Source organism: Cronobacter sp. 153480017-3 (assembly GCF_053627815.1).
This window is the reverse complement of record NZ_JBSEYN010000003.1, coordinates 57672-115342: the sequence shown is the minus strand read 5'-3', so window position 1 is coordinate 115342 and position 57671 is coordinate 57672. Positions and strand designations below refer to the sequence as shown.

Annotated in this window: 52 protein-coding genes and 5 tRNA genes (2 of these 57 cut by a window edge); 34 read left to right on the top strand and 23 right to left on the bottom strand. The window is 54.5% G+C overall.

The window, feature by feature from the left end; genetic code table 11:
- The 3 genes in view from ACUW6V_RS08400 to ACUW6V_RS08390 are tightly spaced (at most 9 nt apart) and all read left to right on the top strand, a layout consistent with a single transcriptional unit that may run on beyond the window.
- Positions 1 to 101, top strand: partial view of a non-oxidative hydroxyarylic acid decarboxylases subunit B gene (locus tag ACUW6V_RS08400; protein ID WP_454038239.1) — the end only. 517 nt of this gene lie to the left of the window's left edge; 101 of the gene's 618 nt are visible here — the last part of the coding sequence; the start codon falls outside the window, past its left edge; it ends in the stop codon at positions 99 to 101.
- Entirely contained in the window at positions 91 to 1521 is a 1431-nt protein-coding gene (locus ACUW6V_RS08395; protein ID WP_454038238.1) for a non-oxidative hydroxyarylic acid decarboxylases subunit C, read from the top strand. The genes ACUW6V_RS08400 and ACUW6V_RS08395 overlap by 11 nt, the downstream gene beginning before the upstream one ends.
- Before the next feature lie 9 nt (positions 1522 to 1530).
- Entirely contained in the window at positions 1531 to 1767 is a 237-nt protein-coding gene (locus tag ACUW6V_RS08390) for a non-oxidative hydroxyarylic acid decarboxylases subunit D (protein WP_004388432.1), read from the top strand.
- Between the two features lie 268 nt (positions 1768 to 2035).
- On the opposite strand, the gene mutS is transcribed toward ACUW6V_RS08390, so the two are convergent.
- Both mutS and ACUW6V_RS08380 read right to left on the bottom strand, forming a co-directional pair.
- The gene (gene mutS, locus ACUW6V_RS08385; protein ID WP_454038237.1) at positions 2036 to 4597 is read right to left on the bottom strand and encodes a DNA mismatch repair protein MutS; all 2562 of its coding nucleotides are present in this window, start codon (positions 4595 to 4597) and stop codon (positions 2036 to 2038) included.
- Positions 4598 to 4850: 253 nt separating this feature from the next.
- Positions 4851 to 5555, bottom strand: coding sequence for a GNAT family N-acetyltransferase (locus ACUW6V_RS08380; RefSeq protein WP_004387889.1), 705 nt, complete (start codon positions 5553 to 5555; stop codon positions 4851 to 4853).
- A 207-nt stretch (positions 5556 to 5762) separates the two neighbouring features.
- Between ACUW6V_RS08380 and tcp the strand changes: the two genes are divergently transcribed.
- The gene (tcp, locus tag ACUW6V_RS08375; RefSeq protein ID WP_014728178.1) at positions 5763 to 7430 is read left to right on the top strand and encodes a methyl-accepting chemotaxis citrate transducer; all 1668 of its coding nucleotides are present in this window, start codon (positions 5763 to 5765) and stop codon (positions 7428 to 7430) included.
- A 68-nt stretch (positions 7431 to 7498) separates the two neighbouring features.
- Here tcp and ACUW6V_RS08370 read toward each other — a convergent pair whose 3' ends face one another.
- The gene (locus tag ACUW6V_RS08370) at positions 7499 to 7711 is read right to left on the bottom strand and encodes a KTSC domain-containing protein (protein ID WP_007870378.1); all 213 of its coding nucleotides are present in this window, start codon (positions 7709 to 7711) and stop codon (positions 7499 to 7501) included.
- Between the two features lie 172 nt (positions 7712 to 7883).
- Between ACUW6V_RS08370 and ACUW6V_RS08365 the strand changes: the two genes are divergently transcribed.
- From ACUW6V_RS08365 to ACUW6V_RS08270, 20 genes are all read left to right on the top strand, one after another.
- The gene (locus ACUW6V_RS08365; protein ID WP_105546596.1) at positions 7884 to 8651 is read left to right on the top strand and encodes a basic amino acid ABC transporter substrate-binding protein; all 768 of its coding nucleotides are present in this window, start codon (positions 7884 to 7886) and stop codon (positions 8649 to 8651) included.
- Positions 8652 to 8724: 73 nt separating this feature from the next.
- Entirely contained in the window at positions 8725 to 9489 is a 765-nt protein-coding gene (locus ACUW6V_RS08360) for an amino acid ABC transporter permease (protein WP_104672859.1), read from the top strand.
- Complete coding sequence (locus tag ACUW6V_RS08355) at positions 9476 to 10198, top strand: amino acid ABC transporter ATP-binding protein (protein ID WP_105605261.1); 723 nt, start codon at positions 9476 to 9478, stop codon at positions 10196 to 10198. The genes ACUW6V_RS08360 and ACUW6V_RS08355 overlap by 14 nt, the downstream gene beginning before the upstream one ends.
- A gap of 115 nt (positions 10199 to 10313) precedes the next feature.
- A complete protein-coding gene (mltB, locus tag ACUW6V_RS08350) occupies positions 10314 to 11396 on the top strand; it encodes a lytic murein transglycosylase B (RefSeq protein WP_004387895.1) in 1083 nt (360 codons plus the stop codon).
- A 140-nt stretch (positions 11397 to 11536) separates the two neighbouring features.
- On the top strand, positions 11537 to 12034 hold the full coding sequence (gene pncC / locus ACUW6V_RS08345) for a nicotinamide-nucleotide amidase (RefSeq protein ID WP_004387896.1): 498 nt from the start codon (positions 11537 to 11539) through the stop codon (positions 12032 to 12034).
- 88 nt (positions 12035 to 12122) lie between these two features.
- The gene (gene recA / locus ACUW6V_RS08340) at positions 12123 to 13187 is read left to right on the top strand and encodes a recombinase RecA (protein WP_004387897.1); all 1065 of its coding nucleotides are present in this window, start codon (positions 12123 to 12125) and stop codon (positions 13185 to 13187) included.
- 69 nt (positions 13188 to 13256) lie between these two features.
- Positions 13257 to 13754: a recombination regulator RecX gene (gene recX, locus ACUW6V_RS08335; RefSeq protein WP_004387898.1), complete on the top strand. Its 498-nt coding sequence runs from the start codon at positions 13257 to 13259 to the stop codon at positions 13752 to 13754.
- A 135-nt stretch (positions 13755 to 13889) separates the two neighbouring features.
- Complete coding sequence (alaS, locus tag ACUW6V_RS08330; protein WP_004387899.1) at positions 13890 to 16517, top strand: alanine--tRNA ligase; 2628 nt, start codon at positions 13890 to 13892, stop codon at positions 16515 to 16517.
- A gap of 243 nt (positions 16518 to 16760) precedes the next feature.
- Entirely contained in the window at positions 16761 to 16946 is a 186-nt protein-coding gene (gene csrA, locus ACUW6V_RS08325; protein WP_000906486.1) for a carbon storage regulator CsrA, read from the top strand.
- Positions 16947 to 17256: 310 nt separating this feature from the next.
- Positions 17257 to 17349: transfer RNA gene (locus tag ACUW6V_RS08320), tRNA-Ser, on the top strand.
- 4 nt (positions 17350 to 17353) lie between these two features.
- A tRNA-Arg gene (locus ACUW6V_RS08315) sits at positions 17354 to 17430 on the top strand.
- Positions 17431 to 17492: 62 nt separating this feature from the next.
- Positions 17493 to 17569 (top strand) — tRNA-Arg (locus tag ACUW6V_RS08310).
- A gap of 58 nt (positions 17570 to 17627) precedes the next feature.
- Positions 17628 to 17704, top strand: a tRNA-Arg gene (locus ACUW6V_RS08305).
- Positions 17705 to 17762: 58 nt separating this feature from the next.
- A tRNA-Arg gene (locus ACUW6V_RS08300) sits at positions 17763 to 17839 on the top strand.
- Positions 17840 to 17883: 44 nt separating this feature from the next.
- Entirely contained in the window at positions 17884 to 18186 is a 303-nt protein-coding gene (locus ACUW6V_RS08295; protein ID WP_015386404.1) for a hypothetical protein, read from the top strand.
- A 118-nt stretch (positions 18187 to 18304) separates the two neighbouring features.
- On the top strand, positions 18305 to 18871 hold the full coding sequence (yqaB, locus tag ACUW6V_RS08290) for a fructose-1-phosphate/6-phosphogluconate phosphatase (protein ID WP_004386439.1): 567 nt from the start codon (positions 18305 to 18307) through the stop codon (positions 18869 to 18871).
- Positions 18868 to 19296 carry a YqaA family protein gene (locus tag ACUW6V_RS08285; protein ID WP_007777638.1) on the top strand — a complete coding sequence of 143 codons (429 nt, stop codon included), beginning with the start codon at positions 18868 to 18870 and terminating at the stop codon, positions 19294 to 19296. Before yqaB ends, ACUW6V_RS08285 begins: the two co-directional genes overlap by 4 nt.
- A 92-nt stretch (positions 19297 to 19388) precedes the next feature.
- A complete protein-coding gene (gene gshA / locus ACUW6V_RS08280) occupies positions 19389 to 20945 on the top strand; it encodes a glutamate--cysteine ligase (protein ID WP_004386441.1) in 1557 nt (518 codons plus the stop codon).
- A gap of 152 nt (positions 20946 to 21097) precedes the next feature.
- Entirely contained in the window at positions 21098 to 21613 is a 516-nt protein-coding gene (gene luxS, locus ACUW6V_RS08275) for an S-ribosylhomocysteine lyase (protein WP_004386442.1), read from the top strand.
- 350 nt (positions 21614 to 21963) lie between these two features.
- A complete protein-coding gene (locus ACUW6V_RS08270) occupies positions 21964 to 24573 on the top strand; it encodes a bifunctional diguanylate cyclase/phosphodiesterase (RefSeq protein ID WP_007850439.1) in 2610 nt (869 codons plus the stop codon).
- Between the two features lie 49 nt (positions 24574 to 24622).
- On the opposite strand, the gene emrB is transcribed toward ACUW6V_RS08270, so the two are convergent.
- The 12 genes from emrB to ACUW6V_RS08210 form a co-directional block, all read right to left on the bottom strand.
- On the bottom strand, positions 24623 to 26161 hold the full coding sequence (emrB, locus tag ACUW6V_RS08265) for a multidrug efflux MFS transporter permease subunit EmrB (RefSeq protein WP_004386444.1): 1539 nt from the start codon (positions 26159 to 26161) through the stop codon (positions 24623 to 24625).
- 14 nt (positions 26162 to 26175) lie between these two features.
- Positions 26176 to 27351, bottom strand: a complete 1176-nt coding sequence (gene emrA, locus ACUW6V_RS08260) for a multidrug efflux MFS transporter periplasmic adaptor subunit EmrA (protein WP_004386445.1) — start codon at positions 27349 to 27351, stop codon at positions 26176 to 26178.
- Between the two features lie 139 nt (positions 27352 to 27490).
- Positions 27491 to 28021, bottom strand: coding sequence for a transcriptional repressor MprA (mprA, locus tag ACUW6V_RS08255; RefSeq protein ID WP_004386446.1), 531 nt, complete (start codon positions 28019 to 28021; stop codon positions 27491 to 27493).
- Positions 28022 to 28558: 537 nt separating this feature from the next.
- A complete protein-coding gene (locus ACUW6V_RS08250; protein WP_004386448.1) occupies positions 28559 to 29743 on the bottom strand; it encodes an MFS transporter in 1185 nt (394 codons plus the stop codon).
- Positions 29744 to 30224: 481 nt separating this feature from the next.
- Positions 30225 to 31220 (bottom strand): glycine betaine/L-proline ABC transporter substrate-binding protein ProX, encoded by a 996-nt coding sequence (gene proX / locus ACUW6V_RS08245; RefSeq protein WP_007894633.1) that lies wholly within the window; start codon positions 31218 to 31220, stop codon positions 30225 to 30227.
- Between the two features lie 54 nt (positions 31221 to 31274).
- Positions 31275 to 32351 carry a glycine betaine/L-proline ABC transporter permease ProW gene (gene proW, locus ACUW6V_RS08240; RefSeq protein ID WP_454038236.1) on the bottom strand — a complete coding sequence of 359 codons (1077 nt, stop codon included), beginning with the start codon at positions 32349 to 32351 and terminating at the stop codon, positions 31275 to 31277.
- Entirely contained in the window at positions 32344 to 33546 is a 1203-nt protein-coding gene (proV, locus tag ACUW6V_RS08235) for a glycine betaine/L-proline ABC transporter ATP-binding protein ProV (protein ID WP_032987821.1), read from the bottom strand. The genes proW and proV overlap by 8 nt, the downstream gene beginning before the upstream one ends.
- A 354-nt stretch (positions 33547 to 33900) precedes the next feature.
- Complete coding sequence (nrdF, locus tag ACUW6V_RS08230; protein ID WP_029463830.1) at positions 33901 to 34860, bottom strand: class 1b ribonucleoside-diphosphate reductase subunit beta; 960 nt, start codon at positions 34858 to 34860, stop codon at positions 33901 to 33903.
- 12 nt (positions 34861 to 34872) lie between these two features.
- Positions 34873 to 36993, bottom strand: a complete 2121-nt coding sequence (gene nrdE / locus ACUW6V_RS08225) for a class 1b ribonucleoside-diphosphate reductase subunit alpha (protein WP_454038340.1) — start codon at positions 36991 to 36993, stop codon at positions 34873 to 34875.
- Between the two features lie 11 nt (positions 36994 to 37004).
- Positions 37005 to 37406 carry a class Ib ribonucleoside-diphosphate reductase assembly flavoprotein NrdI gene (gene nrdI, locus ACUW6V_RS08220; RefSeq protein WP_004386454.1) on the bottom strand — a complete coding sequence of 134 codons (402 nt, stop codon included), beginning with the start codon at positions 37404 to 37406 and terminating at the stop codon, positions 37005 to 37007.
- A complete protein-coding gene (gene nrdH / locus ACUW6V_RS08215; RefSeq protein WP_004386455.1) occupies positions 37403 to 37648 on the bottom strand; it encodes a glutaredoxin-like protein NrdH in 246 nt (81 codons plus the stop codon). The genes nrdI and nrdH overlap by 4 nt, the downstream gene beginning before the upstream one ends.
- A gap of 292 nt (positions 37649 to 37940) precedes the next feature.
- Positions 37941 to 38267: a DUF883 family protein gene (locus ACUW6V_RS08210; RefSeq protein ID WP_004386456.1), complete on the bottom strand. Its 327-nt coding sequence runs from the start codon at positions 38265 to 38267 to the stop codon at positions 37941 to 37943.
- Between the two features lie 160 nt (positions 38268 to 38427).
- On the opposite strand from ACUW6V_RS08210, the gene ACUW6V_RS08205 reads away from it, so the two are divergent.
- Positions 38428 to 38772 carry a DUF2002 family protein gene (locus tag ACUW6V_RS08205; RefSeq protein WP_004386457.1) on the top strand — a complete coding sequence of 115 codons (345 nt, stop codon included), beginning with the start codon at positions 38428 to 38430 and terminating at the stop codon, positions 38770 to 38772.
- Between the two features lie 11 nt (positions 38773 to 38783).
- On the opposite strand, the gene ACUW6V_RS08200 is transcribed toward ACUW6V_RS08205, so the two are convergent.
- Complete coding sequence (locus ACUW6V_RS08200) at positions 38784 to 39239, bottom strand: L-alanine exporter AlaE (protein ID WP_097569692.1); 456 nt, start codon at positions 39237 to 39239, stop codon at positions 38784 to 38786.
- A 92-nt stretch (positions 39240 to 39331) separates the two neighbouring features.
- Between ACUW6V_RS08200 and ACUW6V_RS08195 the strand changes: the two genes are divergently transcribed.
- Together ACUW6V_RS08195 and ACUW6V_RS08190 are read left to right on the top strand one after the other, a co-directional pair.
- Positions 39332 to 39604 (top strand): hypothetical protein, encoded by a 273-nt coding sequence (locus tag ACUW6V_RS08195; RefSeq protein ID WP_158684988.1) that lies wholly within the window; start codon positions 39332 to 39334, stop codon positions 39602 to 39604.
- Positions 39605 to 39751: 147 nt separating this feature from the next.
- On the top strand, positions 39752 to 40060 hold the full coding sequence (locus ACUW6V_RS08190; RefSeq protein ID WP_454038235.1) for a hypothetical protein: 309 nt from the start codon (positions 39752 to 39754) through the stop codon (positions 40058 to 40060).
- A 221-nt stretch (positions 40061 to 40281) separates the two neighbouring features.
- Here the strand turns inward: ACUW6V_RS08190 and ACUW6V_RS08185 are convergent, their stop codons facing one another.
- The gene (locus tag ACUW6V_RS08185) at positions 40282 to 40461 is read right to left on the bottom strand and encodes a hypothetical protein (protein WP_004386460.1); all 180 of its coding nucleotides are present in this window, start codon (positions 40459 to 40461) and stop codon (positions 40282 to 40284) included.
- 225 nt (positions 40462 to 40686) lie between these two features.
- On the opposite strand from ACUW6V_RS08185, the gene ACUW6V_RS08180 reads away from it, so the two are divergent.
- Together ACUW6V_RS08180 and ACUW6V_RS08175 are read left to right on the top strand one after the other, a co-directional pair.
- Positions 40687 to 40845 carry a YqaE/Pmp3 family membrane protein gene (locus ACUW6V_RS08180; RefSeq protein ID WP_004386461.1) on the top strand — a complete coding sequence of 53 codons (159 nt, stop codon included), beginning with the start codon at positions 40687 to 40689 and terminating at the stop codon, positions 40843 to 40845.
- Between the two features lie 342 nt (positions 40846 to 41187).
- The gene (locus ACUW6V_RS08175; protein ID WP_032987812.1) at positions 41188 to 43065 is read left to right on the top strand and encodes a methyl-accepting chemotaxis protein; all 1878 of its coding nucleotides are present in this window, start codon (positions 41188 to 41190) and stop codon (positions 43063 to 43065) included.
- 123 nt (positions 43066 to 43188) lie between these two features.
- Here the strand turns inward: ACUW6V_RS08175 and ACUW6V_RS08170 are convergent, their stop codons facing one another.
- Both ACUW6V_RS08170 and ACUW6V_RS08165 read right to left on the bottom strand, forming a co-directional pair.
- Complete coding sequence (locus tag ACUW6V_RS08170; protein WP_454038234.1) at positions 43189 to 43557, bottom strand: STY0301 family protein; 369 nt, start codon at positions 43555 to 43557, stop codon at positions 43189 to 43191.
- Positions 43558 to 43562: 5 nt separating this feature from the next.
- Positions 43563 to 43934: a BPSL0067 family protein gene (locus tag ACUW6V_RS08165; protein WP_454038233.1), complete on the bottom strand. Its 372-nt coding sequence runs from the start codon at positions 43932 to 43934 to the stop codon at positions 43563 to 43565.
- A gap of 198 nt (positions 43935 to 44132) precedes the next feature.
- Here ACUW6V_RS08165 and ACUW6V_RS08160 point away from each other — a divergent pair, with 198 nt between their 5' ends.
- Positions 44133 to 44480, top strand: a complete 348-nt coding sequence (locus tag ACUW6V_RS08160; RefSeq protein WP_014728194.1) for a DUF1493 family protein — start codon at positions 44133 to 44135, stop codon at positions 44478 to 44480.
- A 282-nt stretch (positions 44481 to 44762) separates the two neighbouring features.
- On the top strand, positions 44763 to 45152 hold the full coding sequence (locus ACUW6V_RS08155) for an acyl-CoA thioesterase (protein ID WP_454038232.1): 390 nt from the start codon (positions 44763 to 44765) through the stop codon (positions 45150 to 45152).
- Between the two features lie 353 nt (positions 45153 to 45505).
- On the opposite strand, the gene zorD is transcribed toward ACUW6V_RS08155, so the two are convergent.
- From zorD to zorA1, 4 genes are read right to left on the bottom strand one after another with little or no spacing between them, the layout of a single operon-like run.
- Positions 45506 to 48748 (bottom strand): type I Zorya anti-phage system protein ZorD, encoded by a 3243-nt coding sequence (gene zorD / locus ACUW6V_RS08150; protein ID WP_454038231.1) that lies wholly within the window; start codon positions 48746 to 48748, stop codon positions 45506 to 45508.
- The gene (zorC, locus tag ACUW6V_RS08145; protein WP_007870296.1) at positions 48748 to 50436 is read right to left on the bottom strand and encodes a type I Zorya anti-phage system protein ZorC; all 1689 of its coding nucleotides are present in this window, start codon (positions 50434 to 50436) and stop codon (positions 48748 to 48750) included. The genes zorD and zorC overlap by 1 nt, the downstream gene beginning before the upstream one ends.
- On the bottom strand, positions 50433 to 51173 hold the full coding sequence (gene zorB1, locus ACUW6V_RS08140; protein WP_004386112.1) for a type I Zorya anti-phage system protein ZorB1: 741 nt from the start codon (positions 51171 to 51173) through the stop codon (positions 50433 to 50435). The genes zorC and zorB1 overlap by 4 nt, the downstream gene beginning before the upstream one ends.
- Positions 51174 to 51186: 13 nt before the next feature.
- Entirely contained in the window at positions 51187 to 53376 is a 2190-nt protein-coding gene (gene zorA1 / locus ACUW6V_RS08135; RefSeq protein WP_038877412.1) for a type I Zorya anti-phage system protein ZorA1, read from the bottom strand.
- 337 nt (positions 53377 to 53713) lie between these two features.
- Between zorA1 and ACUW6V_RS08130 the strand changes: the two genes are divergently transcribed.
- The 3 genes in view from ACUW6V_RS08130 to ACUW6V_RS08120 are tightly spaced (each overlapping or abutting the next) and all read left to right on the top strand, a layout consistent with a single transcriptional unit that may run on beyond the window.
- Positions 53714 to 55423: a class I SAM-dependent DNA methyltransferase gene (locus tag ACUW6V_RS08130; RefSeq protein ID WP_454038230.1), complete on the top strand. Its 1710-nt coding sequence runs from the start codon at positions 53714 to 53716 to the stop codon at positions 55421 to 55423.
- The gene (locus ACUW6V_RS08125; RefSeq protein WP_454038229.1) at positions 55413 to 56795 is read left to right on the top strand and encodes a restriction endonuclease subunit S; all 1383 of its coding nucleotides are present in this window, start codon (positions 55413 to 55415) and stop codon (positions 56793 to 56795) included. The genes ACUW6V_RS08130 and ACUW6V_RS08125 overlap by 11 nt, the downstream gene beginning before the upstream one ends.
- Positions 56788 to 57671, top strand: the 5' portion of a protein-coding gene (locus ACUW6V_RS08120) for a DUF4268 domain-containing protein (RefSeq protein ID WP_454038228.1). It continues 304 nt past the right edge of the window; only the first 884 of its 1188 coding nucleotides appear in the window; its start codon is at positions 56788 to 56790; its stop codon lies beyond the right edge, outside the window. Before ACUW6V_RS08125 ends, ACUW6V_RS08120 begins: the two co-directional genes overlap by 8 nt.

The window sequence follows — 57671 nt, the reverse complement described above, 5'->3', positions numbered from 1 at the left end:
TCGGGCTCGATGCCCGCAACGCCCGCCGCTGGCAGGGGCTAAATTCTGCGAAAACAGCCGACACCCATTCATCACGAGGAGGAAACACGCATGGCGTTTGACGATCTGCGCAGCTTTTTGCAGGCGCTTGAAGAGCAGGGGCAACTGCTGAGGATCAGCGAAGAGGTGCAGGCGGAGCCGGATATCGCGGCGGCCGCCAACGCGACCGGACGCATCGGCGAAGGCGCGCCCGCGCTCTGGTTTGACAATATCCGCGGCTTTACTGACGCGCGGGTGGCGATGAACACCATTGGTTCATGGCCGAACCACGCGATCTCGCTCGGTCTGCCGCCTGCCACACCGGTAAAGCAGCAGATAGAAGAATTTATTCGCCGCTGGGATACCTTCCCGGTCGCACCGGAACGCCGCGATAATCCGCCATGGGCGGAAAACAGCGTCGACGGTGATGACATCAACCTGTTCGACATTCTGCCGCTGTTTCGCTTAAACGACGGCGACGGCGGGTTTTACCTCGATAAAGCGTGTGTGGTCTCGCGCGATCCGCTCGATCCCGAACACTTCGGCAAGCAGAATGTCGGCATCTACCGGATGGAAGTGAAAGGCAAGCGCAAGCTCGGGCTGCAACCGGTGCCAATGCATGACATCGCGCTGCATCTGCATAAGGCCGAGGAGCGCGGCGAGGATTTGGCGGTTGCGATTACGCTTGGCAACGATCCGATCATCACGCTGATGGGCGCCACGCCGCTGAAATACGATCAGTCGGAATATGAAATGGCGGGCGCGCTGCGCGAAAGCCCGTACCCGATCGCCACCGCGCCGCTGACCGGTTTCGACGTGCCGTGGGGGTCGGAAGTGATCCTCGAAGGGGTGATTGAAGGACGCAAGCGCGAGATAGAAGGGCCATTCGGCGAGTTTACCGGGCACTACTCCGGCGGGCGCAACATGACCGTGGTGCGTATCGATAAAGTCTCTTATCGCACCAAACCGATTTTCGAATCGCTCTATCTCGGGATGCCGTGGACCGAAATCGACTACCTGATTGGCCCCGCGACCTGCGTGCCGCTTTACCAGCAGCTTAAAGCGGAGTTCCCGGAAGTGCAGGCGGTGAACGCGATGTATACCCACGGGCTGCTCGCGATTATCTCCACCAAAAAACGCTACGGCGGTTTCGCCCGCGCGGTGGGCCTGCGTGCGATGACCACGCCGCACGGGCTTGGCTACGTGAAGATGGTGATTATGGTGGATGAGGATGTCGATCCGTTCGATCTGCCGCAGGTGATGTGGGCGCTGTCGTCTAAGGTCAACCCGGCGGGTGATCTGGTGCAGTTGCCGAATATGTCGGTGCTGGAGCTTGATCCTGGCTCAAGCCCGGCGGGGATTACCGACAAGCTGATTATCGACGCCACGACGCCGGTTGCGCCGGATAACCGCGGGCATTACAGCCAGCCGGTGAAAGACCTGCCGGAAACCGCGCAGTGGGTAGAGAAGCTGACCGCCATGCTGGCTAACCGTAAAAAATAAGGAGACGAGATGATTTGTCCACGTTGTGCCGATGAAACCATCGAAATCATGGCGACGTCGCCGGTGAAAGGCGTCTGGACGGTGTATCAGTGCCAGCATTGTCTGTATACCTGGCGCGACACCGAGCCGCTGCGCCGTACCAGCCGCGAGCATTACCCCGAGGCGTTCCGGATGACGCAGGCCGATATCGATAACGCGCCGGAAGTGCCAACGGTGCCGCCGCTGCTGGCGGAAGGTAAGCGTTAACCCTCTGGTGCGATGGTTTAAATGGCGGGTGCGAAACTTTAAACGGCGGGTGCGCTACGCTTACCCGCCCTACACGACAAAATGATGGCATTCACGTAGGGTGGGTAAGCGAAGCGCACCCACCATTCACGCCCCGCCATCACCAACGACACCCACCCCGTAGGGTGGGTAAGCGGAGCGCACCCGCCATCACCAACGGCATCCAACTCGTAGGGCGGGTAAGCGTTGCGCACCCGCCACCTCAAACTACCCACCCACCACCTCAAACTTACACCAGGCTTTTCAGCCGGTAGATCCACTCCAGCGCCTGGCGCGGCGACAGCGAATCCGGGTCGAGATTCTCCAGCGCCTCTACCGCCGGGCTGGTCTCTTCGGCGGCGGCAAGCAGCGACATCTGCGTGCCGTCCACCTGCGTTGCCGCTGCGTTACCGGAAAGGCTCTCCAACTCGCGCAGCTTCTGGCGCGCGCGCTTAATCACCTCTTTCGGCACGCCCGCCAGCGCCGCGACCGCCAGGCCGTAACTCTTGCTGGCGGCACCGTCCTGAACGCTGTGCATAAACGCTATCGTATCGCCATGCTCAATCGCATCCAGATGCACGTTGGCGACTCCTTCCATCTTCTCCGGCAACTGGGTCAGTTCGAAATAGTGCGTGGCGAACAGCGTCAGCGCTTTAATACGGTTGGCGAGGCTCTCCGCGCACGCCCACGCGAGCGACAGCCCGTCATAGGTAGATGTGCCGCGGCCAATCTCATCCATCAGCACCAGGCTTTGTTCGGTGGCGTTATGCAGGATATTGGCGGTTTCGGTCATCTCAACCATAAAGGTCGAACGCCCGGAAGCCAGATCGTCGGCGGCGCCCACGCGGGTAAAAATGCGATCGATCGGGCCGATTTCCGCCTGCTCTGCCGGCACGAAGCTGCCGATATACGCCATCAGCACAATCAGCGCCGTCTGGCGCATATAGGTACTCTTACCGCCCATGTTCGGGCCGGTGATGATCAGCATCCGGCGCTGCGGGCTGAGCGACAGCGGGTTGGCGATAAACGGCTCGTTCAGTACGCGCTCCACCACCGGATGACGGCCTTCCACCAGGCGAATGCCGGGCTTGTCGGTCAGCGTCGGGCAGTGGTAGTTCAGCGTGTCGGCGCGCTCGGCAAGGTTTGTCAGCACGTCGAGCTCAGCAAGCGCGGCGGCGCTCTTTTGCAGTTCCGCCAGGTGCGGCAGCAGCAGATCGAACAGCTCGTCATAAAGCTGTTTTTCCAGCGCCAGCGCTTTGCCTTTGGAGGTCAGAACTTTGTCTTCATACTCTTTGAGCTCAGGAATGATATAGCGCTCGGCGTTTTTCAGCGTCTGGCGGCGTACATAGTGAATCGGCACCATATGGCTCTGCCCGCGGCTCACCTGAATAAAGTAGCCGTGCACCGCGTTGAACCCCACCTTGAGCGTGTCGATGCCGAGCTTCTCGCGCTCGCGGATCTCCAGGCGGTCAAGATAATCCGTCGCGCCGTCGGCCAGCGCCCGCCATTCATCAAGCTCTTCATGGTAGCCAGGCGCAATCACGCCGCCGTCGCGCACCAGCATCGGCGGCGCTTCAATAATCGCGCGCTCCAGCAGATCGCGCAGCTCAGCGAAATCGCCCATCTGTTCGCGCAGCGTCTGTACATACTCAGCGTCAATATCGGCAAGCAGCGTATTGAGCGTCGGCAACTGCTGGAAGGCGTGACGCATGCGCGCCAGATCGCGCGGGCGGGCGGTACGCAGTGCCAGGCGCGCCAGAATACGCTCCAGATCGCCCACCTGGCGCAGCACTGGCTGGATCTCTGTGCTGTATTCCATTAGCGCCGCGATGGCCTGCTGACGGTGGCGCAACACGCTCGTATCGCGCACCGGCATATGCAGCCAGCGTTTTAACATGCGGCTGCCCATCGGCGTGACGGTGCAGTCGAGTACGGAGGCCAGCGTGTTTTCCACCCCGCCCGCCAGATTCTGGGTGATCTCCAGATTACGGCGCGTGGCGGCGTCCATAATGATGCCGTCCTGCTGGCGCTCCATGGTAATCGAGCGGATATGCGGCAGGCTGGTGCGCTGCGTGTCTTTCACGTATTGCAACAGACACCCGGCGGCGCACAGCCCGCGCGGCGCGTTATCAACCCCAAAGCCCACCAGATCGCGCGTGCCGAATTGCAGATTAAGCTGCTGGCGCGCGGTGTCGAGTTCAAACTCCCAGAGCGGGCGACGGCGCAGGCCGCGTCGGCCTTCAATCAGCGACATCTCGGCGAAATCTTCCGCATACAGCAATTCCGCCGGGTTGGTGCGCTGTAATTCCGCCGCCATGGTCTCGCGGTCCTGCGGCTCGCTTACGCGAAAACGCCCGGAGCTGATATCCAGCGTCGCGTAGCCAAAGCCTTTACTATCCTGCCAGATGGCGGCCAGGAGATTATCCTGGCGCTCCTGCAACAGCGCTTCATCGCTGATGGTGCCGGGCGTGACGATGCGCACCACTTTGCGCTCCACCGGGCCTTTTGACGTGGCCGGGTCGCCAATCTGCTCGCAAATCGCCACCGACTCGCCAAGGTTAACCAGCTTCGCCAGATAGTTTTCCACGGCGTGGTGCGGCACGCCCGCCATCGGGATCGGCTCGCCCGCCGAAGCGCCGCGTTTGGTCAGCGAAATATCCAGCAACTGCGACGCGCGTTTCGCATCGTCATAAAAGAGTTCGTAAAAATCGCCCATGCGATAAAATAGCAGGATGTCAGGGTGCTGCGCCTTGAGCTTCAGATACTGCTGCATCATGGGCGTGTGGGCGTCGAAGGTTTCGCTTGTGCTCATGGAGTGGAGATGTCCATTTCGTTGGATTTCAAAAGGATGTGATATTTGTAGTTATCGTGGGTTATCACGCAGAAGGGTATGATAACCAAGTCTCGGGAGCAGGGAAACTGGTGGCGTGCGGCAATGCGCGACACCCTGAAGCCGGGTCGCAAAAATGCGCGCCGAGGAACCGCGCGTGGGCAGGGCTCCTCTTTTTTTTTACTGATAAAAAACCGCGCCGCAATCGTTCGCGATTTTACATCTGGTCACGCCTTTATTTGTCCTTAAACTCGTCCAGATGTTTAATCTGCCGACCGCGCTCATTAAAGTTTTCGGGGCGCAACCAGGCGCGCAGCGCTTTGGCGTGGTGCGGCCATTCGGCTTCGACAATCGAATACCAGTTCACATTACTGTTTCGCCCTTTTCGCACCTGGCATTCCCGGAATGTCCCTTCATAAATAAAGCCAAGACGCTGAGCAGCCTGAATGGCAGGCGTATTTAACTCATCGGTTTTCCATTCGCAGCGCCGGTATTTTAATTCTTCGAAAACATACGCCAGTAATAAGCAGATAGCCTCCGTACCGTAATGGGTTCTTTTCATGGAAGGCGACCAGTTCACATTGCCAATTTCAATCACGCCGTGGGTTTTATCGACATTCATCAGGCACAGCGTGCCGGTGGGCTGGCCGCTAATATTTTCCAGCACGGTGAAATACCAGGCGTCCGGCGCGGCTTCCAGACGGCGCAGATAATATTCGGTCGCGGTCAGGGTTGGCGGGCGTTCGTCGGCGAGGTAAGTCCAGTCGCGCGTATCGTCAATGCTGTGCCAGGCGTGGTGCAGCGCCAGCGCGTGGCGCACGCTGACTGGCTCAAGGTGACAAAAATGTCCGGCGAACATTTTCTTTTGCGGTAGCTCACGCGGTTTCCACTCCGCCACGGGCTGGCCGACATACTGACCGAAGCTGTTTAGCTCTTTCATAGTGCCTCCTTAAAACCCGGAAGGGGACGTTCTGGAACGCTCGCGGGGTGAAAGGGATACTTTGACTATCGGTTAAAAAGGTAAGGTTTTTATCTTTTTATTTTAAATTATGGCGTCGTTCGCATATTTCAGCCGGGTGGATAAAGTTTGTGCGCGCTATTCCGATAACAGCTTCACACGAGCGCCTTGTTCAGGGGATAGTTAACGATGATTAAAAATATAAAAGTGGTTAGCGGGATTATTATTATCCTGTTGACCTTTACGGTGTTGCAGATGGTCACCGGCAGCCTTTTTTATTCGGCAGTCAATAATGACAGAAATAATTTCCAGAATGCGAATTTACTTAATTTTCAGCAGGAGCAGCTTGGCGACAGTTTTCAGACGCTGGTGAAAACCCGCGTGACGGTGAACCGTGTGGCGATCCGTTTTCTGAAAAATCAGCGCGATCCGGCGTCGCTTGCGGCAATCAACAAACTGCTGGCGACCGCCTCGACCTCGCTTGGCAAAGCGGAAAAACATTTCGCACTCTACAAAGGCTCGCCGCGTCTGAACGGGCAGGATGAAGCGACGGCAAGCAAAATAACTGAAAAATACCAGGCGCTGCATGACACGCTTCAGGCGTCCATTGGTTATCTTAGCGCGAATAACTATGAGGCTTACGGCAATCTCGACGCCCAGAAAGCGCAGGACGAGATGGAAGAGATCTACACCACCTGGCGCGCGCAGAACACTACGCTGCTGCAGGCCGCCGCCCAGGAGAACCAGCAGAGCTTTACCGGCATGCTCTGGACGCTTGGCGTTATCGCGGTGATTGTCGTACTGGCCATCGCCACTATCTGGCAGGGCTTACGTCATCTGCTGCTGGGGCCATTGCGTGACGCGATGGAGCATATCCGCGCTATCGCTGGCGGCGATTTAACGCGCCAGATCGCGGTAGAAGGGCGTAACGAGATGGGGCAGCTTGCCGCGTCGCTTCTGGCGATGCAACAGGCGCTGGCGGGCACCGTCACGGCGGTACGCGACAGCACGGAATCCATTTACACCGGCGCGGGGGAAATCTCCGCAGGCAGCAACGATCTCTCCGCGCGCACCGAGCAGCAGGCCGCGTCGCTGGAAGAGACCGCCGCCAGCATGGAGCAGTTGACCGCGACAGTGAAACAGAACAGCGATAACGCGCGTCAGGCGTCGCAACTGGCGAAAAACGCCTCGGAGACCGCGGATAAAGGCGGGCGCGTGGTGGAGAACGTGGTGCAGACCATGAAGTCCATCGCCGAAAGTTCGCAGCAGATTGCGCACATCACAAGCGTTATCGACAGCATCGCCTTCCAGACCAACATTCTCGCGCTTAACGCCGCGGTAGAAGCAGCGCGCGCCGGCGAGCAGGGCCGCGGCTTCGCGGTGGTGGCGGGTGAAGTGCGCACGCTTGCCAGCCGTAGCGCCAACGCGGCGAAAGAGATCAAAGCGCTTATCGAAAATTCAGTCAACCGCGTCGATACCGGCTCCGGCCAGGTACAGGAAGCGGGCGACACTATGAAAGAGATCGTGCAGGCGGTCACCCGCGTGACCGATATCATGGGCGAAATCGCCTCAGCCTCTGATGAGCAGAGCCGCGGTATTGAGCAGGTGAGCCTTGCGGTATCGCAGATGGACAGCGTTACGCAGCAGAACGCCGCGCTGGTGCAGGAATCCGCGGCAGCCGCCGCTGCGCTGGAAGATCAGGCAGAGCAACTGCGCCAGGCCGTGGCGGCGTTTAAGGTCTCCCGTGGCGTCGTCAGTGCATCAGCACGTACCGGCGCTGCGCCGCTTGCCCGCGTCGAGCCGGTAAAACCCGCGCTGGCAGCGCCTGCGGGCGGTGATAACTGGGAAACGTTCTGATCTCTGTCTGTTAGCGAAATAAAAAAGCGTGGCGAGCCACGCTTTTTTTATGCCTTCTGTTTATCGCTTCAGCTGACGGACACTTTGAAAAAGCTGCTTTTGACATTGCTGTTGAACCAGCTCTCTTTCTCGTTGCTCATCAGAAACGTTTGCCAGGTTTTCGCCGGTACGCCGAGAAACTGCTCCACGCGCCCATTGGCGTACTCAATTTCCATAATCGAACAGGTTGGATCGTAGCCTGCACTTTTAAACGTTCTCGACTGGACAGGATGTCGTTTCATTTCAGCCCCTTGATTTGAAAACCACTGAGCGTTATCGGCATTTCACCCGCTGCGCTTGACTACCAGAACTGGCGGGGCGGGTGGAGCGGCGAAGAATATATTCTTGTTGCGCGGCCTGACTAATCTATGTATTTTTATTCACATTCAGTGCATAAAAATGAGGGTTGCGAACATGATGAAATCTTTACTCAAAGCCGGTTTATTAATGGCAGCCCTCGCGGGCAGCGCGCTGGCAGCGCAGGAAACCTATGTTGTCGGCGCGGGCGGCACCTATCGTCCGTTTGAATTCGAAAACAGCCAGAAACAGCTGGAAGGCTTCGATATCGACATCATTAAAGCCATCGCCAAAGCCGAAAACTTCAACGTGAAGCTGGTGAACACGCCGTGGGAAGGGATTTTCGCAACGCTCGGTTCTGGCGATCGCGACATTATCATCTCCGGCATTACTATCACCGCTAAGCGTAAGCAGATGGTCGATTTCTCAGCGCCTTATTTCCCGGCGGAACAATCCATCGTCGTTGCGGCAGATTCGAAAGTGGATTCACTGGCCGCGCTGAAAAATGAAAAAGTCGGCGTGGTGAACTCCAGCACCGGGGATATCGTAGTCTCTGATGTGCTTGGCAAAAACAACACGGCGATTAAGCGCTTCGATAACACGCCGCTGATGCTTCAGGAGCTGTTTGAAGATGGCGTCAGCGCCGCTGTGGGCGACGTGGGCGTGGTGAAGTACTACATCAAACAGCACCCGGAAAAGCAGTTCAAACTGGTGCCGGACGCCAAATTTGAACGCCAGTATTTCGGGATCGCGGTGGCGAAAGGCAACGACGAACTGCGCAATAAAATCAACGCGGGCCTCGCGAAAATCGTCGCTGACGGCACTTACGCGAAAATCTACAAAGCCTGGTTTGACGATAACGTGCCGACGCTGCCTGCGCAGTAATCGCGCGCTTTCGCTTCCTGTTATTTAGCGGCTGACCGTCTTTGCGTCAGCCGCCTCTTTTTCGGAAATGGACATGTCAGGATTTCATTGGGAGATAATCCGGGAGTATGGCCCGCTGTTTATGCAGGGCGCCTGGATGACCATCAAATGCACCATAATTTGCGTGATACTCGGCACGCTGTGGGGCTTGACGCTCGGGCTGGGGCGCATGGCGCACGCGGAGCACGGGCCGTGGAAATATGTGCTGCGCTACCTGGTGCAGTTCCCGGTGCGCTTTTATGTCAGCGCGTTTCGCGGCACGCCGCTGTTTGTACAGATAATGGTGGTGCACTTCGCGCTGGTGCCGCTCTTTATTAACCCGCGCGACGGCTGGCTGGTGGAAAGCGGCCTGATGAGCAGCGAATTCGCCCGTATGCTGCGCTCCGATTACGGCGCGTTTCTCTCCTGTATCGTGGCGATCACCCTTAACGCGGGCGCGTATGTGTCCGAAATTTTCCGTGCGGGTATTCAGTCTATCGACCGCGGGCAGATGGAAGCGTCGCGCGCGCTCGGCATGCCGTGGTGGAAAACCATGCGCAAAGTCATTCTGCCGCAGGCGTTTCGCCGCATCCTGCCGCCGCTTGGCAACAATGCGATCGCCATTGTGAAAGATTCATCGCTCGCCTCTGCCATCGGTCTTGCGGATCTGGCTTACGCGGCGCGTACCGTCTCCGGCGCTTACGCCACATACTGGGAGCCCTACCTGACCATTTCACTGGTCTACTGGGTGATTACCTTCCTGCTATCGCAACTGGTGGCGCGGCTGGAAAAGAGGTTTGGCAAAAGTGATTCACGTTAAAAATCTGCATAAGCATTTCGGCGCAAGCCACGTTCTGCGCGGCATAAACTGCGACATCAAACCGGAGGAAGTAGTCTGCGTAATTGGCCCTTCCGGCTCCGGGAAAAGCACCTTTTTACGTTGCCTGAACGCGCTGGAGACGGCAGAAGAGGGCGAAATTGTCGTGAACGGTTTTGCGGTGCATGACCGCAATGCCGATATAAATCAGCTGCGCGCGGGCGTCGGGATGGTGTTCCAGCGCTTTAATTTGTTCCCGCATATGACGGTGCTGGAAAATCTTATTATGGCCCCGATGAGCGTGAAGGGCATGAAACGCGCGCAGGCGGTGACGCTCGCCGAAGGGCTGCTCGCCAAAGTCGGGCTTAGCGATAAGCGCGACGCCTGGCCCGCGAGCCTCTCCGGTGGCCAGCAGCAGCGTGTGGCGATTGCCCGTGCGCTTGCGATGAACCCGTCGGTTATGCTGTTTGATGAACCGACCTCCGCGCTGGATCCGGAGCTGGTGGGCGAAGTGCTGGCGGTAATGAAAAATCTTGCCGAAGAGGGCATGACGATGGTTATCGTCACCCACGAAATGGGATTTGCGCGTGAAGTCGCCGACCGGGTAATTTTTATCGACAGCGGCGTGATTCAGGAAGAAGGCCCGCCCGCGCAGCTTTTTACCGCCCCGCAAAACCCACGCACCGCGGCTTTTCTTAGCAAAGTCCTCTGATGGCGGGCGCAGGCGGAAAAATTTACCGCCTGCGCCTCATGCCCGCGCTTCCTCGGCTGGCCCAGGATGATCTACCATTACTGCCATTCGTTCTGAACAGCCATATGGATATCTCATGTTAAAGCGTCGCTATGTCGCCCTGTTGCCGCTGATGATGGCGCTTGCCGCCTGCAGCAGCAAGCCGAAGTCTCAATCTGCAACCACTCAGACCGCAGGCGCAAGCCAGGGCGGCTTCCTGCTCCAGCCGCAGCACGATATGTTGCTGCCAACCGGCGATTTCACCGGCAACCCGGCGGCGGAAAATTTCATCAACATGATGGTCAGCAAGCACGGGTTTAACCGCCAGCAGCTCCAGGAAGTGTTTTCACAGACCAAAAGGCTCGATTACGTGCTGCGTCTGATGGATCGCCAGGCGCCGACCACTCAGCCTGCGCCGGGGCCGAACGGCGCCTGGCTGCGCTATCGCAATAAATTCATTACGCCGGACAACGTGCAAAACGGTGTGGCGTTCTGGAACCAGTATCAGGATGCGCTTAACCGCGCCTGGCAGGTTTACGGCGTGCCGCCGGAAATCGTCGTCGGGATCATCGGCGTGGAGACCCGCTGGGGCCGCGTGATGGGCAAAACCCGTATTATCGACGCGCTGGCGACGCTTGCCTTTAACTACCCGCGCCGCGCTGACTATTTTGCCGGCGAGCTCGAAACCTTCCTGCTAATGTCGCGTGATGAAGGCGACGATCCGCTGGCGCTGAAAGGCTCGTTTGCGGGCGCGATGGGCTACGGTCAGTTTATGCCGTCCTCTTATAAAGAGTATGCGGTCGACTTTAACGGCGACGGGCATATCAACCTGTGGGACCCGGAAGACGCTATCGGCAGCGTCGCGCACTACTTCCAGCAGCACGGCTGGGTGAAGGGCGATCTGGTGGCGGTGCCCGCCAACGGCCAGGCACCGCAGCTTGAGAATGGCTTTAAAACCAAATACAGCGTCGGCCAGCTGGCGGCCGCGGGTTTAACGCCGCAGCAGCCGCTTGGCGATCACACCGAAGCAAGCCTCCTGCGTCTTGATATCGGCAGCGGCTATCAGTACTGGTACGGCCTGCCTAACTTCTACGCCATTACGCGCTATAACCATAGTACGCACTATGCGATGGCGGTCTGGCAGCTCGGCCAGGCGGTGGCGCTCGCCCGGGTACAGTAAGACGTTTCCCAGTCTGTGCAGGCGGGGAAATAAATACGACCTCAAACCTTGAATTCGCCTCGTAAAACCCGATGTAACTGCCTGCAACGCTGAAAAATCGCTGTGGGATGCCTGGGGTTACGTTTACAATCGGAGCCGTCATGACAGATAACGAATTAATGCAGTTAAGTCAGCAGCTTGGCGCTGCGCTGAAGGCGCAGGGCGCGACCGTGACGACGGCGGAATCCTGCACCGGCGGCTGGGTGGCGAAAGTCATTACCGATATCGCTGGTAGTTCCGCCTGGTTTGAACGCGGCTTCGTGACCTACAGTAATGAGGCTAAAGAACAACTTATCGGCGTTGATGGCGCTACGCTCGCGGCGCACGGCGCGGTCAGCGAGCCGGTTGTCAGGCAAATGGCGCAGGGCGCGCTGAATGCCGCAGCGGCCTCTTATGCTGTTTCTGTGAGCGGTATTGCCGGGCCCGATGGCGGCAGCCCTGACAAGCCCGTCGGCACCGTCTGGTTTGGCTTTGCCGACAACCAGGGAAGGGTGGAGGCACACGTGCAACGCTTTGATGGTAATCGGGATTCCGTACGCCGCCAGGCAACCGCGTTTGCGCTGCAAACCTTGTGGCAACATTTTATACAAAAGACTTGATACTGTATGCTCATACAGTATAATTGCACCAACGAAACAAATTCGCAGCGTGGCGCAATTGGGCTCACCCTGCATGACAGGAGTAAAAATGGCTATCGACGAAAACAAGCAGAAGGCGTTGGCGGCAGCACTCGGCCAGATTGAGAAGCAATTCGGCAAAGGCTCCATCATGCGTTTGGGTGAAGATCGCACCATGGATGTGGAAACGATCTCCACCGGCTCTCTCTCCCTGGACATCGCGCTGGGAGCGGGCGGTCTGCCGATGGGGCGTATCGTGGAAATTTACGGCCCGGAATCTTCAGGTAAAACCACGCTGACGCTGCAGGTGATTGCCGCAGCACAGCGCGCGGGTAAAACCTGTGCGTTTATCGACGCAGAGCACGCGCTCGATCCCGTCTATGCCCGTAAGCTCGGCGTAGATATCGATAACCTGCTCTGCTCTCAGCCGGACACCGGCGAGCAGGCGCTGGAAATCTGTGACGCGCTGGCGCGCTCCGGCGCGGTAGACGTGCTGGTGGTCGACTCCGTTGCGGCCCTGACGCCGAAAGCGGAAATCGAAGGCGAAATCGGTGACTCTCACATGGGCCTCGCGGCACGTATGATGAGCCAGGCGATGCGTAAGCTTGCTGGTAACCTGAAAAACTCCAACACCCTGCTTATCTTCATCAACCAGATCCGTATGAAGATTGGCGTGATGTTTGGTAACCCGGAAACCACGACCGGTGGTAACGCGCTGAAATTCTACGCGTCTGTGCGTCTCGACATCCGCCGTATCGGCGCGGTGAAAGAGGGCGAAGAAGTGGTAGGTAGCGAAACCCGCGTGAAAGTGGTGAAAAACAAAGTCGCTGCGCCGTTTAAACAGGCTGAGTTCCAGATCCTCTACGGTGAAGGGATCAACTTCTACGGCGAGCTGGTTGACCTTGGCGTGAAGCACAAGCTGATTGAAAAAGCGGGCGCCTGGTACAGCTACAACGGCGAGAAGATCGGCCAGGGTAAAGCGAACGCGACCAACTTCCTCAAAGAGAATAAGCCGATGGCTGACGAAATTGAGAAGAAACTGCGCGACATGCTGCTCAACAATCAGGACTCTACGCCTGACTTCACCGTCGATGATAACGACGGCGGCGTTGAAGAAACCAACGAAGAGTTTTAATCTCAAGGGCTGCTGATGCAGCCCTTACTTTTTTCTGTCTCCTCAACTTCGCCACTGTTATTCACGCCTATGACTGACGCTACTCCCCGCCGCTCCGCTTACTCCCGCCTTCTTGACCGCGCCATGCGAATACTCGCGATGCGCGACCACAGCGAGCAAGAGCTCAGGCGTAAGCTTGGTGCCGTGTTGCCGGGCAAAAATGAAGATGAGCAGGCGCAGGCGACGCCGGAAGATATCGAGAAAGTGATTGCGTGGTGCCACGAGCAGCATTATCTCGACGATGCGCGTTTCGCCGAGCGCTATATCGCCAGCCGTGGCCGCAAAGGCTACGGGCCGCAACGCATTCGTCAGGAGCTGCAGCAGAAGGGTATTTCCCGAACCGCGTGCGACAGCGCCTTCGCTGACTGCGAGGTGGACTGGGAGGAACAGGCCCGCGATCAGGCCGAGCGCAAATTCGGCGCGCCGCTGCCGCGCGCCTTTCCCGAAAAAGCCAAAGTCCAGCGCTTTTTACTGTATCGCGGCTATTACATGGAAGATATCCAGGCGATCTACCGAAATTTTGAGTGATGACCCCATGCGGGGTTTTACTTCCCTGTAAAGAAAACTTATCTTATTCCCACTTTTTTCCGTTTAGCCTGGTCTGGCGGCAGCGTGCTGCGCCATTCGGGTGACACATTTCGTTAGCTTGATTTCAGGATAATTATGAGCAAGAGCACCGCTGAGATCCGTCAGGCGTTTCTCGACTTTTTCCATAGCAAGGGACACCAGGTAGTCGCCAGTAGCTCTCTGGTCCCGAATAATGACCCGACTTTGCTGTTTACCAACGCCGGGATGAACCAGTTCAAGGACGTGTTCCTTGGTCTCGACAAGCGTAATTATTCCCGCGCGACGACGGCGCAGCGCTGCGTGCGCGCTGGTGGTAAGCACAACGACCTGGAAAACGTCGGTTACACCGCCCGCCACCACACCTTCTTCGAAATGCTGGGCAACTTCAGCTTCGGTGACTACTTCAAACATGACGCTATCCAGTACGCCTGGGAGCTACTGACCGGCGCGCAGTGGTTTAACCTGCCGAAAGATCGCCTGTGGGTAACCGTCTACGAAACCGATGACGAAGCTTACGAAATCTGGGAAAAAGAAGTCGGGATCCCGCGCGAACGCATCATCCGCATCGGTGATAACAAAGGCGCGCCTTACGCGTCTGACAACTTCTGGCAGATGGGCGATACCGGTCCGTGCGGCCCGTGCACCGAGATTTTCTACGATCATGGCGACCACATCTGGGGCGGGCCTCCGGGCAGCCCGGAAGAAGATGGCGATCGTTATATTGAGATCTGGAACATCGTGTTTATGCAGTTTAACCGTCAGGCTGACGGCACCATGGAACCGCTGCCGAAGCCGTCCGTGGATACCGGGATGGGCCTTGAGCGTATCGCCGCGGTGCTGCAACACGTTAACTCCAACTATGAAATCGATCTGTTCCAGAAGCTTATCAAGGCAGTGGCGAACGTCACCGGTGCCACCGATCTGAGCAACAAATCGCTGCGTGTTATCGCCGACCATATCCGTTCCTGTGCATTCCTGATTGCAGATGGCGTTATTCCGTCTAACGAAAACCGCGGCTATGTGCTGCGCCGCATCATTCGCCGCGCGATTCGTCACGGCAATATGCTGGGCGCGAAAGACACCTTCTTCTACAAGCTGGTGGGGCCGCTGGTGGACGTCATGGGCGCGGCGGGCGAAGAGCTGAAACGCCAGCAGGCGCAGGTGGAACAGGTTCTCAAAACCGAAGAAGAGCAGTTTGCCCGCACGCTGGAGCGTGGTCTGGCGCTGCTGGATGAAGAACTTTCTAAGCTTACCGGCGACACGCTCGATGGCGAAACGGCTTTCCGTCTGTATGACACCTATGGCTTCCCGGTCGACCTGACCGCGGATGTCTGCCGCGAGCGCAACATTAAAGTTGACGAAGCGGGCTTTGAGGCCGCCATGGAAGAGCAGCGTCGTCGCGCGCGCGAATCCAGCGGTTTCGGCGCGGATTACAACGCGATGATCCGCGTTGACGGCGCGTCAGAATTCAAAGGCTACGATCATACCGAACTGACTGCGAAAGTCACCGCGCTGTTTGTCGACGGCAAATCCGTTGAGCAAGTCACTGCGGGCCAGCAGGCTGTCGTCGTGCTGGATGAAACGCCTTTCTATGCGGAGTCCGGCGGTCAGGTGGGCGATAAAGGCGAGCTGAAAGGCAACGGCTTTACATTCACCGTTAACGATACCCAGAAATATGGTCAGGCGATTGGTCATATTGGCGAGCTGGCCAGCGGCGTTCTGAAAGTGGGCGAGGGCGTTAAAGCGGAAGTGGACCATGCGCGACGCGACCGTATCCGTCTCAACCACTCGGCGACGCACCTGATGCACGCCGCGCTGCGCCAGGTGCTTGGCACTCATGTCGCGCAGAAAGGTTCTCTGGTCAACGACAAAGGCCTGCGTTTCGATTTCTCCCATTTCGAAGCGATGAAGCCGGAAGAGATCCGCAAGGTGGAAGATCTGGTCAACGCCCAGATCCGCCGTAACCTGCCGATTGAAACCAATGTTATGGATCTGGAAGCGGCGAAAGCCAAAGGGGCGATGGCGCTGTTCGGCGAGAAATATGAAGACCGCGTACGCGTACTGAGCATGGGCGATTTCTCCACCGAGCTGTGCGGCGGTATCCACGCGTCGCGCACTGGCGATATCGGCCTGTTCCGTATCGTTTCTGAATCAGGCACTGCCGCAGGCGTGCGCCGTATTGAAGCGGTAACCGGCGAAGGCGCGCTATCTCTGGTTCATGCCCAGAACGACCGCCTGAACGAGCTGTCTCATCTGCTTAAAAGCGACAGCCAGACGCTGAACGATAAAGTTCGCGCGATGGTTGAGCGCACCCGTCAGCTGGAAAAAGAGCTGCAGCAGCTCAAAGAACAGCAGGCGGCGCAGGAAAGCGCTAACCTCAGCAGCAAAGCCGTGGACATTAATGGCGTGAAACTGCTGGTGAGCGAGCTTGCAGGCGTCGAGCCGAAAATGCTGCGCACGATGGTTGACGATCTGAAAAATCAGCTTGGTTCTTCGGTTATCGTGCTGGCGACCGTCGCGGAGGGGAAAGTCTCTCTGATCGCGGGCGTGTCAAAAGATGTGACGGATCGCGTCAAAGCTGGCGAGCTGGTGGGCATGATCGCTCAGCAGGTCGGCGGTAAAGGCGGTGGCCGCCCGGATATGGCGCAGGCAGGCGGCACCGATGCCGCGGCGCTGCCCGCAGCGCTTGGCAGCGTTGAAAGCTGGGTAACCGCGAAGCTGTAAAACCAAAACGGCAGTAAAGACGCCATAACGCATTGTTGTTATGGCGTCTTTATCTGTGCCCGAACTATAACGATAAAGTCGGGTTGATTTTTTCTGGATCGGCTAAACTTAGGTTTAACAGAATGTAATGCCGTGACTGCTTACACCTCAGGTGTTTGTCATCGCTTACTTTTTGGCGTTATATGATGGATAATGCCGGGATACAGAGAGACCCGACTCTTTTAATCTTTCAAGGAGCAAAGAATGCTGATTCTGACTCGTCGAGTTGGTGAAACCCTCATGATTGGGGATGAGGTGACCGTGACAGTTCTTGGGGTAAAAGGCAACCAGGTACGTATTGGCGTTAACGCCCCCAAAGAGGTATCTGTACACCGTGAAGAGATCTACCAGCGTATCCAGGCTGAAAAATCGCAACAGTCCAGTTACTGAGTTGTCGCGTCTCGCTCATACCGGCGAGGCGCATCCCCCTTTTGGTTTCTTCCTCGCTTCTTCCTGTTTCTCCGTCTTCTGACGCGCTTTTCCGTTTCCCTTTTCCTCATTTGATACGCCCCTGTTGCAGCGCATTTGCGTTGATAAAACAGCCTTTTTGTTGGCAAAGCAGGCGGATTGGGCGGTAATTGTGCAAACGATACAGAGTCGGGAAAAATTGTTTGACTTATAAGTCCCAGAAAGTAATATGTGCGCCACGCAGCGACGATGAGACGAAACAAGCTCTTCGAAGCACTCGTAAGAGGCGTGTGGTGAGGTGGCCGAGAGGCTGAAGGCGCTCCCCTGCTAAGGGAGTATGCGGTCAAAAGCTGCATCGGGGGTTCGAATCCCCCCCTCACCGCCATTTTGCATCCGTAGCTCAGCTGGATAGAGTACTCGGCTACGAACCGAGCGGTCGGAGGTTCGAATCCTCCCGGATGCACCATCTCTTACTTAGTATGGCTTTCGTAGCGATACTAATATCAGCAGTAAAGCAGTATTCCCGATGCATCCGTAGCTCAGCTGGATAGAGTACTCGGCTACGAACCGAGCGGTCGGAGGTTCGAATCCTCCCGGATGCACCATTATTCTCCACGTTATCAGCGATGATGACGTGAACCGCAGTAAAGCAGTATCCACAATGCATCCGTAGCTCAGCTGGATAGAGTACTCGGCTACGAACCGAGCGGTCGGAGGTTCGAATCCTCCCGGATGCACCATATTTCTCCACGTTATCAGCGATGATGACGAGAACCGCAGTAAAGCAATATCCCCGATGCATCCGTAGCTCAGCTGGATAGAGTACTCGGCTACGAACCGAGCGGTCGGAGGTTCGAATCCTCCCGGATGCACCATATTTCTCCACGGTATCAGTAATGATGACGTGACCTGGTAAGCGATGATTATCGCGAATTCCAGGGAGGATAACGCTGCCTTAGCAGCGGCCCTTAAGGGTGAGGCGAAGCCGAATAATCCTCCCGGATGCACCATCTTCCTGCACAGTATCAGTAATGATGACGTGACCTGGTATGCGATGATTATCGCGAATTCCAGGGAGGATAACGCTGCTTTAGCAGCGGCCAGTCAGGGTGAGGCGAAGCCGAATAATCCTCCCGGATGCACCATTTCCTCACCTGAATATACCCTTGCTCTGCCAAAGATATTTCGCAACGCCTCCTTTCCCTTTTTATACTTTCCCTGAAATCACTTTTACCAGCTTGATTCCTTAAGCCATCGCCACCGCCCGCAAGCCTTAACAGCGACAACATTAACGGTTTAGGCTAAAGTAACATTCCTGGCGGTCAGGTGATGAGGACATGATGTACGAGCGTTACGACGGGCTGATTTTTGACATGGATGGCACCATCCTCGATACCGAGCCGACGCACCGGAAAGCCTGGCGCGACGTTCTTGGCCGCTACGGCATGCAGTTTGACGAGCAGGCGATGGTCGCGCTGAACGGTTCGCCCACCTGGCGTATCGCCCAGGCGGTCATTGAACTGAATCAGGCCGATCTCTGCCCGCATGCGCTGGCGCGTGAAAAAACGGCGGCAGTGCAGGCGATGCTGCTGGATACGGTGCGTCCGCTGCCGCTCATTGATGTCGTCAAAGCGTGGCACGGCCGTCGTCCTATGGCTGTCGGCACCGGCAGCGAAAGCGCGATGGCGGAAGCGCTGCTGGCGCATCTTGGCCTTCGTCACTATTTCACCGCGGTGGTTGCCGCCGATCATGTACAGCATCACAAACCCGCTCCCGATACGTTCCTGCGCTGTGCCACGCTCATGGGCGTCGCGCCTGAGAAATGCGTCGTGTTTGAAGACGCGGATTTCGGTCTCGAAGCGGCGCGTCTCGCGGGAATGGATGCCGTGGACGTGCGTTTGCTGTGAGCGACGCGCTGTCGCTCCTCTCGCTCTTCACCAGCAGTTTTCTGAGCGCCACGCTGCTGCCGGGCAGTTCCGAAGCGGTACTGGTGGCGCTGTTGGTTAGCGTAAAAACCGCCCCCTGGCTTTTGGTATTAACCGCAACAATAGGTAATAGCCTTGGGGGGTTAACTAACGTTATTCTTGGGCGGCTGTTTCCGCTGCGCGAGTCGTCGCGCTGGCAGGAGCGCGCGCAGGGCTGGCTGCAACGATTCGGCGCGCCGGCGCTGCTGTTAAGCTGGCTGCCTTTAGTCGGTGATTTATTATGCCTGCTGGCAGGGTGGCTGCGTCTTCCCTGGGGGCCGGTGATTTTTTTTCTGTGCCTTGGCAAGGCGCTGCGCTACATCATCATTGCGGCAGCGACTTTACAGGGTATGACGTGGTGGCACTAATTGGATTGTTTGAGCGACCTTTCATCGTCAACCTTTACCATTACAATTATGCTTAATAAAAATATTTTCGACACGACAGGCGGGAGGTCAATTTGATCCCGGACGTATCACAGGCGCTGGCCTGGCTAACCGAGCATCCTGAGGCATTGAAAGGCATTCGCCGTGGGCTTGAGCGCGAAACACTGCGCGTCACGCCTGAAGGCGAGCTGGCGACCACGGGGCATCCGGAAAGCCTGGGCGCCGCGTTAACCCATAAGTGGATCACGACGGACTTTGCCGAAGCCCTTCTGGAATTTATCACGCCGGTAGATGGCGATATCGATCACATGCTGACGGTTATGCGCGATATCCATCGCCACACCGCCAGAGCGCTCGGCGACGAGCGCATGTGGCCGCTCAGCATGCCCTGCTATATCAAAGAGGGGCAGGACATTGAGCTCGCGCAATATGGCACTTCAAATATCGGGCGTTTTAAAACGCTCTATCGCTCAGGGCTGAAAAATCGCTATGGCGCGCTGATGCAGACGATTTCCGGCGTGCACTATAACTTCTCGCTGCCGCTGGCGTTCTGGCAGGCGAAGTGTCAGGTGGACGATGCCGAAAGCGGTAAAGAGGCGATTTCAGCGGGCTATTTCCGTCTGATCCGCAACTACTACCGTTTTGGCTGGGTGATCCCGTACCTGTTTGGCGCATCACCGGCGATCTGTTCGTCTTTCCTGCAGGGCAAGCCGACCAAACTGCCGTTTGAGAAAACCGACTGCGGCATGTATTACCTGCCTTACGCGACCTCACTGCGCTTAAGCGATCTGGGCTATACCAATAAATCGCAAAGCAATCTCGGGATTACGTTTAACGATCTGCACGGTTATGTGGCAGGATTGAAGCGCGCGATTAAAACCCCGTCGGAAGAGTATGCGAAGCTGGGGCTGAAGAAAGACGGCGAATATCTGCAAATCAACACCAACATTTTGCAGATTGAAAATGAACTCTATGCGCCGATCCGTCCGAAGCGCGTCACGCGCGATGGCGAATCGCCGTCCGATGCGTTGCTGCGTGGCGGTATTGAATATATCGAAGTGCGTTCGCTCGATATCAACCCGTTCTCGCCGATTGGCGTTGATGAAAATCAGGTGCGTTTCCTCGATCTCTTTATGGTCTGGTGCGCGCTGGCGGATGCGCCGGAGATGAGCAGCGATGAGCTGTTGTGTACCCGCACCAACTGGAACCGCGTGATTCTGGAAGGCCGCAAGCCGGGGCTGACGCTTGGCATCGGCTGCGAAACGGCGCAGTTCCCGCTGGAGAAAGTGGGCAAAGATCTGTTCCGCGATTTACGTCGCGTGGCGCAAACGCTCGACGGCATTCACGGCGGCCAGGAGTACCAGCAGGTCTGTGACCGACTGGTGGCCTGCTTTGACGATCCCGAGCTCACTTACTCGGCGCAGATTTTGCGTTCGATGATTGAAAACGGGATTGGCGGCACCGGACGGATGCTGGCGGATCGCTACCGCACCATGCTGCGTGAAGAGCCGTTGCAGGCGTTGCATGAAGAAGATTTTCGTCAGGAGCAGGCGGCGTCGCTGGCGCGCCAGCGTGAGATTGAGGCCGCGGATACCGAACCGTTTGATGAATGGCTGGCGAAGCAGGCGTAACACAAAAGAAAAAGGCCACATCGCTGTGGCCAAATTGTCATCTCTGAACTCAGTGATGATGATAACAAATGCGCGTCTTTCATAGATTCAGACCGGGCCCGCGAACATAAGTTCAGTTAAATTTAAAAAAATCACTACTCGGAGGTGATCAGATGCCATTGCTTGATAGCTTCACTGTCGACCATACCCGTATGGAAGCGCCTGCGGTACGTGTGGCGAAGACCATGAACACGCCGCACGGCGATACCATCACCGTGTTCGACCTGCGTTTTTGCGTGCCGAACAAAGAAGTGATGCCGGAAAAAGGCATTCACACGCTGGAGCACCTGTTTGCCGGTTTCATGCGCGATCATCTGAACGGCAACGGTGTGGAGATCATCGATATCTCCCCGATGGGCTGCCGCACCGGTTTCTATATGAGCCTCATCGGCCAGCCTGACGAGCAGCGCGTGGCTGACGCCTGGAAAGCGGCGATGCAGGACGTGTTGAAAGTCAAAGAGCAGAATCAGATCCCTGAGCTGAACGTCTACCAGTGCGGCACTTATGAGATGCACTCGCTGGAAGAGGCCCAGGAAATCGCCCGCCACATTATCGAACGCGGCGTAGGCGTTAACAGCAATGATGCGCTGGCGCTGCCGAAAGAAAAATTACAGGAACTGCACCTGTAAGCCGTCAAAATAAATAATGAAAAGGGAGCCTTAATGGCTCCTTTTTTATTATATGATTGCCGTAACGGTTATATTTACGCGCCACCTGGCGCCATCCGGGCGACTTAAAACAAATTTTTTGTAAGCCTTAAAATATCGCCGTGAAATAACCTATTGGTTTAAATCATTAACCCCTTAACGAATAGCCTGAGCAGCGTTGCAGATGCGTGGCGGGCCGCGTCCGGTCTTGCATATCGTCAGCGTCATGCGTTCAGGGGTAACACCGTGAATAATAATGATATCGCGCGCTGCGCAGATCTTTTCACGGACGTCATACTATTATCAAGGCTATTGCAGACTGGGAACGAGGAATGAGGGGTTTATTCAGACGCGGCGTTTCTGACTTATCCGGTAACGAGACGGGAAATACCACCCGGTTTATCCGGCGAACATTACTTTTTATGGGCGCTCTGTTAGGGCTGTTTTTCCTGATAGCGATGCTTTCTCTTCTGCACATTGCGAATACTATCAACGAGCGCGCGGATGCACAAAGCCGCCATCTGTTATTAAAAGCCCTGCAAAATCGCCAGGATACGATAAAAACCACGCTTAATGACTACTCTGACTGGGGCGAGGCTTACCTGAATTTGCATCAGGCGGTCAACGTGACCTGGGCGTGGGACCGCGGAAATCTGGGCGCGTCGCTCTATGAGATGTTCGGCTATGACGGCGTTTTTGTCGTTGATGGCAGCAATGCGACCCGCTACAGCGTTGTGAACGGCAAACTCAGTCACCAGAAAGTGGAGCACTGGACAGGCGCGCCGGTGTTGAACAGTCTGCGCACCGCGCTTGACGCCTCCGATGGGGCTTGTGTCATCACGCCGATGGAATACCACGGCCAGCCTGCGCTGGTGGGGGCCGCCTGGATACGCAGCGGCGGGGACAAAAATGTTGCCGCTGAACCCGGCACGCCGTCGCTGCTGGTTTTTATCGATGTGCTGAGTGGCGCGGAGCTCGCGCAGATGGGCCACGAATATGGCATTGAGGATCTGCATGTGCGTAAACCCGGCGACGCATCGCCTGGCTACCGTGAGGTGACGCTGAGCCTGCCGCTTGGCAACGGCCACGTCACGATGGTCTGGCGCAGCGAAGATCCCGGCCACAACCTGATTGTCGTTATCCTGCCGCTGCTGATTTTCCTGATGTGTTTTACGGGGCTGGTCGCAGGTATTTCCATGCGTAACGCGCTCAATAAAGCGCGGCTCAATGATGAAAACGCCTTTTTGCTGGAGCAGAACCGGCTCGCGCTGGCTGCCAGCGAACGGCGTTTTCGTGATGTCGCGGAAGCGACCACCGACTGGATCTGGGAAACGGACGACGAGCTGCGCTTCACCTGGCTTTCCGAGCGTTTTCCGGTCATTACCGGCTATCGCATCGCCGACTGGTTAGGGCGGCGCGTCACCGAGTTTATTCAGGAGGACAGGGCGACGCTGGAAGCGTGGCTCCATCAGCCGGGGCACGGCGGACACCGCAACATGACCCACTGCCGCTATCTGTCCGCGCAGGGACATCAGCGCTACTGCAATCTGGTGGCGAAGCCCATCGCCACACCGGAGGGCGGGCTAAGCTTTCGCGGCACCGCGACCGACGTCACGCTTGAAGTCGAAGCGCAGGCGCGCGTGCAGTATCTCTCGCTGCATGATGAACTGACCGGCCTGCCTAACCGGGTGCGCATGAAAGAGTTTTTGGAAGGCAAACTTCAGTCGCGCCCGACGCGCGAGCATCCGCTGGCGATGATTAGCCTCGATCTCGATAAGTTTAAACCGGTTAACGATCTCTTTGGCCACGGCGTCGGCGACGAACTGCTGCATCAGGTTTCCGAGCGCCTGCGCGCCTGCCTGCGCGATTTCGATCTGGTGGCGCGCCAGGGCGGCGATGAATTTATCCTGATTATCCCGGATATCGAACGCAAGGAAGCGCTGGAGCAGCTCTGCGCGCGCATTCTCGCCGAGCTCAACCGGCCCTTCAGCGTGCAGGATCATGAGATCCTCATCGGTGCCAGTATGGGGATCGCGCTCGCGCCGCAGGACGCGGTAAACGCGACCGATCTGCTGCGCTTCTCGGACATCGCGCTCTATAAAGCGAAAAGCCGCGGGCGCAACGGCTGGGTATTTTATAACGCCGATATGGCCGAACAGATTGTCCAGCGCCGCGAAATGGAGAACAGCCTGCGTGAAGCTATCCGCGAGCAGCAGTTCCGGCTGGTCTATCAGCCGCGCTATGACGTCAACGCTGAAAAGGTGGTGGCGGTTGAAGCGCTGTTACGCTGGCATCACCCGACGCTCGGGCTGCTGATGCCGGATCAGTTCATTCCGCTCGCCGAAGAGACCGGGCTGATTATCGCCATCAGCGACTGGGTGCTGAACGCCGCCTGCCGCGATGCGCAGCGCGATATGCCAGGGCTTTCTGTCTCCGTGAATATTTCGGCGATGGAGTTCCGAACGCCAGGGCTGGTGGAGCGGGTGCAGGAGGTGCTGAACACGACCGGGCTTGCGCCAGAAAGGCTGGAGCTGGAAGTCACGGAAAACGCCACGCTCTCAAACCCTGAGCAGAGCCTTGCGCTGATGAATGGCCTCAAAGCGCTCGGCGTGCGGCTGCTTATCGATGATTTCGGCACGGGCTATTCGTCGTTGAGCTACCTGCGCACGTTCCCGTTCGATGGCATTAAGCTTGATAAATCCTTTGTGGCGGGCATGCCGCACTCGGATAACGCCAACAGCATCGTGGAGAATATCATCGGGCTTGGCAAAGCGTTCTCACTCAGCATCACCGCGGAAGGCGTGGAGACGCCGGAGCAGCTGGCGCAGCTTAAAATGTATCAATGCGATGAAACCCAGGGATATCTGATGTGTCGGCCACTGCCGCTGGAGCGTCTCATCGCGCAATTGCGTAAGCAGGGCATGCCCCCCGCGAAGGAATAATCCGCATCAATAAAAAAGGCCCGCCAGTGCGGGCCTTTTTACAGAACCATCAGTGAGCGCCACCGCCGCCGCCGCCCGCGCCGAAAGGCGGTCTCGCGAACCAGATAAGCCCGAGCAGGACGAGGAACACGCCCGCAGACGCCCAGAAAATCTCATTGGCGGAGATAATCAGCCCCTGGTTGGTAATCTGCTGCGCAATATACCCGGACGCCTGCTGCTGCGTCATTCCCATGCCCTGGAGCTGGTTATACATCTCCTGCGCGTTGGGGTTAAACGGCGTGACCGACTCGGTCAGCTGCGCGTGGTGCATCGATTCCCGGTTGGTCCACAGCGTCGTGGTTATCGAGGTGCCGATGGAACCCGCGAGCGTCCTTAAGAAGTTCGACAGGCTCGACGCCGCCGCCAGCCGCTCCGGCGGCAGGCCGGAGAGGGTAATAGTAGTGAGCGGCATAAAGAAGCACGCCACCGCGAAGCCCTGAATAAACTGCGGCCATGCCGACGCCCCGAAATCCATTCCCGGCTCGAAGGTATACGCGCGCCAGTAGAAGCACACCGCGTACATAATAAAGCTGAATGTCACCAGGCGGCGCATATCCAGCCGGTGCGCAAAGCGCCCGATAATCGGCGAGAGAATCACCGGGATTATCCCGACCGGTGCCGACGCCAGCCCCGCCCAGGTCGCGGTATAGCCGTAGACCTCCTGCAACAACTGCGGCAGCAACACAATCGAGCCGAAGTAGAGCATATAGGCAAGACTGATACTCAGGCAGCCGATGGTAAAGTTGCGCGATTTAAACAGCGAGAGATCGACAATCGGATGTTCGTCGGTCAGCTCCCAGACAATCAGGAAACTCAGCGCCACTACCGCCACAACGGTCAACACGATGATTTCGGTTGAGTTAAACCAGTCCAGCTCTTTACCCTGGTCGAGCATCACCTGCAGACAACCGATACCAATCACCAGCAGCCCCAGCCCCACGGCGTCGATGCGCCGCTGCTCGGTGCGGGTTTCACGCCCGCGCAGCGATTGCAGCGTCATCAATACCACGACGATGCCGATCGGCACGTTGATAAAGAAGATCCAGCCCCAGTGGTAGTTATCGCTGATCCAGCCACCGAGAATGGGCCCGCAGATGGGGGCGACAATCACCGTCATCGACCACAGCGCCAGCGCGACAGAACGTTTGGCGGGCGGATAGTTGCTCAGCAGCAGACTCTGAGAGAGCGGGATCAGCGGCCCGGCCACGATCCCCTGAATCACGCGGAAGAAAATCAGCATGTTCAGACTGTTTGAGACGCCACAGGCCCAGGAGGCAATCGCGAACGCGATAGTCGACCAGACGAACAGCTTCACCTCGCCGACGCGCTTCGCAAGCCAGCCGGTCAAGGGAATCGAGATGGCGTTTGCCACCCCGAAGGAGGTTATGACCCAGGTGCCCTGGCTTAACGAGGCACCGAGGTTACCGGCGATCGTCGGGATCGCCACGTTCGCGATGGTGGAGTCCAGCACCTGCATGAAGGTGGCAAGCGAAAGGGCGATGGTCATGACGACCAGTTGCGCCCCTTCAAGCGGTTTACGTTGCTGCATACAACCTCCGCCGGTTAACCCGCGTTCGCCTGCACGATATCGTTAATCAGCTTGTTCACCGGCTCCAGCGCGATTTCGCGCGCGTTGCTCTGGTACGCAGGCTCAGAGCGCGTCTGGGTCGCGAGGACGCCGCCGTCGCGATTGGTGGTATCGACTTTCACCAGCGTGGACAGGCCGATGCGCAGCGGATGCTGCTCCAGCTGTTTCGCGTCCAGCTCGATACGTACCGGCAGACGCTGAACCACTTTGATCCAGTTACCGGTGGCGTTCTGCGCAGGCAGCAGGGAGAAGGCGCTGCCGGTGCCCATATCGAGGCCGACCACTTTACCGGTGTACTCCACGTCATCGCCGTAGATATCGCTCACCACGGTAGCCGGCTGGCCGATGCGCATATGCGCCAGCTGGGTTTCTTTAAAGTTCGCGTCCACCCACAGACCGCTCGACGGAACGATGGCCATCAGCGGCGTCGTCGGGCTAATCTGCGCGCCGACCTGAACAGAGCGGCGCGACACATAACCGGTCATCGGGCTGACGATTTTGGTACGCTCAAGCGCAAGCCAGGCGTTGCGCACTTCGGTGGCGGCCTGTTGCACCGCAGGCTGGTCTTCAAGCTTCGTGCCGAGGATCATCGCCTGGTTGGCGTTGTACTGCTGGATGGCGACATCCAGCTGCGCCTGGGCGCTGGCGACCGCATCGCGGGCATGCTGCAGTTCTTCACGGCCAATTAAATTCGCGCTGCCGAGCGGCACGCGGCGGTTTAAGTCGCTCTGCGCCTGCGCCAGTGCGGTTTTCTTAACCTCAATATTCGCGGCGTACTGCTTGCTGTTAATCATCAGCTGTCGGGTCTGACGTACGCTTGAGGCCAGTTCCGTTTTCGCTTTCTCAAACGCCTGCTGGGCGTCGGTCGGGTCGAGCGTCACCAGCACGTCGCCTTTTTTCACAAAGTCGGTGTTCTCCACCCAGACTTTGGTGACGCTGCCGGAGACCTGCGCCATGATTTGTACCTGATTCCCGGCCACGTAGGCGTCATCGGTCTCTTCAAAATGACGCGCCACTAAAAACCAGTAAACGCCATACGCCACGGCAATAACAACAAAGAGCAAGGTTAATAACAGCAGGGCGCCTTTGCGTTTGCCCTTTTTGTTACTGACCGGTTGCTGCGGGGTGGTGTTCTCCGCATTTGCGCTCATGTTTATCTCCACGTTCTTATTGTTGTTGTCGGCGATAGCCGACCTCTGTTGTCAAAAAGGCCAGCATGAAAATGCTGGCCTGTCAGTGTAGCGGTTTCCTTGCAACGGCACGTTTGCGAAACGAGCGCTTATCGGCGCGTTAGCGAACGGCCTCAAGCAGCGTATTGTCCTCTTCCATCTGGTCGAGGCGGTCGAGCAATTTGCGGGTTATCTGCTCAAGCTGCTCTTTTTCCTGGCTGTTTAAAGAGGACCAGAGCAGATGCAGGCAGTGATGCTGCGGCGGCAGAACCTGACGTAAGAATTCCTGACCTTTCTCGGTCAACTGAAGATGCAGGCAGCGGCGATCGTTATCGCTTTCACGACGCTCGATCCAGCCGCGTTTTTCCAGCTCATCGGCAATACGGGTGGCGTTCGTGCGCGACGATCCCAGTGCGCAGCTCAGCTCGCTCGGCTGAATGCTGTGATTCTCCTGAGATTCCAGGGTCAGCAACGCCATAAACAATGTCTCGTTAATCCCCTGAGCCTTCAGCATTTTATTGCGGTTTTCCAGCAGCTTGCCCTGCATGTGCATGCACAGGCGAGTCAGGAGAATTTCCTGATACGGAAAATCCTCATAGCGACTGGCGCGAAATTTAAGCATCTGTTCAATGGGCGTAAACGAACTATCCATTTGGGTATAACCTCATTAATTGCAGCCGATATAATAACGACGGTAACAAATCATGTAAATCTATTATTCAGATGAATCATTAATGGCTACGTTACCGTCATGAGCTTCCGGGCTATTCCATACCCGGAGCGCCCGCCGCCTGCGACCTGGCGGGCAGAATATGAAATCGACGACCCCTGCGCGGTATGCGTATCGGCGAAAAACGGTGCGGGTCGGCGGTCGTTCATATAAGCGACAGAAAAGTAAAAAGTGGATTCGGATGATGTCAAACCAGACGGTAGCGAGCACAAACGCGGGATAACAGCCACGGACAAGCCGCTGAAAAATGATGGCAAAGTTTCGCTTATGCTCCCTGCCAGCGAAAATGCGCGAGGAGGCAGGGAGGGGCTTAAAGGTGTGGGTATATCCATATACGTTTTTGATATATTACCGAAGTTAAAATCACTCGAATAAATAACTCCGCATAACCTTAACAGAGTGTTACCGCCCTTAACACCCTTCGCAGGCATTCAGGACGGCAAAGGTGCGACGCAGACCTCACTCTGTCCCGCTATGACGGTGATAGCCGCACCACCACACTACCAGATTTAGTAGGGCGATAATTGCACCTGCGGCGCAGACACCGTTCCATCCTGCGTGTTGCCACGCCGAGGCGGAGATAAGTGAACCCGCCGCGCCGCCAATAAAGTAGCTGGTCATATAACCGGCGGTAAGACGGTTACGGGCGTCCGGGTGGATGCGATAAATCACGCTCTGGTTGGTGATATGTACGCCCTGTACCGTAAGATCGAGCACCAGAATGCCGATGATGAGCGCGATAACCGAAAACTGTCCGAACGCCACGGCAATCCACGACAGCAGCAGCAGGACCAGCCCCCAGGTGGTGGTGAGATGCGCCTTGCCTTTATCGACAAAACCGCCTGCCGGACGCGCGCCAAGTGCGCCAGCCGCACCCGCGAGACCGAACAGCCCAATCACGCCGTCTGAGAAATGAAACGGCGCGCCCGCCAGTAAAAACGCCATCGATGTCCAGAGAATGCTGAAGTTGGCGAAGGTGAGGCAGCCCAGCAGCGCGCGGGTGCGCAGCAGTTTATCGCGGGTAAACAGGCGGAAGATGGAGCCGAGCAGTTGCGGATAGTTAAGCGTACTGGTCTGCCTGACGACAGGCAGGCCGCGCCAGAGCGCCAGCGCCATAACAGCCATCAGCACCGTCGCCACCCAGTACACCGTGCGCCAGCCGCCGAGGTTTGCCAGCGCGCCGGAAACGGTACGCGCCAGCAGAATGCCGAGCAGCAGGCCGCTCATGATGGTCCCCACGACCTTACCGCGTTTTTCCGGCGCGGCGAGCGTGGCGGCAAGCGGCACCAGGATTTGCGCCACGACGGAGAACAGGCCGGTCAGCGCGGTGCCCAGAATCATCATCGCGAGCGTATGACTGCTCGCGGTGATAAGCATCCCGGCGGCGGCCAGCAGCGTCATCACCACGATCATGCGGCGGCGTTCAAACATATCGCCGAGCGGCACCAGGAACAGCAGCCCGAAAGCGTAGCCGAGCTGGGCGGCGGTGACGATAAAGCCCGCCTGGTTAGCGGTAATGGCGAACGCATGGGCGATGGTGTCGAGCAGCGGTTGAGCATAGTAGTTGCTCGCGACCACAAGCCCGGTAGCGACGGACATCAGTACCGTCAGCGATGTGCTAAGTCCTTGAGTCTGTTTGGTCATAATGGTTCTGTATTGTTATCCAGAGAGGCGGGAAAACGCTTGCCGAAAGCCATTATGATAACGGAACCGCATCGTAGCGCCAGAATGTTGGGGATTTGTTAAGTGTCGGATTGTGCGTTTTGGGTCGGTGGGTGCGCTGCGCTTACCCACCCTACATTAAAGCAGCGATTCCATTTATAGGGCGGGTAAGCGCAGCGCACCCGCCATTAAAACAAAACACCCACCCGGAAGAAGGGATGTTACCCCCAGGGCGGGTAAGCGCAGCGCACCCGCCGTTAAAACAAGACACCCACTTGGAAGACGCGATGTTACACGTAGGGCGGGTAAGCGCAGCGCACCCGCCGTTAAAACAAGACACCCACCCGGAAGACGCGATATTACCTGTAGGGCGGGTAAGCGAAGCGCACCCGCCGTTAAAAATACACCCGCCATTAAAAAAACACCCGCCGGGTGGCGGGTGTTATCTCTCATCGCAAAGCGCTTACTTCTGCGCGGCCAGCGCTTCCTTGATCCAGCCGTCGAACTGCTGCTGGTGGGCTTTAATCCAGCCATCCACATGGCTTTCGATATCCGCCTCGCTCGCTCTGCCGCTGTGCATCATCGCGTTCTGGGCGTTGATATCGGTAATCGGCAACTTCATTACCGCGAACAGCTTCGCCGCCGCCGGGTTCTTCTCCGCCCAGGCTTTGTTCGCCACAATGTGCATCGTATTCACCGGGAAGCCGAAGTTATTACCGTTTGAAAGTTTAGTGTCGATATCCTTCTGCTCGCCCGGCAGGGACGAAAATGGCACCTGCAGCCACACCACATCTTTACCCGGCTTCAGCACATCGCTCACCCAGTACGGCGTCCAGGTGTAATAGAGCACCGGTTTACCTTCTTTATAACGCGCAATGGTATCGGCCATCATCGCCGCGTAGTTGCCGTGGTTCACGGTCACGGTGTTTTGCAGGCCATACGCCGTGTTCTGATGGTTAATCACCGCCTCGCAGCCCCAGCCAGGCGTACAGCCCATCATGTCCGCTTTGCCGTCGCCGTTGCTGTCGAACAGCTTCGCGAGTTTCGGATCTTTCAGCTGCGCGATATTGGTAATGTGATACTTCTCGGCCGTTTTACGGTCAATCAGATACCCCTGCGCCGCGCCCGTCACATAGGTGCCTTCACGGTAAAACTTCTTGTCGCCGCCTGCGGCCGCGTACATATCGTCATGCAGCGGCTGCCAGTTCACGGCGGTAAAAGTAGCGTCGCCGGAGGCAATCGAGGTGTAGCCGACGTTGTAATCCACTTCGCTGGTTTTATTCACGGTATAGCCGAGCTTCTCCAGCGCGCGGCTCACTAACCGTGTCTGAAAGCTCTCTTCGGAAATTGTGCTCTGCACCGGCTGGACGGTAATGCCTTTGCCGGGCAGGTCGGCGGCAAAGGTGCTGGTGGTAACGAGTGTGGCAAAGGCTGTGGCGAAAAGAACAGAATGTCGCATCGTTATTCCTTTTATTCAGATGAGGGAAAGCGGGCGGCCTGCGCCGCCAGCGCTTTATTTGATGAATGGACGGGTGATAAAACCAAGCGGGCCGCTGGCATACCAGCGACGGTTGCCGCGGCTGCGGGCGTCACGGCCCACGGCCTGCGTCAGCCGGTCGAGAATAATGGCGAGGATAACAATCCCTACGCCGCCGACCGTGGCAAGCCCCATGTCGAGGCGGCCAATACCGCGCAGTACCATCTGGCCCAGCCCGCCGACGGCGATCATCGAGGCGATCACGACCATAGAGAGAGCCAGCATCAGCGTCTGGTTAATTCCCGCCATAATGGTGGGCATGGCCAGCGGCAACTGTACTTTAAACAGCATCTGGCGTGGGCTGGAGCCGAACGAGCGCGCCGCTTCGATAAGATCTTCCGGCACCTGGTTAATCCCGAGGATCGTCAGGCGCACCACCGGCGGCAGGGCGAAGATAATCGTCACCACCACGCCCGGCACGTTGCCGATGCCAAACAGCATCACAATCGGCACCAGATAAACAAACGCGGGCGTCGTCTGCATCGCATCCAGCAGCGGGCGAATAATTTTCGCCGCGCGCGGGCTTCTCGCCAGCCAGATCCCAAGCGGCAGACCAATCACGACGCAGAACAACAGCGCGGTCAGCACCAGCGCCAGCGTCACCATCGCCTGCGACCAGGCGCCGATTGCCCCGATGAGGATCAGCGACACCAGCGTCGCAACACCCATACCCACGCCGGAAATCTGCCAGGCGATCAGCGCGAAAAGGATAATCGCGACAGGCGCGGGCATCCCCAGCAGCAGCTGCTGGAAGGCGTTCAGGATGTAATCCACCGGCACGCGAATGCCCTGGAACAGCGGGCGGAAGTGCGTCACCACCCAGTCGATGCCTTCCGTTACCCAGCGGTCGAGCGGAATCAGCGTGTTATGGAACGGGTCCATAATGTTGAAATGCTCGGGCGCAGGCGCAGGCGCGGGCGCGCTGTTCAGCCAGTCGGTAGAGCCGCTCTCCGGCGCAGGCGTCGGGCTGCCCCAGGCGTCTGCGCTGCTGGCGCTGTTCGCGGCGGCATCCGCGCTGCCGGTATCCCACGGATTTTGCGTCTGGTCAGTCATGGGTGGCCCCCTCGCGATCTAAAGCTTTCAGCAATACCCCTTTTGAGATAACGCCCACATACTGTTGCTCGTCGCCGACGACCGGGACGGCGCACGGCGCGAGCCCAACCGGTGAGAGCAGTTCGCTTAACGGCGTGTCGGCGCTCACCGCCGCGGGCGTCTCCAGCAACGCGCTGTCCAGCCCCTGGCCTGCCGCCAGCGCCGCTTTCAGGGAATCGACAGACACGGTGCCGACAAAGCGGTTGCCGCGCTCGACGACGTAGCCAAATTCACGATCTTCATCCTGCAACAGCTTGATGGCCGAGCGCGGGCCAAAGCCTGGCGTTTTACGCAACAGGCCCGCCGGGCTGCGGCGTGCGATATCTTTCGCGCTAAAGACCTGGCTAATATCGACACCGCGGAAAAACGTGCGCACATAATCGTTCGCCGGATTATTCAAAATTTCATCCGGCGTGCCGACCTGCACCACTTCGCCGTTTTGCATAATCGCGATGCGATCGCCAATTCGCATGGCTTCATCCAGGTCATGGGAAATAAACACGATGGTGCGCTGGTGGCGCGACTGAAGCTTAATTAATTCATCCTGCATTTCGCTGCGAATTAACGGATCGAGCGCCGAGAAGGCTTCATCCATTAACAGGATGTCAGGGTTAATGGCCAGCGCGCGCGCAAGCCCGACGCGCTGGCGCATTCCGCCTGAAAGTTCATCGGGATACGCGTGGGCGTAATTCTCAAGCCCGACCTGGCGCAGAGCGTCAAGCGCTTTTTCCTGACGCTCTTTTTGCGGCACGCCAGCTAATTCCATGCCGAAGGCGGTATTATTTAAAACCGTCATATGCGGCATCAGCGCAAATGACTGGAATACCATCGCTATCTTTTTCTTGCGCACCTCGCGCAGCGCGGCGTCAGATATTCTGGCGATATCCTCGCCGTCAATCAGCACCTGGCCGCGGGTGGGTTCAATCAGGCGATTGAGAAGGCGAACCATAGTGGACTTACCCGAGCCGGATAACCCCATGATCACAAATATCTCGCCTTCTTCAATGGCCAGAGTGGCGTCTTTTACGCCGACAGACAGCCCGGTCTTTTCCAGTATTTCGGCTTTTGAAAGCCCTTGTTCAATATATTTAAAGGCCCGCTGTGGGTGCTCTCCAAATATTTTATATAGATTCTTAATTTCTAATTTAATTGCCATGCAATAGCGTGAGTCCTGTTATATTTTGCCGTTAAGATGATTCCTGCAGGAAATAGTTACCGGGGCATACCCTAGCATACTCAGATTCTGAGACAACCCTCAATTTCCGCAATGTGAGGTGAATTGCGTCGTTGAGTGGCGATTATTTCCCGCTATTGCTGGGCTGAGCGGCAATGAATGAAGTGTGATATTTTTGCGGCCAGGTGTCGAAATGGCGGGTGAATCGGCGTGATTCACCCGTGAGAGTCCGGAAATAGCAGTCAGGAATGTCGCAGAGATATTTTCGTGGATTTTACAATTTTGCAGCAAATAATTCTGCGAAATTTATAGCAATTATTTGCACCTGAGGGCGAATTAAAAATCCCAGTCTTCGTCTTCGGTTTCCACCGCTTTGCCCATGACATAAGACGAGCCGGAGCCGGAGAAAAAGTCGTGGTTTTCATCGGCGCCGGGGGAGAGGGCGGCCAGAATCGACGGGTTCACCTGCGCCATTTCCGGCGGGAACAGCGCCTCGTAACCGAGATTCATCAGCGCTTTGTTGGCGTTGTAACACAAAAACGCGCTGACATCGTCCACCCAGCCGACGTCGCGATACAGCGCCTCGGTGTACGCAAGCTCGTTATCGTAGAGTTCCATCATCAGATCCAGCGCGAAGGTTTTGAGCGATTCGCGGCGCGCGTCGTCCACCTGCGCCAGTGCCTGCTGATATTTGTAGCCGATGTAATACCCATGCACCGCCTCGTCGCGAATGATAAGACGAATCAGATCGGCGGTATTGGTGAGCTTGCCGCGGCTCGACCAGTACATCGGCAGATAAAAGCCGGAGTAGAACAGGAAAGATTCCAGAAATACGCTCGCGATTTTCTTCTTCAGCGGATCGTCATCGCGATAGTGCGCAAGGATAATTTGCGCTTTGCGTTGCAGCGGCGCGTTTTCTTCACTCCAGGCGTAGGCGGCGTCCACGTCCGGCGTCTGGCAGAGCGTGGAGAAAATCGAGCTGTACGAGCGCGCATGTACCGCCTCCATAAAGCTGACGTTTGAGAGCACCGCTTCTTCGTGCGGTGTCAGCGCGTCGGCCATCAGCGCGGGCGCGCCCACCGCGTTCTGAATGGTGTCGAGCAGCGTCAGCCCGGTAAAAACGCGGATGGTCAGCTGCTGCTCGCCGGGCGTTAAGGTCTGCCAGGCCGGAATATCGTTTGAGAGCGGCACTTTTTCCGGCAGCCAGAAGTTGCTGGTGAGCCGGTTCCACACCTCCAGATCTTTCTCGTCCTGAAGTTTATTCCAGTTAATGGCGCTAATACGGCTTAAACGGATCATGGTGTTTCCTCACAGGGCGCAGGAGACGCAGCCCTCAATTTCGGTGCCTTCCAGCGCCAGCTGGCGCAGTCGAATGTAATAGAGCGTCTTGATGCCTTTCTTCCAGGCGTAAATCTGCGCTTTGTTGATATCGCGCGTGGTGGCGGTATCCGGGAAAAAGAGCGTCAGCGACAGCCCCTGATCCACATGGCGCGTCGCCTCGGCATAGGTATCGATGATCTTCTCGGGGCCGATTTCATACGCATCCTGGTAGAGCGACAGATTCTCGTTGGTCATAAACGGCGCGGGGTAATAGACGCGGCCGATTTTGCCTTCCTTGCGGATTTCGATTTTTGAGACGATCGGGTGAATGCTTGACGTCGCATGGTTGATATACGAGATAGAGCCGGTCGGCGGCACCGCCTGGAGATTGCGGTTATACAGCCCGTGGCGCATCACGTCGTCGCGAAGCGCGCGCCACATCTCTGGCGTCGGCAGCGTAATGCCCGCACGCGCGAATAATTCTGCGACCCGCGCGGTGCGCGGCGTCCATGTCTGCGTAAGGTATTTGTCAAAGTACTCGCCGCTCGCGTAGCGCGACGCTTCGAACCCTTCAAACCGCTCGCCGCGCTCGCGCGCCAGTTTCATCGACGTGTTCAGCGCATGCCAGGTGACGGTATAGAAATAGAGATTGGTGAAATCGAGCCCTTCCGGCGAGCCATAAGCGATGCCTTCGCGCGCCAGATAGCCGTGCAGGTTCATCTGCCCAAGCCCGATGGCGTGGGATGCGGCGTTACCCGCTTCAATCGACGGCACGCTGCGGATATGGCTCATGTCTGACACCGCCGTCAGCGCGCGTACCGCCACCTCCACCGTCCGGCCGAAATCGGGCGAATCCATGGTATGCGCGATATTCAGCGAGCCGAGATTGCAGGAGATATCGTGGCCTGTGGTCGCGTAATTAAGGTTTTCATCAAACGTGGAGGCGCTGTTGACCTGCAAAATCTCCGAGCACAGGTTGCTCATGTTAATGCGCCCGGCAATCGGGTTGGCGCGGTTCACCGTATCCTCAAACATGATGTACGGATAGCCGGATTCAAACTGAATTTCCGCCAGGCGCTGGAACAGCTCGCGGGCGCTGATATAGCGCTTGCGGATACGCTCGTCTTCCACCAGTTGTGAATACATCTCGCTGACGCTGACATCGCCGAACGGCTTGCCGTAAATACGCTCCACGTCATAGGGCGAAAACAGCGCCATCTGCGCGTTGGCTTTCGCCAGCTCAAAGGTGATATCGGGGATCACGACACCAAGCGAGAGCGTTTTGATGCGGATTTTCTCATCGGCGTTTTCACGTTTGGTATCGAGAAAACGCAGGATATCCGGGTGATGCGCGCTCAGATAGACCGCACCCGCGCCCTGGCGCGCGCCGAGCTGGTTGGCGTAAGAGAAGGCGTCTTCCAGCATTTTCATCACCGGGATAACGCCGGAGGACTGGTTTTCGATGCGCTTAATCGGCGCGCCCGCTTCCCGCAAATTCGAGAGTGAAAACGCCACGCCGCCGCCGCGTTTGGAGAGCTGGAGCGCGGCGTTTACCGCGCGGCCGATAGACTCCATATTATCTTCAATGCGCAGCAGGAAGCAGGAGACCAGTTCGCCGCGCTGCTTTTTCCCGCAGTTCAGGAATGTGGGCGTGGCGGGCTGGAAGCGGCCGCTTAAGATTTCATCGAGGATCTGGCGCGCCAGCGTTTCATCGCCGCAGGCGAGCGTCAGCGCCACCATGCAGGCGCGATCCGGGAAGTGCTCCAGATAGCGCTTGCCGTCGAAGGTTTTCAGCGTGTAGCTGGTGTAAAACTTCCACGCGCCGAGAAATGTTTTAAAGGTAAAACCGTAGCGCTGTGCCTCATCAAACAGCCCGGCGACGAAACCCGCGTCGTAGCGTTTGAGGACATTCTCATCGTAATAGCCTTCGCTTACGAGATACGCCAGACGCGCGTGGGTGTCGGGAAACGTCACCGAGCGCGGTGCCACATGCGCGGTCATAAACGCCGCCACCGCCTCGCGGTCTTTCTCAAACTGGATGCGTCCGTCGGCGTCGTAAAGGTTGAGCATTGCGTTCAGCGCGTGATAGTCCGGCGGCGTTTGCAGCACGGCATCGCCGGTTAATGTTGTCGTTGCCAAAATTCGCTCACTCCCTTACGCACGTTATCGATATCTTGCCCGGTGCCCATCAGCTCGAAGCGATAGAGAAACGGCACCTGACATTTATGGGCGATAATGTCGCCAGCGCGACAAAACCCTTCGCCGAAATTACGGTTGCCTGCGGCAATCACCCCGCGCAGCAGCGCGCGGTTGTGTTCATCATTAAGAAACCGAATCACCTGGCGCGGTACGGCACCGGCGGTGCCGCCACCGCCGTAGGTTGGCACCACCAGGATGTAAGGCTCGTCTGCCCGTAGCCGCTCGCGGTCTTCCAGCGGAATTCGCGCCGCCGGCAGCCCCAGACGCGCGATAAACCGGTGGGTGTTTTCCGAGCGGCTGGAGAAGTAAATGAGCCTGCTCATGCGTTCGCCGCAAGGGAGTCCGCGCGCAGGCGGTTAATCATGTCCGGGCGAAAACCACTCCAGCTCAGGGAATCGGTCATCACGACCGGTAACTGGCGAAAACCCTGCGCGCGCAGCGTGTCGATGGCTTCCGGCTGCTCGTCGAGATTGATGGTGTCAAACGCGATCCCGCGGCTTTCCAGCGCGCGTTTAGTGGCGTGACACTGGACGCAATCATTTCTTGTGTAAATAGTTATGCGCATGATTCGTATTCTCATCAATAGATTAAGATCCCCACAGCGAGGCAGTGAAGATTGGGGTTGTCTGATAAGAAAGATACTAGATGTAGTTATAATAAGTTTCAACTACGCAATATATAGGGTTTATGGAGAAAGGCGTGTCAACGCCGCGCAGACACAGGCAGGACGCCATTCAGGCAGGACGCCATTCAGGCACAAGAAAGATTTTTTGAGAGGAAGAAGGGCAGAGAAGAGACTTACAAGACGCCGTTCCCCGGCAGCGCCGGGGAAGAGGCATTGAACCGTGCTTCAGAGGTTAGCGGCGGGTAATCAGCAGCGCGCCGAGGAAGATCCCGACCGCTGCGCCAATACCCAGACTGCTCAGCGGGCGCTCGCGCACAAATGTGCTCGCGCAGCTGACCGCGTCACGTGCCGCCTGAGAAACCTGGCTTCTCCCGTGCATACGGGCGCGGGTTTCGCGCAGCAGCGATTCTGCTTTACGGCGCGCCACATCCGCTTCGCCTTTGGCATCGCTGCCCCAGGATTTGAGTACGCCTTCCAGCGTATCGGCAAGGCGGCTAATGTCCTGGTTAATCTCATCCACACCAGCGTTCACGTCACTACGGGTATTTCGGTTAAACATAACGCTCTCCCTTTTGTGTTTACTTAATAACAGTATAGAACAAAATGTGAGCCGTCTCGGCGCGTGGGGCCGTCAGGAGGCGTTTCTGGACTTTTCCGAAAGCCCTGCTATTCCTCCTAATGTAAGGTTTCCCCGCAGCTGAAGCAGATGAGGAAAATTTATGTATTTACGACCCGATGAGGTGGCGCGCGTCCTGGAGAAAGCCGGATTTACCATGGATGTGGTGACGCCAAAAACTTATGGTTATCGTCGCGGCGAGAATTATGTCTATGTGAATCGTGAAGCGCGGATGGGGCGCACGGCGCTGGTTATTCACCCGACGCTCAGAGAGCGCAGCCAGTCGCTGGCGGACCCGGCTTCAGAAATGAAAACCTGCGATCACTACCAGCAGTTTCCGCTGTGGCTTGGCGGGGACGCGCAGGAGCATTACGGCATCCCGCTGGGATTCAGCTCCCGCATGGCGCTGGAGCGTTATTTGAACGGCTTATTTGGCGAACCGCAGTAAACCGTCCCTTCTCAGGCCTGCGCGCTGACCGGCGCAGCGGAGCTTACCCGGAACAGACGGCGGCAATAATCGAGGAAATACCCGTAGGCCGCCCCCATCATCATCGACACCACAATATTGGAGCTTACCGCGGTGATAATCTGCGGGATATCCGCGCCCACAAATAGCAGGATGGCGGCATACACCGGCGACTGAAAGGTAATGTAGGCGATAACATCTGCCAGATTTCTCACCAGGCGGCCCTTACCCATGCGCGCGGCAAGGCGCATCACGGCGTCACGGTAAAGGCCATACGGCCAGGCAATCACCATATTGACCGGGATCGCCACCAGGCGTGACGAGAGCGATTGTTCGAAGCTCATTCCTGAGACGAATATTTCAATCATCATCCCCACGACGGAGCAATACACTACCATGGCAAACGTGTCCGCTACGGCGTGACGCAGGCGAGAATGCGGCGAAAACATCGAATTAAGCTCCTGGCTTATCAACAGGGAAAACGGGAAGGTAAAGGCTATGCTGGCGATATGCCTTGCATTTTGCGTTGATGATAGAGTATATGGCTGGCTTATTGCTTTCAATTAGCGATAAATTTTTATTTATCGCCGCTTTGTCCATAAAATCCTCTGTAAATTCAAAAACGTGCGGCGCTTCGCTATTTTTTCGCGCCCGTTATCATTTTATATTTAGTTTCAATGAGTTATTTTTTCTCTGGCAAACGTATTGCTCCGCCTGCGGCAGAGAATTTTTTGCCAGAGGTTTTTGGGTTTGTCGTGGAGTTTTCCATAGCGTCTGCGTGAAAATGGCAGCTTTTTATGCTGTTCTGGCGTGAAGTGCAGGCAGGTGCCATGGGAGGGATTTATCGGTGCGATGAATATGATTAGCCCGCCGTAAAACAGGTTTAACCTTTATTCAGCCCAACTCTGTGCGTGCTGTCGGATAATGCCCGTCATGCTTTCTACGGGGATTAACTATCATCATGGACGCAATCAGCGACGTGTTATATCAGGTTGAACGGGGCATTATGGCGCTCGTTCGAGAAGGCGATTTGCGCAAAAAATTGCGGCGATTCTGGTTTGAATCGCTTATCGACATATCGCCCGCCGCGCTGCCAGAAGCACTGCAGCGCGAGCTGCATATGCTTCGCGCGCCTTTCAGCGCTGCGCAGGCGCGCCCGGTCGCGCAGTGGAGTGAGAACGAGGTTCAGCAGTGGCTTAAAGCTGTCCTGAGGTTTTATCACAGGCTGAGTGAACAGGCGTTCAGAGAGAATGCGGGGCAGAAGATGTAAGGCGGATGCACTTCGCTTATCCGCCAGACGTAAAACCGAAGGGTGGGTAAGCGAAGCGCACCACCGTGAAACGCCGCTACCGTACTCACAACCGGCGCGGCCGCAGATCAACACACCCCGAAATCGCCGTCTTCTTTATAGAGTAAAACCGTAGGGTGGGTAAGCGAAGCGCACCCACCGTGAAACGCCGCTACCGCACTCACAACCGGCGCGGCCGCAGATCAACACACCCCGAAATCGCCGTCTTCTTTATACAGCGCCACATCGGCGGCTTTCAGCGTGACTTTCTCACCCTGCTCATCATCCGGGCGCACCGCGACAATCTGATCGCCATGCACTTCGATAACTTTCAGTTTCGGGCCGCCCAGACGCGGTTGAACGATATCGCCTGCTGCAAACATCATGACCTCCTTTATTCATAGGGTTTCTGTAACAGTAGCCCACCACCGCGTTCACCGACAACCGCAATCCCGCGCTTTGTTGGCAAAATGTTAATAACTTATCTTCTGTATAGCCGCGTTAGGCCAGGTAAAGTCCTGTATGGCGGGTGGCGCTTTATGTTTCAGCGACTAAACTTAATAAAAATAAGTCACTTACAACACCTGCAAAAAACTACAGGAGTAACTATGGGATTCTGGAGAATCATTTTTACCATCATTCTGCCGCCGCTTGGCGTACTGCTGGGGAAAGGTGTCGGTGGGGCGTTCCTTATTAACATCCTCCTGACGCTGCTGGGCTATTTCCCGGGGCTCATCCACGCCTTCTGGGTGCAAACCAAAAACTAATCCCTCTTTTAAGAAACCCGCTATGGCGGGTTTTTTTATGCATGATTTCTGCCATTTTTGCCCGCCATTTTCCCGTTTCAACCCTACTGCGAAACCGCTCACGATTTAACCGCTGTGTTGTATTTTAATTGCATACAAAACGTGCGGATTTACTCACGCTTAACAATATTTTAGCGAATGAACTGTTTTAATCGAAACTTTTGCCGATAACAGAGGGGCAGAGAGGCGTTTTTCTCTGAGTAACTTGAAAAATAGAGATAAAAAGAGGCCACCATGGGGATCCTGTCAACATTAATCACGGGTCCAGGACGGACATTTTCGGCGCAAAGCCCCCGTAGCGGTGTGTATCGCTGTAATAAATTACCTACATCGTTACGTGACGCGGGCGTGCCGGATAAGCCGGGCATCTTGATGGTATTTGTACCGCCCAACGCGGATTTTCATGCTGTCAGTCAGGTCTGGCAGCGCTTCGCCACGCCGGAACGCACCGTACTGGTGCTTTCCTCCACCGGCACGCTGTGCCAGCAGGATAAAGCGACGGTCTATTGCTCTCTGGAGAGCGACGAGGGGAGCTGGTTGCTGCTGCCCAAAGGGCTGATCGGCCGCCACGAAGTGCATTCTGTCGATCTTCATACCCGCATTCCGGGCGCGGTACAGCGCGTGCAGGCAATTTCACGCGATCTCAGCGCACTCGACGTGAAGATGTCTTTAAGCGCAGACCGCACCTTTGCAATGATCTATTGCGATGGGCTTGCCGCCTCGGAAGGGTTCCTGATGCAGGCCTGGTATAAATCCGGGCGTTTCCCGTGCCTCGCGGTTGGCGGGGCGGCGGGCGGCAAGCTCGATTTCAGCGGCACCTGGATGAGCGTCAATGGCCGGATGATGGATGGGCGCGCGATTGTCATCCTGTGTGAAATGGCACCGGGTAAATCTTTCGCGCCGTTTAAAAGCCAGAACTTCCAGCCGACCGACAAAAGCTGGCTGGTGGCGCAGGCCGATCCGGTCGCGCGTACCGTCACGTCGCTGTTCGACGCAAAGGATCATCAACAGCCCATTACGTCGTATCTGGCAAGCCAGCTCAACTGCAAACCGGATCAGCTGGCGCAGGCGCTGGAGGGGTATACCTTCGCGGTAAAAGTGGGCGATGACTTCTTTATTCGTTCCGTGGCGCAGATAGAATCCTCACAGATCCGTTTTTTCTGCGATCTGGAGTTTGGCGACAGGCTGTATCTGATGAAAGCGACCGATTTTGTCGCGCACACGGAGCACGACTGGCAGGCGTTCACGCGCCGTTACGGTAAACCGTCCGGGATGCTGCTTAACGACTGCGTACTGCGCCGGATGAACAACCTGGCAACGCTGCCGCGCGCCGATTTCTTTCGCAAGATCCCGGCGGCGGGCTTTTCAAGCTTTGGCGAAATTCTTGGGGTGCCTATCAACCAGACGCTCTCCGCGCTGGTGTTTTTCGATAAGCCCAATCAGGCGATGAGCCAGTTCCCGGTGGAATACGCGGCTTACGCGGCACACTACGCGCAACGCACGCTGCGCCGCTGGGAGGCGATGCACCGTATGCAGTCGCAGGTGATTGAGCAGGTCATCAGCTATCAGCAGGAGCTGTCGCCGCTGCTCTCCACGCTGCCGCTGCTGGAGCACGCAACGTCGCAGCAGACCGAAACGCTGGATATCGCGCAGGGGAATATCCGCTCCATGAGCAATGCCGCGCGCGACACCCGTGACGCGCAGGACAGGCTGGAGCAGGGCTTAAGCGATCTGGAGACCATTTCGGCGGGGATCACCAAAATCACCAGCGGGATCCGCTCTATCGCCGATCAGACCAACTTGCTGGCGCTCAACGCCGCGGTGGAAGCCGCGAGAGCTGGGGAATCCGGGCGCGGTTTCGCGGTGGTGGCGGGCGAAGTGCGCCGTCTGGCGCATCTGTCACGCGAGCAGGCGGAGGCAACGGCGCACAGCATCAACGAGTCTGTTGAGACGATAGCGCGTATTCGCCAGGTCACCACAGAAACGGTCAGCGCGACCCAGACTATGGCGGACCGCAGTATCGAAGCCGCGGATCGTATCGCCTCGATGAGCGAGCAGACCAGCGAAGAACGCGAAAACGTCGCCCAGAGCCTGGGCCGCCTGAAAGTTGTCGCGAAAGGGATGGACGCGATGCAGGAGGCGGTCGCGCAGTTGCGCACGTTGCAGGAGCTGGCGAAGTAAATTTAAGTCCGTTCTGAAAAGCGCGGTGTTTATATAAAAGCGGGACGGGATAATACCCTCTCGCTTTTTTTATCGGTTCGCTGACGGGCGTTACTCTTCTTCGCCAGGCGGGGCGGGAAGGCGTTATTCACAAAATACGTAAAACCGGGTGCTATTCTCCCCTGATATGGCTTTACATTGATTCGCGCTATCCGGCACCTTTAATTCAACGGTTTTAGAGGTGTTTTCATAACGGCATACCAGCCAGAGCGGTAAACCCATTTTCTTTCCGTAAGACTGATACTCTTTCAGCGTCCAGACTATACGGTTGTCATTATCAGGCATCAGCTCGCCCTGTTTTTCCGGCGGCCCCTGAAAAAGGCTGGCATCATTTAAACGGTGCGTGATTAACGCATTCGGTAACGTGTTCGGGCATGTTATTTTTTCGGCACAGGCAGCGCCAGAAAAGATAAATAAAGCCGTACTCAGCAGTAATATTTTATTCCACGACATAATAATTATCCCCGTTGTTTTCCGCGCGCGGCGCATGCCGAAAATAAATTGTACGCTGGCTGACGGGGTGGGGGTATAGACATTCCCGCGCCATCATGTTTTATCCACTGATCCAGAACCTGAATGCCATTCGCATCCTGCCCGAGATAGATGGCGGCATGCGAACGACCATCTGTATGATTACCGTAATGGTTGTTTCCATCAAAAGTCGCTATCACTGTTCCAGGAACGATATTTTTGTTTCCTTTAACCAACGCTCCGCGTCGCCACGCAACCGTATGCGGCATATTTGCTGCTCTCTGAGCAAAGGCGACACACTGGCCATTTCCTACGGATTTTCTAATATAAGCGCGGGGTGTTACTGCTATATAAGCCATCTTTCAGTCTCCATTCAATTTTGGAGATGATATTTTTGTTTGATGAGAAGAAATTAGTGGTAGTTTGCAATAGTAATTAATTGGGAATATTGCTCGGGTATTTGGGTCAGTCATGAGGGATGCTTAAAATCAACTCTTATGACGAAAAATATCAAACGATGATAATTTCTTACATTATTAAAAATAAATGGGATCATTATGAAATTGAACGAGAAAACCACAACAGCCATTCTGGAATGGTATGACGAAAAGTGGAATCTCCCTGGGCTATTGCGCAAGAAAATACCGCTGACGCCTGAAACCAGCCTCACCACAGGCCGCTATCCGTGGGCCCGAGAGACGGGAGATGAGATTATGAAGGACTATTTTAACCGGTTTTCTGTGGATGATACGGGCTTTGATTTTTTAAGATACTGGCCTCCTGAAACAGGTATGTGGCCTAATTGCTTACGCCCTCGTGCATTGCGGGTGGAAATAAAAGATCCTGAGCCATTAACCATATCTATGTTAATCGAGTCTGCAAAAGCCGGACGATGGCTTTATTGAGGCATTATTTTACGGCGTATCAGCGCGGCAAGATTATCTCGTGAAAGTCCTGATAGCTGGCAAGGGGCACCCGGATGCCCTTAAGCTACGCGTCAGGGCAACGTTGAACGCAATACGCTTCGTAATTTTCCTTACAGGAAAACGGCCCTCCTGCATGGACCGGACGAATATCTCTCCTTCAGCGCTTGAAGCCTTACGCGCGGTTACGCGTTAGAATCAACGCAATATGCACAAACACACGTTAAACCAGGCAGGGGCAGTGGCCCGTAATCAGGAGCAGAGATGTTCAGCAAAATTTATGAGGTTGATGAAAACCATATCGATTTTCAGGGCGTCGTGGACGGGCTCTATTACCCGTTTTACATGGAATGGGCGCGCCACGCGTTTATGAAAGAAGCGCTGGGGATTGATATCGAAGAGGAGTTTAAGCAGGGGCGACTGTACATGGTGCTGGAGTATTCTCTGCGTTTTCGCCAGAGCCTGAAAAAAGGCGACACCGTGGAAGTGACCTGCCAGCTTGAAAAAAACGTCAAACGTAACAGGGTCAACTTCGCTCAGCAGATCCGCGTGAATGGCGCGACCTATGCGGAAGCAACCTTCGTCGCCACATGTCTGGTCAACGGCAGACCTTCTATGCCCGACGCGGTGGTTAAGGCGTTAGAGGAACTCTGATTTTCTTTTTTGACCGGCGCAGTCGTTTTTGAGGCGGCTTGCGCCGGTTTCAAGCGGATCACCCTTTAAAAGCCCCGCCGCTGAATGCGTGGGGCGGTAAAACAGGAAAGGTTACGCTCAGCGCGTGACCTGAACAGCTAAAGTGGCATTCGCCAGGAAGCGATATTCAGATGGCGCTATCCAGCCCAGCGCAGAGCCGGTCGATTTCAGTCTGAATATATTTCCTGCGCTGCTTAAACAGGATACGGGCAGGGACGAGGCGCTCAATCAACATTGGCTTTCTGATGACGTATTCTATGACCATCTCTTTTACATCTTTTTCTGACCATCCCTGCGCAGCATATAAAAATAGACTAAGTTCCTTTAAGTATATCCTCAAAGTCTGTACTGCTTAAATCTGGTGCAGCACATAGCATATCTTTGGCCAGCGCGCGTCGACGCTTAAGAAGTTCATCAAGCGTTACTTCAAAAGTGGTGATTTCAGGATCTCTCACTGTAGGGTAATAAACATATACATCTTTAGTTTGCCCAATTCGGTACGCCCGATCCGTTGCCTGATCTTCTTTAGCTGGATTCCAGCATCGCGTGAAATGAATAACATGATTAGCTTTCTGTACATTAACGCCGAAACCTACGGCAACCGTAGACAGAATGATTATTCCAAACCCTGGTTGAGACTGGAAATTATCTATCAGGCGCTGGCGGCTGTTTTGACTGTGACTTTTAGTACTGGTATCACCATTGATAATAACCGGTCGGAAACCAAATTTTTGGTATATCGCATGTTGAAGTTCACGCTGTAAATCACGAAGCTCTGTAAAAATAATAACCTTGTCTTTTGTGGTTGCTTTTATTTCCGCAAGTTTTTTTAGCAGCCAATTAAGTTTGGGAGAGTTGTCCCGAAAATGAGGGGCTGGATCAACGACTGCGGGATGCGCGCAAATGAGTTTCAGCTTGTGTAACAAACCTAACATACCAGTTCCGGCCTGTTGCATCTCTTCGCTAAAGGCTTGTTGCTGTTGCCAGTTTGCAACAGACGAAAGGTAGAGCTTTTTTTGAACACCGGAGAATATCAACTGTTTGCAGCTTTCCACTTCAATTTTCCGGGGTAAATCACGAGCAACCTCTTCTTTAGTGCGGCGTAAAGTCTGAGGTTCTATTAGCGCGCGCAAAGTTTCCAGCCGTTCAGTATCTCGTCCAGCTTCGTTCTCTATAGAACGCACATAATGTTTACCAAATTCATTTAGCGCTCCTAACAAGCCTGGCTGGGCAAAATCAAACAAGCTCCACAGGTCAACAAGGGTATTTTCGACCGGTGTGCCGGTACAAGCCACTTTAAATCTCGCTTGTACCGCGTTAGCGGCATGTGTGATTAGTGCTGCAGGATTTTTTATCTTTTGCGCCTCGTCGCATACCATAATAGACCAGGACTGGCGTGCCAGAGAAAACTCTTGATCGCGAAGTGTTTCATAGGTCGTCAGTACGATTTTCGACTCACCTTGCCAGCCTGGTTTAAGCAGGTTCTTGATCCCCTGAGATTGCAGATGAGCAGGAATAGCTTGTTTAGGATATTTCAATGCTTTAATGGTCTCGCCATACAACTTCAAAACCGGAACACCTGTTGTGTAGAAAAAATTGTCCAGCTCACGTTCCCAGTTATCAAGAAGAGAAACAGGCGCAACAATAAGACTTGGCGGCTCTTGCGGGAATTTTTCAATGAACCATACCAAAAAGCTTAAAATTTGTAGTGTTTTCCCAAGCCCCATATCATCCGCAAGAAGGCAACCTGCGGTTTCCTCTGGTGAACGGATGAATAGTTGCTGAAGCCAGGCGAGACCTTCGCGTTGATGATCTTTAAGTCGGATATGTTCTTTGAGACTGAGCGGAATTTCAGGTTCTGCATTACGCGCACTGAGAAGTAAATTACGGCGCTGTTTTATGTAGGCAGCTTCTTCAATATTTTGCTCAATTTTTAGTACGGCTCGGGTTGGTTTATCTACAATATTGCCCGCAGATCCATTCGCAGCGCTCTGCTTTTTTCCCCATTTTTTACTAAAGATTTTTGCGGTATCCAGCGGTAATTCGCTGTCATTCCAGGGGGCAGTAATATGCGTTTCACCAGCAGCTTCAGCCTGATTAATTCTCTTCTGTAGTTCATCGAAATGGTGAAGATTTTCAGGTTGCCAATCAGTCAGCGTTTCGACTGCAAACACGGAAAAATCGATGTCATCTGGAAGCCAGTTTTCACTTTGCGCTTTCGTCAGCCAGGGCGAGGAAATTTTTTCAAACTCACCGATGCCAATTACCCGGTCACCATATTTCGCAATATCCAGCACATCGCTAAATTCTTTCCCTTCAATTTCTTGCTGCCAGCGAGCCAGGAGAGCCTGGCAGTCGTGCCACTGTTGTTCTGTGAACTGACTTAACTCCAGTTCGTACCCTTGCCATGAACCTGCAGGCATCTGTGCAGCGACACTAATACCGAGTTGCTGTACGAATTTTTCCAGCTCCCAGGGGGCGGAGAACACAAAAGTAATTTCTGGCTGGGGAACAGGTGATATAGGCTCAAGTACAAGGGTAATATCCGCAATTTTATTATATGGATTCCATTGAGGTATTAACCTGAAATGATGAAAGAAAATTCTGGCGTTAAATAATGCTTTTTCATGCTCTTCTGGTGCAATAACGCTGGCTGCGTCTTCACCTAAAAATGCATAAGGATTGCGGACAAAAGAAAGCGCTTCACTTCCGGCTACTCTCCGACCTGGAATCGAATGAATTGAATTCAAGACCTCTTTTACTTCGGGAGCGAGTATGACATGGCTGAGTTCACCATTCTCTCCGGGAATCCGGTAGCTATCGTGAACCTGCGAGTTCTTGTCAAAATTACTCAGCCAGTTAGCGGGCTGGTCTTCGAAATGAGGTTCAATTTCGATAACCGCGGTATCCGCAACGGTTGCTTTACGCAGACGTAATGACAATGAAGTCGGTTTGACGACATGCGTTTTTTCTAAATAATCATCAAATTTTGCGCCAGCTTGTTTCGCACATTTGCGTATAGCGGCCCAGCCCAGCTGGTTAGTGGTTTCGCCGGGAATCTGAATTTGCTGCACACTGAGTTGTTCTATTGCCTGTAAGAGTGCCCAGTTTTCCCTCGATAACAGATATTGCTGATTATCATGGGTTAGTATGGCACCGAGACGACTAAAACGGATTGGCTTGCGGCCTGGGACCGTAGCCCATTGCGAAATCCAGACGCGAAAATCGCTATCGCTTAACGCACCACGTGAACACAAGCTTGCGCGTAACGGCAGTACCTCAGGTACGCCGATAAGTGGCAGGCTACTGGCATGATCTTCATCTTCCAGCAGGCAATATAATGCCTCCCAACTCAACAGCCACCGGTCTGTCAGCGATATCAGATAGTCTTCTTCAGCCAGTTGCTCAAGCCAGGATGCCAGTGCCCAGAGCTGCGAATCATCAACCAGAGACAGTGAAAAGCTGAGCCCGTTTTCCTCAACCTGATATTTATCTTTAAGGTGGCGCTCTATCTGCTGACGGTCTCCCGTCAGTTTACTTAACAGGCGTTTCAGCATTATTTTATCCAGTAACGACGGGGTTCTTTGGCTACAGGTGAAAAGCCTAATCGTAACAACTCTCTTTCTAATGCGTCGTCAGGGGTATTAAGCTGGACGGACAGCACTCCACCTTTTTGCCGGTTATCGCTAACGATACAGGGGACATTTTCTACAAGACGCTCTATAGCAGTATCCCGCTGTGGGTTAATAATTTTTACTTTGGAGAAAGAAATAGAAGAAGACTTCTGTTTCTCAATAAATTTAACAGGTTCTTCGGCCAGCCAGTGAATACCTAATTTGCGTAACTCATCATCATATTTCAACATCCAGCCCGTGATATGAGCTTTGCTATATCCTTCAGCACGTGGCATATGAGGCATCCTCAGTATGCAACGTTTTTGATTTTGATCTTTTAACTGAAGATTAATGTCGAAAGTGTCAGATTCTGGGTTAAATGGTGCCTGGCCAACTCGATAGGCATACATTGCATTCCCTGTTCCTGAAAACTCAACAAATAAGTAATCATTAATCTGCATAATCATGGCATTATCAAGATTACGTCCGCCTCGCAGGTAACTTAACCGTCCCTTGTTTTCTTCGCGGAATTTCGCAAAGTCGCTTCCGCGATCGCGCCAGGCATCGGTTCCCATCACGATACGGGTGAAGCCCATCTGATTTGCAAACCTGAGCCAGTAAAAGAGGCGGGCTTGATCTACATCGCCGTTTCCACGCAACAACTCGAAGAAATGCATCAAATCTTGTTTTGCCAGCCAGCTCCGAACCATGCCTGCAACGGGTTCAGAAACATATTGGTACCATTTATTCTGCTGGCTTTTTAGCTGTGGGTTATCCCAATATTCTAGTGCAGCTACTTTCAATGCGGAATGAGCCTGATCACGATATGTTGAATGGTAATAGCGAGTAAGGGTTGCGCTTATAATGTCATTCCGAAAGCGAACCCATTGCGCTGCCAGATCTAACAGCCAGCTGATTTTATCCAGATATTCTGGGTCATCCATAGTATCAAGCTGTGCCAGGAGCACGGTAAAAATACGTTTCCACAACCAGCTGCTGTCATGAATTTGAGCGATCTTTTCCAACGATGAGAGTGAGTTATGCTCACCTGCAAGTAACTGTCTGGAGATAACGCCGCCTGCCTGCGGGGTAAAAATATCGTGATAAAATTCTATGGTTTTCATCCAGGGTTTTTCTCGCCTTATGGCCGACTTCACAACGAGGTAACCCTGTGCTATATGACCACGTAGTACGCACCAGTGTGGATTTTGTTCAGGAGTTTCATTCTGGTAGGCAAAGTAGCTTGCACAAAGTGCAGCCCAATCCTTGCGCTTAAGATTATTTGATGCGATGCATTTTTTAATTTTACTATCTACTTTTGGAAAGAGCGTGTCGTCTTCCAGCAGTATCGGTTGGTTAGGATATAACGGATCATTATCGGCAAGCCCATAAAATATCATCCGCCAGTCTCGCCCGCTGAGTTCTTGGGCAAGGCGAAGACGACGTAGCGCCTCTAGACGAATTTCATGTGGTGGAGCGGGGATTTTATCGGCTTTATCAAACCTTTTTTCCATTTCTATTCCTGCTGACGTCAATGCATCAAAGTCATTTCGCAAAAAAGTTTCACTCTGCTGGGTGACTGAGAGAGCCGCAGTAATACGTTGTGAAAGCGAATTCAATGCTGAGGTCATTGCGGCATTACCAACTGACAAACTTCTTTATTTATTACAGGAGGAAAGTCCACCGTCTCATCCCCATCGCGTTTATCTTTAAGCCCGAAGAACTGCATACGTAACTCAACACGACGGCTGGCTTCTTTACTCTCTTTAGCATTATTAAAGGAAACACCACCTGCCAAGAAAAGCTTACGGATTTGAAGCTGTTGCTCGATGGTAATGTTTTTTTGCAGAGGGCTGCGGCTATCTAGCAGGCTGCACATTACCCATTCAGAACGCTGTAAAGAAAGATGCAAATTATAAAGATATGAACCGTCGGTATCGGTGAATCCTTCAATAACAATTTGCTTAAACCACTTTTTGCCTTCTTCACTTTCGGCAGCTTCAAGCACCAGAGGGACGACATCCTGCAATGCCTTTTGTCCTTCTGCATTGAGGAAAAAACGATTGTGATCGAAGCGGCCAGCCTCGCCAAAACTGATACGATTATCGTGACAATCTACCACAATGGTTTTGTTTAGATTACGGGCATGGAGTTCAAGGCGCTCGCACAATCGCGTAATATCCTGCCCACGTGTTTTTTCGCCTTGTTCTGCTTTCTGAATGCGTTGAGTAACCGAACTTAGCGAAGCAACCATGACAACCAGAAATAGCACCATCATTGCCGTCATCAGATCAGCATACGAAATCCAGAAGGGTTTCTCCGCTTCGTCACCGCGCCGTTTTTTTATGCTCCATGTATTACCAAACATTTACTGTTCCCTCTCAGACACGAACGCGGGACAGGACATCATCAAGCTCGCTGATGCTTTCTCCGACTTGTTCAACAGCGCCTGCAAGCAAAGTGGAAGCTTTCGCCATTTCAACGTCCAGCTTGCCAAGCGTCTTGTCCAGACTACGTGATACGCCTTCAGCGAAGTCTTCAAAACCTTTGCCGAGTACATCACTGACGTTATCCATAAAGGTCTGCGCTTCCCGGTTATAGCTCTGTAAACGCTCGCCATGTTGCTTAAGATCGGCAATAAACTGACTACGGGTGGTTTGTTCAGATTGTGTATTGGCAGCGAGCAGCTCGAGCATGGCGATAGATTTGCTAATGGCTTCGCGATTGTTACGATAATCTGCCACGACAGAAGTAAGCTCGCTGGTAGCGCCGGAAAGGGTTGAACCTGCCGATTGCGCTTTATTCAGGACCTCAACGGTAATGTGGTTGGCTTGCGATACGCGATCACCTGCCTCTTCGAAACGTTCAGCCGCCACTCGCATTTTGTCTGCGCCGTGTTGCATATCCTGAATTTGTCGGTTGGTTTGTTCCGCAAGCTGGCGCAGCGTTTCAGTGGTGCTCTTATGTTGCTGCGAAACGGTGTCGATCAACTGTTTAATCTGATCATCAACCTCACCCATGACGCGCTGTGTCTGTTCGTGCAGCGACTGCTGATTTGCTTGCTGATGTGCAGATATCTGTTGTTGGCCTTTGTCCATCTGACTAAACAGACCGCCAAGCTGTTCGCCAAGTGCCTCAACGGAGGACGCCATTTTTTCCATTGTGGCGCTTTGCCCTTGCTGCACTGAATTCTGAATGGCTTCGATAAAGGCAGCCATATGTTCAGCTTGAGCCTTTTCACGGGCTTCACTGTCAGCGAACATTTTTTCAAGCTGTCGAGCCATACGCTCACCTGCGCCTTCGCCTTCGGCGCCGATTCTGGCGACCGATGCCTGCAGGCTGGTAAGCATATCGTTCATGCCTGCCTGCATGGCTTGCTGACCGGATTTCATTTCAGCTAACAATTGTTCAATTAACTGCGCGCTCCCCTGACGGGAATCGTCGCTGACCTGACGCATGTCCTGTAACAAAGCAGAGAAACCACTTTGCATCGTTTGGATCGCGCCAACGGTTTGTCCCATCATGTCGTTGAGGTTCGTAAATTGCTGACCAAATGTGGTATCGAGCTTCGCCATAAACGCCGTCAACACATCCTGCAGCATGTTCTGCACCATACCGCTTTGATCGCCACTGGCGGTCTGAACTGCACCCGCAATTTTATCAAGTGGAGACTTCAGGCTATTTTCGATAGCACCACTGACCTGATCGGCGAACTGCATGCCGGATTCACGATAGGTAGCACTTAGCGTATTCGCCAGTCGTTCGTTTTCAACCTTTTGACTCTCGGTGAGATGCAGCAGCATATCGCGCAGATCGGTGACCAGGCTTTCTTTTAAATGACGAGCTTGTGTCGCGCTGTCATTGCTTGATTTCACCAGCGAGGCGAGGTACTCCTCACCCACACCGCTGATATAGAGTTTGTCGAGCGAAGCAGTAAACTTTTCCAGATATTTGTAGCATTTGGCGATAGATAGCTTTTCAATCCAAGTCACTACAATAGAAGCAAAAATGGCGGCGGCTGACCCCAGGAAAGCGTATAACACGTCGTGCAGCAGATTATTGACGCTGCTGGAGACTTGCTCTGGAGTGCTGGGGTCGAAATGATTGAGGCCTATCATCAGGCCATAGAAGGTGCCGATAATACCTATGCCGGTCAGAATACCGGGTAAGTGCTTAAAAAATTCGGTGTTCAGCGGAATATCAATAAGCTGCTGCTCAGAGAAGAAACTGGCGCTTGGCGCTGTGGCCCGAACGCGAACAATTGTCTCTTCACCGTTTTCCAGCTCACGTTGAGGGTGCAACGATTCTTCGAATTCGTTCCACGCATGCCTGAATTCAGGCTTCTGGAACAAGTTTCGCAGATGATCAAGCTGCTCGACTGGCGCGGTGTTTTCGAGGCTATTAATTGAGTGTGTATATTTTTTCAGACCGTTAATAATTTTTATGGCTCTGAACAAATAAAAGTAAATAAAGCAACCAAAGGCCACGCCAACAAGAATGCCAACAGTAATTGGTACGTTATGAGGTTGAACTGAAGTAAGCGTCAGCAAGAAAGAATTAAGCCATGACATAGTTTTATCCGTTGAATATATTAGCCAGCACCCATAATTACCATCGACAATTCTTGGTTTATCTTTAACCAAAATTTGTATGCTGAGATAGTCATTGTTGTACCGTTCCACAATTCACAAACAGCCCCGTCCGTTCAGGGGATGAACGGTGAAAGCAGGGGGCTCAAAAGGAATGGCAAGATAGTTTCCTATCATTTGACGCTCAAATGCAAATTTCTTTACGCAGTGTCGTTTGTAATCATTACCGTTCCCGGTATCATTTTGCGCACCAGATTCCAAACCTGAATTTGCGCTGGAGCATGACTGCTTTAGCGCTGCGAGCTATCAAGGAATTTTCATGAACAACGCTGAACAACAGTTCCTGAACGAACTGGATAACAAATTCTGGAAGGCCGCAGATAAACTGCGCGCCAACATGGATGCCGCCAATTACAAGCATGTGGTGTTGGGGCTTATCTTTCTGAAGTATGTGTCCGATGCCTTCGAGGCGCGCCAGCAAGAGCTGATGACGTTATTTCGTGATGTCGGCAACCCTGACAATATCTATGCGATTTCTCGCGACGATTACAGTAGTGACGAAGAGTACGCGCAGGCGCTGCTGGATGAGCTCGAAGTAGAAGACTACTACACCGAGAAGAACGTCTTCTGGGTGCCGAAAGCCGCGCGCTGGGAAACGCTGAAAAACAAAGCCATGCTGCCAACCGGCACCGTGTTGTGGGTGGATGAAACCACCGGGCAGGATGTGAAGCTGCGTTCCGTCTCCTGGCTGGTGGACAACGCACTGGATGAAATCGAAAAAACCAACCCCAAACTGAAAGGCATTCTTAACCGTATCAGTCAGTATCAACTGGGCAACGAGGTGTTAACCGGGCTGATTAATACCTTCTCTGATGCCAACTTCAGCAACCCGGAATATAACGGCGAGAAGCTGAGCCTTAAGAGCAAAGATATTCTCGGTCACGTTTACGAATATTTCCTCGGCCAGTTCGCGCTGGCAGAAGGCAAACAGGGCGGCCAGTACTACACGCCAAAAAGCATCGTGACCCTGATCGTCGAAATGCTCCAACCCTATAACGGCCGCGTGTATGACCCGGCGATGGGCTCCGGCGGGTTCTTTGTGTCCAGCGATCGCTTTATTGAAGAGCATGCGGGCGAGAAGCACTACAACGCCGCTGAACAGAAGCAGAAGATCTCCGTCTACGGCCAGGAATCTAACCCGACCACCTGGCGTCTGGCAGCCATGAACATGGCGATCCGTGGCATCGACTTCAACTTCGGCACTAAAAACGCCGACACCCTGCTGGACGACCAGCACCCGGATCTGCGCGCCGACTTCGTGATGGCTAACCCGCCGTTCAACATGAAGGAGTGGTGGAGCGCGAAGCTCGAAAACGACGTGCGCTGGAAGTACGGCACACCGCCGCAGGGCAACGCCAACTTTGCGTGGATGCAGCATATGATCCACCACCTCGCGCCAAAAGGTTCGATGGCACTGTTGCTGGCCAATGGCTCGATGAGCTCTAACACCAATAACGAAGGTGAGATCCGCCGCAACCTGATCGAAGCCGATCTGGTGGAGTGTATGGTGGCGTTACCGGGCCAGCTCTTTACCAACACCCAAATTCCGGCCTGCATCTGGTTTCTGACCAAAGACAAATCTGGCGGCAACGGTAAAGCGCATCGTAAAGGCGAAGTGCTGTTTATTGATGCCCGCCAGATTGGCTATATGAAAGATCGCGTGCTGCGTGATTTCACCCGCGAGGATATCGCGAAGATTGCTGACACCTTCCATAAGTGGCAGGCGGATAAAGATTACGAAGACGAAGCCGGGTTCTGCTTCTCGGCAACGCTGGAAGATATTCAGAAAAACGACTATGTACTGACCCCTGGGCGCTATGTGGGCGCCGCCGAGCAGGACGAAGATGATGAACCCTTTGCCGAGAAAATGGCGCGACTGACGGCGCTGCTGAAAGACCAGTTGGAAGAGAGTGCGAAGCTGGAAGCGCAGATTAAGGCAAATCTGGGGGGGCTGGGGTATGAGTTCTAAGTTTCGGAAAGTAAAGCTATGTGAAATCCTCTCATTTAAGACAGGTAAACTCGACTCGAATGCAGCAGTAGATAATGGTTGTTATCCTTTTTTCACTTGCTCGCCAGTAACACTTTCGATAAATACGTATGCTTTTGACACCGAAGCAGTATTATTAGCTGGTAATAACGCAAATGGGGTGTTTTCAGTAAAATATCACAATGGTAAGTTTAATGCTTACCAAAGAACATATGTTATTACTCCTTTGAATAATTCAGAAGTCAATGTGAAATGGCTTTATTTTAGAATAAAATATGTTACGTCAGAATTACAATCAATGTCAGTTGGTACTGCAACAAAATTCTTAACAAAAAAGATTTTGGATGCATTTGAGATTGAACTACCAACTTTTGAAGAGCAAACATATCAAGCTAAGATTTTATGGGGGTTACAGGATAAGTTAGCTAATAATGAAGCTATAAACCAAACCCTCGAACAAATGGCGCAAGCCCTGTTCAAAAGCTGGTTTGTCGATTTTGAACCGGTAAAAGCCAAAATGTCAGTACTGGAAGCGGGCGGTTCGCAGGAAGACGCGACACTTGCTGCCATGACGGCGATTTCCGGGAAAGATGCTAATGCGCTGGCGGTTTTTGAGCGTGAACACCCTGAGCAATATGTCGAGTTAAAAACCACAGCAGAGCTGTTTCCGTCTGCGATGCAGGAGAGTGAGTTAGGGGAGATTCCAGAAGGTTGGGACATTAAAAACATTAAATCAATGTCTGTTGCTCTGTCGAAAGGAACTACTCCAGCCAAGAAGGATTTAAGCTCAGAAGAAAATCAAAATATTAATTTTTTAAAGGTCAAAGATATTGATGATGATGGCCGAATCAATTTTTCCAATCTGGATAAAATATCGAAACGCGTCCATGAGATAGTTTTAAAACGCTCGGTGCTTCAGTCTAATGATATTCTTTTCTCAATAGCAGGTACTATTGGCCGAGTGGCTGTGGTTGCAAGTGATATGCTAGCTTGCAATTGCAACCAAGCGATTGCATTTATCAGGTTAAAGAATTGTGCGTCACATCTTAATTTGGTTAGGCTTAATTTGCAGTCACCGAGAATCCAACAAGAAGTTGAATCAAAAGTTGTCCAAGGTGTTCAGGCTAATCTTAGTTTGACATCCTTAGGTGAGCTTGAGGTTGTCCTTCCTTCGGACTGTGTATTGATAGCTTTTAATAATGTTATTACCCCGATATGGAAACAAAAGTTATCAATTACCAAAAGTATCATGTTGTTAACCCAACTCCGCGACACCCTTCTCCCCAAACTCCTCTCTGGCGAAATCACCCTGCTGGAAGCCGAGCAGACGGTAAGCGAGGCGGAAAATGTATAAAGTCGATACGCCAACCAACAGCCTGCATTCACTGCAGGAGGTGTCTTTCAGCAGCCTCGGTTTTACCGAGCGCTATCACCTGCAGGAGTGGCTGGCGAAAAATCCGCAGGCGCTAACCCGTGATAATGACGACGAACTGCTGATCATCCAGAAAGAGTTCGCCGGTTTTGACGACACCAAAGAGCGCCTCGATCTGCTGGCGCTGGATAAAAAAGGCAACCTGGTGATCATCGAGAACAAACTCGATGACTCCGGGCGTGATGTGGTGTGGCAGGCGCTGAAATATGCCGGTTATTGCGCCAATCTGCGCAAAGAACAGATCCTCGACATCTTTCAGCTCTATCTCGACAAATACGAGCCGGAAGAGACCCGTCCGGCTGCGGAGGTGCTTGCTGAATTCCTCGAATATGAAACGCTGGATGAAGTTTTAATCAATCAGAGCCGTACACAGCGAATCATCATGGTCGCAGCCAGCTTTCGCAAAGAGGTGACCAACACCGCCCTGTGGCTGATGCAGTTTGGTCTGCGGGTGCAGTGCTTTAAGGTTACACCCTATAAATTCAACGATGATGTATTCGTTGATATCCGCCAGGTGATCCCCACACCGGAAGCTGAATCTTACATGATCGGCATGGCGCAAAAAGAGGCGGAAGAGCAATCCGTCAGTGGCGGGGTAAAACCGGTTCAATTGATGCGTAAAGCCTTTTGGACAAAGATGCTGGAGTGTCTCAAAGTCAGCACTTGTACTCTGTATAACAATATCAGCCCGTCCACTGATCATTGGCTTAGTGCAGGCTCTGGCATTAGCGCCGTGTCGTATAACCTGATTTTCAGTAAAAAAGAGATTCGTGTTGAGCTGTGGATTGCCAAAGCCTC

Bases quoted from the DNA above. Each gene is read 5' to 3' on its own strand.
- zorD (WP_454038231.1), bottom strand. From the start codon at position 48,748: ATGCTGAAACGCCTGTTAAGTAAACTGACGGGAGACCGTCAGCAGATA.
- ACUW6V_RS08165 (WP_454038233.1), bottom strand. From the start codon at position 43,934: ATGGCTTATATAGCAGTAACACCCCGCGCTTATATTAGAAAATCCGTA.
- ACUW6V_RS08195 (WP_158684988.1), top strand. From the start codon at position 39,332: ATGGCTGGCTTATTGCTTTCAATTAGCGATAAATTTTTATTTATCGCC.
- yqaB (WP_004386439.1), top strand. From the start codon at position 18,305: ATGTACGAGCGTTACGACGGGCTGATTTTTGACATGGATGGCACCATC.
- proX (WP_007894633.1), bottom strand. From the start codon at position 31,220: ATGCGACATTCTGTTCTTTTCGCCACAGCCTTTGCCACACTCGTTACC.
- ACUW6V_RS08205 (WP_004386457.1), top strand. From the start codon at position 38,428: ATGTATTTACGACCCGATGAGGTGGCGCGCGTCCTGGAGAAAGCCGGA.
- mutS (WP_454038237.1), bottom strand. From the start codon at position 4,597: ATGAGCACAAGCGAAACCTTCGACGCCCACACGCCCATGATGCAGCAG.
- emrB (WP_004386444.1), bottom strand. From the start codon at position 26,161: ATGCAGCAACGTAAACCGCTTGAAGGGGCGCAACTGGTCGTCATGACC.
- nrdH (WP_004386455.1), bottom strand. From the start codon at position 37,648: ATGCGCATAACTATTTACACAAGAAATGATTGCGTCCAGTGTCACGCC.
- pncC (WP_004387896.1), top strand. From the start codon at position 11,537: ATGACAGATAACGAATTAATGCAGTTAAGTCAGCAGCTTGGCGCTGCG.
- ACUW6V_RS08160 (WP_014728194.1), top strand. From the start codon at position 44,133: ATGAAATTGAACGAGAAAACCACAACAGCCATTCTGGAATGGTATGAC.
- ACUW6V_RS08370 (WP_007870378.1), bottom strand. From the start codon at position 7,711: ATGAAACGACATCCTGTCCAGTCGAGAACGTTTAAAAGTGCAGGCTAC.
- ACUW6V_RS08185 (WP_004386460.1), bottom strand. From the start codon at position 40,461: ATGTTTGCAGCAGGCGATATCGTTCAACCGCGTCTGGGCGGCCCGAAA.
- ACUW6V_RS08250 (WP_004386448.1), bottom strand. From the start codon at position 29,743: ATGACCAAACAGACTCAAGGACTTAGCACATCGCTGACGGTACTGATG.
- ACUW6V_RS08180 (WP_004386461.1), top strand. From the start codon at position 40,687: ATGGGATTCTGGAGAATCATTTTTACCATCATTCTGCCGCCGCTTGGC.
- proV (WP_032987821.1), bottom strand. From the start codon at position 33,546: ATGGCAATTAAATTAGAAATTAAGAATCTATATAAAATATTTGGAGAG.
- recA (WP_004387897.1), top strand. From the start codon at position 12,123: ATGGCTATCGACGAAAACAAGCAGAAGGCGTTGGCGGCAGCACTCGGC.
- zorB1 (WP_004386112.1), bottom strand. From the start codon at position 51,173: ATGTTTGGTAATACATGGAGCATAAAAAAACGGCGCGGTGACGAAGCG.
- ACUW6V_RS08270 (WP_007850439.1), top strand. From the start codon at position 21,964: ATGAGGGGTTTATTCAGACGCGGCGTTTCTGACTTATCCGGTAACGAG.
- alaS (WP_004387899.1), top strand. From the start codon at position 13,890: ATGAGCAAGAGCACCGCTGAGATCCGTCAGGCGTTTCTCGACTTTTTC.
- zorA1 (WP_038877412.1), bottom strand. From the start codon at position 53,376: ATGTCATGGCTTAATTCTTTCTTGCTGACGCTTACTTCAGTTCAACCT.
- proW (WP_454038236.1), bottom strand. From the start codon at position 32,351: ATGACTGACCAGACGCAAAATCCGTGGGATACCGGCAGCGCGGATGCC.
- ACUW6V_RS08200 (WP_097569692.1), bottom strand. From the start codon at position 39,239: ATGTTTTCGCCGCATTCTCGCCTGCGTCACGCCGTAGCGGACACGTTT.
- ACUW6V_RS08125 (WP_454038229.1), top strand. From the start codon at position 55,413: ATGAGTTCTAAGTTTCGGAAAGTAAAGCTATGTGAAATCCTCTCATTT.
- zorC (WP_007870296.1), bottom strand. From the start codon at position 50,436: ATGACCTCAGCATTGAATTCGCTTTCACAACGTATTACTGCGGCTCTC.
- ACUW6V_RS08170 (WP_454038234.1), bottom strand. From the start codon at position 43,557: ATGTCGTGGAATAAAATATTACTGCTGAGTACGGCTTTATTTATCTTT.
- ACUW6V_RS08210 (WP_004386456.1), bottom strand. From the start codon at position 38,267: ATGTTTAACCGAAATACCCGTAGTGACGTGAACGCTGGTGTGGATGAG.
- mltB (WP_004387895.1), top strand. From the start codon at position 10,314: ATGTTAAAGCGTCGCTATGTCGCCCTGTTGCCGCTGATGATGGCGCTT.
- csrA (WP_000906486.1), top strand. From the start codon at position 16,761: ATGCTGATTCTGACTCGTCGAGTTGGTGAAACCCTCATGATTGGGGAT.
- ACUW6V_RS08295 (WP_015386404.1), top strand. From the start codon at position 17,884: ATGATTATCGCGAATTCCAGGGAGGATAACGCTGCCTTAGCAGCGGCC.
- ACUW6V_RS08395 (WP_454038238.1), top strand. From the start codon at position 91: ATGGCGTTTGACGATCTGCGCAGCTTTTTGCAGGCGCTTGAAGAGCAG.
- luxS (WP_004386442.1), top strand. From the start codon at position 21,098: ATGCCATTGCTTGATAGCTTCACTGTCGACCATACCCGTATGGAAGCG.
- ACUW6V_RS08365 (WP_105546596.1), top strand. From the start codon at position 7,884: ATGATGAAATCTTTACTCAAAGCCGGTTTATTAATGGCAGCCCTCGCG.
- mprA (WP_004386446.1), bottom strand. From the start codon at position 28,021: ATGGATAGTTCGTTTACGCCCATTGAACAGATGCTTAAATTTCGCGCC.
- recX (WP_004387898.1), top strand. From the start codon at position 13,257: ATGACTGACGCTACTCCCCGCCGCTCCGCTTACTCCCGCCTTCTTGAC.
- ACUW6V_RS08155 (WP_454038232.1), top strand. From the start codon at position 44,763: ATGTTCAGCAAAATTTATGAGGTTGATGAAAACCATATCGATTTTCAG.
- ACUW6V_RS08130 (WP_454038230.1), top strand. From the start codon at position 53,714: ATGAACAACGCTGAACAACAGTTCCTGAACGAACTGGATAACAAATTC.
- nrdI (WP_004386454.1), bottom strand. From the start codon at position 37,406: ATGAGCAGGCTCATTTACTTCTCCAGCCGCTCGGAAAACACCCACCGG.
- ACUW6V_RS08360 (WP_104672859.1), top strand. From the start codon at position 8,725: ATGTCAGGATTTCATTGGGAGATAATCCGGGAGTATGGCCCGCTGTTT.
- ACUW6V_RS08380 (WP_004387889.1), bottom strand. From the start codon at position 5,555: ATGAAAGAGCTAAACAGCTTCGGTCAGTATGTCGGCCAGCCCGTGGCG.
- tcp (WP_014728178.1), top strand. From the start codon at position 5,763: ATGATTAAAAATATAAAAGTGGTTAGCGGGATTATTATTATCCTGTTG.
- ACUW6V_RS08190 (WP_454038235.1), top strand. From the start codon at position 39,752: ATGGACGCAATCAGCGACGTGTTATATCAGGTTGAACGGGGCATTATG.
- emrA (WP_004386445.1), bottom strand. From the start codon at position 27,351: ATGAGCGCAAATGCGGAGAACACCACCCCGCAGCAACCGGTCAGTAAC.
- ACUW6V_RS08390 (WP_004388432.1), top strand. From the start codon at position 1,531: ATGATTTGTCCACGTTGTGCCGATGAAACCATCGAAATCATGGCGACG.